The sequence below is a fragment of the Bacteroides luti genome, from assembly GCF_900128905.1.
GTDB lineage: Bacteria > Bacteroidota > Bacteroidia > Bacteroidales > Bacteroidaceae > Bacteroides > Bacteroides luti.
The window spans coordinates 1-57,671 of sequence record NZ_FQTV01000009.1; the positions used below are offsets into that span (position 1 = coordinate 1).

48 protein-coding genes and 2 tRNA genes (1 of these 50 running past the window's edge) are annotated in these 57,671 nt (G+C 37.6%); 24 read left to right on the forward strand and 26 right to left on the reverse strand.

Going from position 1 to position 57,671, the window contains the following annotated elements:
- Positions 1-317: 317 nt before the first annotated feature.
- From BUC21_RS09315 to dnaE, 3 genes are read right to left on the reverse strand one after another with little or no spacing between them, the layout of a single operon-like run.
- Positions 318-653 carry a hypothetical protein gene (locus tag BUC21_RS09315; RefSeq protein ID WP_073401559.1) on the reverse strand — a complete coding sequence of 112 codons (336 nt, stop codon included), beginning with the start codon at positions 651-653 and terminating at the stop codon, positions 318-320.
- A gap of 44 nt (positions 654-697) precedes the next feature.
- Positions 698-1,012, reverse strand: coding sequence for a thioredoxin (gene trxA, locus BUC21_RS09320; protein ID WP_073401561.1), 315 nt, complete (start codon positions 1,010-1,012; stop codon positions 698-700).
- Positions 1,013-1,057: 45 nt separating this feature from the next.
- Positions 1,058-4,714: a DNA polymerase III subunit alpha gene (gene dnaE / locus BUC21_RS09325; RefSeq protein ID WP_073401563.1), complete on the reverse strand. Its 3,657-nt coding sequence runs from the start codon at positions 4,712-4,714 to the stop codon at positions 1,058-1,060.
- Between the two features lie 217 nt (positions 4,715-4,931).
- Here dnaE and BUC21_RS09330 point away from each other — a divergent pair, with 217 nt between their 5' ends.
- Genes BUC21_RS09330 through BUC21_RS09340 form a run of 3 tightly spaced genes read left to right on the forward strand, consistent with a single transcriptional unit; the run spans position 4,932 to position 6,667 of the window.
- Positions 4,932-5,618, forward strand: a complete 687-nt coding sequence (locus BUC21_RS09330) for a phosphatidylserine decarboxylase family protein (RefSeq protein ID WP_073401565.1) — start codon at positions 4,932-4,934, stop codon at positions 5,616-5,618.
- A gap of 8 nt (positions 5,619-5,626) precedes the next feature.
- Positions 5,627-6,334 carry a CDP-diacylglycerol--serine O-phosphatidyltransferase gene (gene pssA / locus BUC21_RS09335; RefSeq protein ID WP_073401567.1) on the forward strand — a complete coding sequence of 236 codons (708 nt, stop codon included), beginning with the start codon at positions 5,627-5,629 and terminating at the stop codon, positions 6,332-6,334.
- Between the two features lie 60 nt (positions 6,335-6,394).
- Positions 6,395-6,667 (forward strand): DUF4834 family protein, encoded by a 273-nt coding sequence (locus BUC21_RS09340; RefSeq protein ID WP_073401569.1) that lies wholly within the window; start codon positions 6,395-6,397, stop codon positions 6,665-6,667.
- Between the two features lie 18 nt (positions 6,668-6,685).
- On the opposite strand, the gene BUC21_RS09345 is transcribed toward BUC21_RS09340, so the two are convergent.
- Together BUC21_RS09345 and BUC21_RS09350 are read right to left on the reverse strand one after the other, a co-directional pair.
- The gene (locus BUC21_RS09345; protein ID WP_073401571.1) at positions 6,686-7,120 is read right to left on the reverse strand and encodes a nucleoside deaminase; all 435 of its coding nucleotides are present in this window, start codon (positions 7,118-7,120) and stop codon (positions 6,686-6,688) included.
- A gap of 1 nt (position 7,121) precedes the next feature.
- Positions 7,122-7,355, reverse strand: a complete 234-nt coding sequence (locus BUC21_RS09350; RefSeq protein WP_073401573.1) for a hypothetical protein — start codon at positions 7,353-7,355, stop codon at positions 7,122-7,124.
- Positions 7,356-7,425: 70 nt separating this feature from the next.
- Here BUC21_RS09350 and BUC21_RS09355 point away from each other — a divergent pair, with 70 nt between their 5' ends.
- Genes BUC21_RS09355 through BUC21_RS09365 form a run of 3 tightly spaced genes read left to right on the forward strand, consistent with a single transcriptional unit; the run spans position 7,426 to position 8,921 of the window.
- The gene (locus BUC21_RS09355) at positions 7,426-7,791 is read left to right on the forward strand and encodes a YraN family protein (RefSeq protein WP_073401575.1); all 366 of its coding nucleotides are present in this window, start codon (positions 7,426-7,428) and stop codon (positions 7,789-7,791) included.
- A 35-nt stretch (positions 7,792-7,826) separates the two neighbouring features.
- Positions 7,827-8,183: an MmcQ/YjbR family DNA-binding protein gene (locus tag BUC21_RS09360; RefSeq protein WP_073401577.1), complete on the forward strand. Its 357-nt coding sequence runs from the start codon at positions 7,827-7,829 to the stop codon at positions 8,181-8,183.
- A gap of 3 nt (positions 8,184-8,186) precedes the next feature.
- Positions 8,187-8,921 carry a biotin--[acetyl-CoA-carboxylase] ligase gene (locus tag BUC21_RS09365; RefSeq protein WP_073401579.1) on the forward strand — a complete coding sequence of 245 codons (735 nt, stop codon included), beginning with the start codon at positions 8,187-8,189 and terminating at the stop codon, positions 8,919-8,921.
- Positions 8,922-9,018: 97 nt separating this feature from the next.
- On the opposite strand, the gene BUC21_RS09370 is transcribed toward BUC21_RS09365, so the two are convergent.
- Positions 9,019-9,705, reverse strand: a complete 687-nt coding sequence (locus tag BUC21_RS09370; RefSeq protein WP_073401581.1) for a tetratricopeptide repeat protein — start codon at positions 9,703-9,705, stop codon at positions 9,019-9,021.
- A 107-nt stretch (positions 9,706-9,812) separates the two neighbouring features.
- On the opposite strand from BUC21_RS09370, the gene pyrH reads away from it, so the two are divergent.
- Entirely contained in the window at positions 9,813-10,523 is a 711-nt protein-coding gene (pyrH, locus tag BUC21_RS09375) for a UMP kinase (protein ID WP_073401583.1), read from the forward strand.
- A gap of 229 nt (positions 10,524-10,752) precedes the next feature.
- On the opposite strand, the gene BUC21_RS09380 is transcribed toward pyrH, so the two are convergent.
- Entirely contained in the window at positions 10,753-11,982 is a 1,230-nt protein-coding gene (locus BUC21_RS09380; RefSeq protein WP_073401585.1) for a 3-phosphoshikimate 1-carboxyvinyltransferase, read from the reverse strand.
- A gap of 328 nt (positions 11,983-12,310) precedes the next feature.
- Between BUC21_RS09380 and BUC21_RS09385 the strand changes: the two genes are divergently transcribed.
- The gene (locus BUC21_RS09385) at positions 12,311-12,865 is read left to right on the forward strand and encodes an HD domain-containing protein (protein WP_073401587.1); all 555 of its coding nucleotides are present in this window, start codon (positions 12,311-12,313) and stop codon (positions 12,863-12,865) included.
- Positions 12,866-12,882: 17 nt separating this feature from the next.
- On the opposite strand, the gene BUC21_RS09390 is transcribed toward BUC21_RS09385, so the two are convergent.
- Positions 12,883-14,193 (reverse strand): leucine-rich repeat domain-containing protein, encoded by a 1,311-nt coding sequence (locus tag BUC21_RS09390; protein ID WP_073401589.1) that lies wholly within the window; start codon positions 14,191-14,193, stop codon positions 12,883-12,885.
- A 324-nt stretch (positions 14,194-14,517) separates the two neighbouring features.
- Between BUC21_RS09390 and BUC21_RS09395 the strand changes: the two genes are divergently transcribed.
- Complete coding sequence (locus tag BUC21_RS09395; protein WP_073401591.1) at positions 14,518-15,150, forward strand: M23 family metallopeptidase; 633 nt, start codon at positions 14,518-14,520, stop codon at positions 15,148-15,150.
- Here BUC21_RS09395 and BUC21_RS09400 read toward each other — a convergent pair.
- Positions 15,147-17,669, reverse strand: coding sequence for a M1 family metallopeptidase (locus BUC21_RS09400; protein WP_073401593.1), 2,523 nt, complete (start codon positions 17,667-17,669; stop codon positions 15,147-15,149). The two genes, BUC21_RS09395 and BUC21_RS09400, sit on opposite strands and share 4 nt — an antisense overlap.
- Before the next feature lie 112 nt (positions 17,670-17,781).
- On the opposite strand from BUC21_RS09400, the gene BUC21_RS09405 reads away from it, so the two are divergent.
- Genes BUC21_RS09405 through BUC21_RS09415 form a run of 3 tightly spaced genes read left to right on the forward strand, consistent with a single transcriptional unit; the run spans position 17,782 to position 22,856 of the window.
- On the forward strand, positions 17,782-19,407 hold the full coding sequence (locus BUC21_RS09405) for a DUF6057 family protein (protein WP_083547666.1): 1,626 nt from the start codon (positions 17,782-17,784) through the stop codon (positions 19,405-19,407).
- The gene (locus BUC21_RS09410; RefSeq protein WP_073401595.1) at positions 19,404-20,855 is read left to right on the forward strand and encodes a TolB family protein; all 1,452 of its coding nucleotides are present in this window, start codon (positions 19,404-19,406) and stop codon (positions 20,853-20,855) included. Before BUC21_RS09405 ends, BUC21_RS09410 begins: the two co-directional genes overlap by 4 nt.
- Positions 20,856-20,888: 33 nt before the next feature.
- Positions 20,889-22,856 carry a glycoside hydrolase family 97 protein gene (locus tag BUC21_RS09415; protein ID WP_073401597.1) on the forward strand — a complete coding sequence of 656 codons (1,968 nt, stop codon included), beginning with the start codon at positions 20,889-20,891 and terminating at the stop codon, positions 22,854-22,856.
- Between the two features lie 335 nt (positions 22,857-23,191).
- Here the strand turns inward: BUC21_RS09415 and BUC21_RS09420 are convergent, their stop codons facing one another.
- The 3 genes from BUC21_RS09420 to aroB form a co-directional block, all read right to left on the reverse strand.
- Entirely contained in the window at positions 23,192-24,493 is a 1,302-nt protein-coding gene (locus BUC21_RS09420; RefSeq protein WP_073401599.1) for a cytidylate kinase family protein, read from the reverse strand.
- 132 nt (positions 24,494-24,625) lie between these two features.
- Positions 24,626-24,701: transfer RNA gene (locus BUC21_RS09425), tRNA-Pro, on the reverse strand.
- Between the two features lie 86 nt (positions 24,702-24,787).
- A complete protein-coding gene (aroB, locus tag BUC21_RS09430; RefSeq protein WP_073401601.1) occupies positions 24,788-25,849 on the reverse strand; it encodes a 3-dehydroquinate synthase in 1,062 nt (353 codons plus the stop codon).
- 190 nt (positions 25,850-26,039) lie between these two features.
- Between aroB and BUC21_RS09435 the strand changes: the two genes are divergently transcribed.
- Positions 26,040-28,913 (forward strand): TonB-dependent receptor, encoded by a 2,874-nt coding sequence (locus BUC21_RS09435; RefSeq protein ID WP_073401603.1) that lies wholly within the window; start codon positions 26,040-26,042, stop codon positions 28,911-28,913.
- 84 nt (positions 28,914-28,997) lie between these two features.
- Positions 28,998-30,437 carry a cardiolipin synthase gene (cls, locus tag BUC21_RS09440; protein WP_073401605.1) on the forward strand — a complete coding sequence of 480 codons (1,440 nt, stop codon included), beginning with the start codon at positions 28,998-29,000 and terminating at the stop codon, positions 30,435-30,437.
- Here cls and BUC21_RS09445 read toward each other — a convergent pair.
- Together BUC21_RS09445 and BUC21_RS09450 are read right to left on the reverse strand one after the other, a co-directional pair.
- The gene (locus tag BUC21_RS09445; RefSeq protein WP_073401607.1) at positions 30,421-30,969 is read right to left on the reverse strand and encodes an RsmD family RNA methyltransferase; all 549 of its coding nucleotides are present in this window, start codon (positions 30,967-30,969) and stop codon (positions 30,421-30,423) included. The two genes, cls and BUC21_RS09445, sit on opposite strands and share 17 nt — an antisense overlap.
- Positions 30,957-31,793 (reverse strand): DUF3822 family protein, encoded by an 837-nt coding sequence (locus tag BUC21_RS09450; RefSeq protein WP_073401610.1) that lies wholly within the window; start codon positions 31,791-31,793, stop codon positions 30,957-30,959. Before BUC21_RS09450 ends, BUC21_RS09445 begins: the two co-directional genes overlap by 13 nt.
- A gap of 91 nt (positions 31,794-31,884) precedes the next feature.
- Between BUC21_RS09450 and BUC21_RS09455 the strand changes: the two genes are divergently transcribed.
- From BUC21_RS09455 to BUC21_RS09465, 3 genes are all read left to right on the forward strand, one after another.
- Positions 31,885-33,303 (forward strand): ATP-dependent DNA helicase, encoded by a 1,419-nt coding sequence (locus BUC21_RS09455; RefSeq protein ID WP_073401612.1) that lies wholly within the window; start codon positions 31,885-31,887, stop codon positions 33,301-33,303.
- Positions 33,304-33,796: 493 nt separating this feature from the next.
- On the forward strand, positions 33,797-34,303 hold the full coding sequence (locus BUC21_RS09460) for an RNA polymerase sigma factor (RefSeq protein ID WP_073401614.1): 507 nt from the start codon (positions 33,797-33,799) through the stop codon (positions 34,301-34,303).
- A 5-nt stretch (positions 34,304-34,308) separates the two neighbouring features.
- The gene (locus BUC21_RS09465; protein ID WP_073401616.1) at positions 34,309-34,902 is read left to right on the forward strand and encodes a hypothetical protein; all 594 of its coding nucleotides are present in this window, start codon (positions 34,309-34,311) and stop codon (positions 34,900-34,902) included.
- Between the two features lie 89 nt (positions 34,903-34,991).
- Here the strand turns inward: BUC21_RS09465 and alaS are convergent, their stop codons facing one another.
- A complete protein-coding gene (alaS, locus tag BUC21_RS09470) occupies positions 34,992-37,610 on the reverse strand; it encodes an alanine--tRNA ligase (RefSeq protein ID WP_073401618.1) in 2,619 nt (872 codons plus the stop codon).
- 276 nt (positions 37,611-37,886) lie between these two features.
- On the opposite strand from alaS, the gene BUC21_RS09475 reads away from it, so the two are divergent.
- Positions 37,887-38,231 (forward strand): MerR family transcriptional regulator, encoded by a 345-nt coding sequence (locus tag BUC21_RS09475; RefSeq protein ID WP_073401620.1) that lies wholly within the window; start codon positions 37,887-37,889, stop codon positions 38,229-38,231.
- 44 nt (positions 38,232-38,275) lie between these two features.
- On the opposite strand, the gene BUC21_RS09480 is transcribed toward BUC21_RS09475, so the two are convergent.
- The 5 genes from BUC21_RS09480 to BUC21_RS09500 form a co-directional block, all read right to left on the reverse strand.
- On the reverse strand, positions 38,276-40,519 hold the full coding sequence (locus BUC21_RS09480; protein ID WP_073401622.1) for a RelA/SpoT family protein: 2,244 nt from the start codon (positions 40,517-40,519) through the stop codon (positions 38,276-38,278).
- Positions 40,520-40,605: 86 nt separating this feature from the next.
- Positions 40,606-41,901 (reverse strand): lytic transglycosylase domain-containing protein, encoded by a 1,296-nt coding sequence (locus tag BUC21_RS09485; protein ID WP_073401624.1) that lies wholly within the window; start codon positions 41,899-41,901, stop codon positions 40,606-40,608.
- A 9-nt stretch (positions 41,902-41,910) separates the two neighbouring features.
- Positions 41,911-42,693 carry a DUF5683 domain-containing protein gene (locus tag BUC21_RS09490; RefSeq protein WP_073401789.1) on the reverse strand — a complete coding sequence of 261 codons (783 nt, stop codon included), beginning with the start codon at positions 42,691-42,693 and terminating at the stop codon, positions 41,911-41,913.
- 4 nt (positions 42,694-42,697) lie between these two features.
- A complete protein-coding gene (locus BUC21_RS09495; protein WP_073401626.1) occupies positions 42,698-43,591 on the reverse strand; it encodes a ParB/RepB/Spo0J family partition protein in 894 nt (297 codons plus the stop codon).
- 8 nt (positions 43,592-43,599) lie between these two features.
- Positions 43,600-44,367 (reverse strand): ParA family protein, encoded by a 768-nt coding sequence (locus BUC21_RS09500; protein WP_073401628.1) that lies wholly within the window; start codon positions 44,365-44,367, stop codon positions 43,600-43,602.
- A 463-nt stretch (positions 44,368-44,830) separates the two neighbouring features.
- Between BUC21_RS09500 and surE the strand changes: the two genes are divergently transcribed.
- The 3 genes from surE to BUC21_RS09515 all read left to right on the forward strand — a co-directional run bounded on the left by surE (position 44,831) and on the right by BUC21_RS09515 (position 47,609).
- A complete protein-coding gene (gene surE / locus BUC21_RS09505) occupies positions 44,831-45,598 on the forward strand; it encodes a 5'/3'-nucleotidase SurE (RefSeq protein ID WP_073401630.1) in 768 nt (255 codons plus the stop codon).
- A gap of 9 nt (positions 45,599-45,607) precedes the next feature.
- The gene (gene lpxB / locus BUC21_RS09510; protein ID WP_073401632.1) at positions 45,608-46,747 is read left to right on the forward strand and encodes a lipid-A-disaccharide synthase; all 1,140 of its coding nucleotides are present in this window, start codon (positions 45,608-45,610) and stop codon (positions 46,745-46,747) included.
- 124 nt (positions 46,748-46,871) lie between these two features.
- A complete protein-coding gene (locus tag BUC21_RS09515; protein WP_073401634.1) occupies positions 46,872-47,609 on the forward strand; it encodes a NigD1/NigD2 family lipoprotein in 738 nt (245 codons plus the stop codon).
- A gap of 92 nt (positions 47,610-47,701) precedes the next feature.
- On the opposite strand, the gene BUC21_RS09520 is transcribed toward BUC21_RS09515, so the two are convergent.
- Genes BUC21_RS09520 through rsfS form a run of 3 tightly spaced genes read right to left on the reverse strand, consistent with a single transcriptional unit; the run spans position 47,702 to position 50,965 of the window.
- Positions 47,702-48,538 (reverse strand): phosphatidate cytidylyltransferase, encoded by an 837-nt coding sequence (locus tag BUC21_RS09520; protein WP_073401791.1) that lies wholly within the window; start codon positions 48,536-48,538, stop codon positions 47,702-47,704.
- A gap of 10 nt (positions 48,539-48,548) precedes the next feature.
- Positions 48,549-50,594, reverse strand: coding sequence for an ATP-dependent zinc metalloprotease FtsH (gene ftsH, locus BUC21_RS09525; protein WP_073401635.1), 2,046 nt, complete (start codon positions 50,592-50,594; stop codon positions 48,549-48,551).
- Positions 50,595-50,605: 11 nt separating this feature from the next.
- A complete protein-coding gene (gene rsfS, locus BUC21_RS09530; protein ID WP_073401636.1) occupies positions 50,606-50,965 on the reverse strand; it encodes a ribosome silencing factor in 360 nt (119 codons plus the stop codon).
- A 242-nt stretch (positions 50,966-51,207) separates the two neighbouring features.
- Here rsfS and BUC21_RS09535 point away from each other — a divergent pair.
- A tRNA-Gln gene (locus BUC21_RS09535) sits at positions 51,208-51,278 on the forward strand.
- A gap of 732 nt (positions 51,279-52,010) precedes the next feature.
- On the opposite strand, the gene BUC21_RS09540 is transcribed toward BUC21_RS09535, so the two are convergent.
- The 3 genes from BUC21_RS09540 to rsmA all read right to left on the reverse strand — a co-directional run bounded on the left by BUC21_RS09540 (position 52,011) and on the right by rsmA (position 56,176).
- A complete protein-coding gene (locus tag BUC21_RS09540) occupies positions 52,011-53,864 on the reverse strand; it encodes a DUF349 domain-containing protein (protein WP_073401637.1) in 1,854 nt (617 codons plus the stop codon).
- Between the two features lie 140 nt (positions 53,865-54,004).
- On the reverse strand, positions 54,005-55,345 hold the full coding sequence (gene mgtE / locus BUC21_RS09545) for a magnesium transporter (protein WP_073401638.1): 1,341 nt from the start codon (positions 55,343-55,345) through the stop codon (positions 54,005-54,007).
- A 24-nt stretch (positions 55,346-55,369) separates the two neighbouring features.
- Positions 55,370-56,176 carry a 16S rRNA (adenine(1518)-N(6)/adenine(1519)-N(6))-dimethyltransferase RsmA gene (gene rsmA / locus BUC21_RS09550; RefSeq protein WP_073401639.1) on the reverse strand — a complete coding sequence of 269 codons (807 nt, stop codon included), beginning with the start codon at positions 56,174-56,176 and terminating at the stop codon, positions 55,370-55,372.
- A gap of 98 nt (positions 56,177-56,274) precedes the next feature.
- Here rsmA and BUC21_RS09555 point away from each other — a divergent pair, with 98 nt between their 5' ends.
- Positions 56,275-57,270 (forward strand): lysylphosphatidylglycerol synthase transmembrane domain-containing protein, encoded by a 996-nt coding sequence (locus tag BUC21_RS09555; RefSeq protein WP_073401793.1) that lies wholly within the window; start codon positions 56,275-56,277, stop codon positions 57,268-57,270.
- A 6-nt stretch (positions 57,271-57,276) separates the two neighbouring features.
- A protein-coding gene (locus BUC21_RS09560) for an aminoacyl-histidine dipeptidase (protein WP_073401640.1) crosses the window boundary here: on the forward strand, positions 57,277-57,671 show its 5' end (the start). Its footprint extends 1,066 nt past the window's final position; only the first 395 of its 1,461 coding nucleotides appear in the window; its start codon is at positions 57,277-57,279; its stop codon lies off the right edge, out of view.

A 57,671-nucleotide genomic window follows, 5' to 3' on the forward strand; every position in this document is an offset into this window, starting at 1 on the left:
AGCCGGTCACGAGGGGCCTACCCTCATCTTGTACATAGTTGCAAATATTGCTTGCCAGCAATATTTTTCACGGCACACACCCTCACTCCCTCACTCTTTTTTGTAATATACTGAATATGAAATGACTAATGGGTGATGGTAGCTTTTTTGTCCATCACTTTACCCTCACAAAAAGGGTCATCCCTCACCTTTTCGAGCATAATTTGCTCATTTCGGATGTGTGCGTATGCGTAATATAGGCTTAAGTATCCTAAAAACAAAAAGAGAGCCTAGGCAATAGTCTGCCAAGGATCTCTTCTATATCTAATTAAGTGAGGTTAATCAACCTGACCTAATGAATTCCCATATTCCATTTCTCCTTGAACAACAAAGAGAATATCTTCGGGATTAAAGTCTCCCATACCATCTTTTTTTGCCTCTTTTACAATGTATTCCACGATTTCGTCCTGATCGATATTTACATATCCATCAGCATCCGGTTGTGCATCCAAACATCCGCTTGTAGAATAGTAATCCACCATTACGTCGAGGAAATAATAGAGCTCATCGTCAGTAAACTTGTCTTTCAAGTCTTGTGGCAAAAAGTTCTTAATGAATTCAACGGTCTTTTCGTCGTCTTCATCTTCCAATAAGAAATCATCTTCTAAGCCCATAATCTAAATTTGTTTTGAGAGTCTTTATAAAATTTATTATTGAATTACAGTAAAGAATCAATCTTTGCCTGGAAAACAGATTTTGCAGCTGCTCCAACTTGTTTATCAACAACTTCGCCATTCTTAATAAACAATACAGTAGGAACATTACGGATTCCGAATTTTGATACTAGATCGTCATTCTCTTCAATGTCACATTTTCCAATAGTTACTTTTCCTTCGTATTCTGCAGCTAATTCTTCGATTGCAGGTCCTATTTGTTTGCAAGGTCCGCACCAAGTTGCCCAGAAATCTACTACTAAAGGTTTTTCGCTTTGAAGTAATTCTTCAAAATTATTGTCTGTTATTGCTAATGCCATAATATTATCCTTTTTTTATTAAACGTATATGATGCAAATATAATATTAATTAATATGATATTCAAGTTCGGGATGTTCATTTATATAGTTGACGATTTTTTTTCCAACTGATAATTTAGTGGAACGAGCCATAAATTCAACCGAATAATTTGATTCATCATCAAAGATTTTAAAGAAAAGCTCTGTCTTTCCCGGACTTTCATTGCTTAAAATAGAGAGTTCTGTCACAACCTGCTGATCTAAAGCTTTCAATGGGATAAAGATAGTCATCTTTTCTATTAATGTTTCCTTCACATCGGGAAGCAGTTCCATAGATGTTATTTTAATATCCAGCTCGTCCGGTTTCCATTGACGTGGCTGACAACGGCCTTTGATATATAAGAACATTCCCACAGAAAGAAAGTTCCGCCATTCAATATAGTCGTTACCGAAGAAAGGCAGCTCATTGGAGCCGGAGAAATCTTCAATTTTGACTATAGCATAAGGCTTTCCGGTTTTTCCCATACCTTCGCGAACGTTTGTTACTATTCCTCCAAAGGTGAGCTCCTTGTTGGCAAGGGATGCTCTGTCTGAGAAATCGACCATTTTTGTATTACATACATCCTTTAAAATAATAGAATACTCATCAAGAGGATGAGCTGAAAGGTAGATACCAACCAATTCTTTTTCTTTATTAAGACGTTCAAGGTCGCTCCATCTTTCTGCCGGCAATATTTCGGGCGTTGCAATATCGATAACATTATCTCCACCGAAAAGAGAGTTCGCAGCTTGTTCTCTGTCCAGCTGATACTTGTTACCGTAACGTACCAGTGTTTCAAGGAACGTTTCTCCTTTTGTATTTGCAGCAAAGAATTGTTCTCTTTTTAATTCAGGAAAATTATCGAAACCACCGGCAAGAGCTATGTTTTCAAGGTTCTTCTTGTTGCATGCAGTTAAGTTTACCCGCTGAACAAAATCGAAAATTCCGGCAAACGGACCATTTTTCTCTCGTTCTTGAATAATTGCTTCCACCGCACTTTCTCCAACACCCTTGATAGCTCCCAATCCAAAGCGGATGTTTCCTTCTTTATTTACTGTAAATCTCAAGTGGCTTTCATTTACATCGGGACCGAGGACCTGCATTCCCATGGCTTTACACTCATCCATCAGTTTAGTGATTTCCGTGATGTTTGAAATGTTACGGCTCATTACGCCGGCCATATATTCTGATGGATAATTAGCTTTGAGGTATGCAGTCTGGTATGCTACCCACGAATAACAGGTTGCATGAGATTTATTGAACGCATACGAAGCAAACTTTTCCCAGTCCGCCCAGATCTTTTCCAGAACCTTTGGGTCGTGTCCGTTTTTCTGTCCGCCTTCCAGAAAGAGTGGTTTCAGGTGATCAAGCTTATCTTTCAGCTTTTTACCCATCGCTTTACGCAATGTGTCCGACTCACCACGAGTGAAGTTGGCAAGAAGTCTGGAAAGAAGCATCACCTGTTCCTGATATACCGTAATACCATACGTATCTTTAAGATACTTTTCCATGATAGGTATATCGTATATAATCGGTTCACGACCATGTTTACGGTCGATGAACTGAGGAATATAGTCCATTGGCCCCGGACGGTAAAGGGCATTCATCGCGATAAGGTCCTCAAAAGTACTAGGCTGAAGCTCTTTCAGGTATTTCTGCATACCAGGAGATTCAAACTGGAACGTTCCGATTGTCTTTCCTTCACTATATAATTTGTAAGTAGCCTCGTCTTCTGTAGAAATCGTATCAATGTCCAGTTCTATACCGCGGTGCAAACGAATATTAAGTACCGCTTCCTTGATGATTGAAAGAGTTTTCAATCCCAGGAAGTCCATCTTAATAAGTCCGGTATCCTCAATTACTGAACCTTCATATTGAGTAACCAACATTTTTTCGCCGGTTTCTTTATCATCGGCGGTACTAACCGGTACCCAGTCGGTAATATCGTCACGGCAAATAATGGTACCACAGGCATGAACACCCGTATTACGCACATTACCTTCTAGCATTTGTGCGTATTTCATGGTATCTCTTACCAAAGGATCGAAAGAGTTGCAAGCCTCCTGTAACTCTGGGATTGCAGCAATACAGTTCTTTAAATTTATCTTCGGCGATTTTCCGTTTACTTCAGGCAAGCGGTCAGGAATTAACTTGGTTAGTCTGTCCGATTCAGACAAAGGCAATTTCTGTACACGCGCCACATCCTTTATGGCCAGCTTGGTAGCCATTGTACCGTAAGTAATAATGTGGGCTACTTTCTCGTAGCCATATTTATCAGTAACCCAACGAAGTACCTCACCACGGCCGTCATCATCAAAGTCGATATCAATATCAGGAAGTGAGATACGGTCGGGATTCAGGAAACGTTCGAACAGCAAGTCGTACTTGATAGGGTCTAACTGAGTAATTCCCAAACAGTATGCAACAGCCGAGCCCGCTGCCGAACCACGTCCTGGTCCAACAGATACACCCATGCCTCTTGCAGCAGCGATGAAATCCTGTACAATAAGGAAGTATCCCGGGAATCCCATGTGCTTAATTGTAGCCAACTCAAAATCCACACGTTCCTTTTGTTCCTCATTCATTTCTCCCCAACGCTTCTTTGCCCCCTCGTAAGTGAGGTATTTAAGATAATCGTCGTCGTTATCAAATCCTGCAGGTTTTGGGAAGTTAGGAAGAATAGGACCGTGGTCGATAGTGTAGAACTCCACCTGATCGCATATATCCACTGTATTGGAAAGAGCTTCCGGAACATCAGAAAAGATTTCATTCATTTCCTCTTTGGTTTTCATCCATTCCTGCTTGGAATAGAGCATACGGTTAGGATCATCCAGATCTTTACCAGTACTGAGGCAAATCAAACGGTCGTGAGCTTCAGCATTTTCTTCGTCCACAAAGTGTACGTCGTTGGTGCATATCAGCTTAACATTATATTTTTGTGAAAGCTTTATTATTTCAGGATTAACCATTGACTGGAGAGCAAAAGCTTCATGGTTGGCTCTTGCCACAGTAGCTTTATGGCGTTGTAATTCCAGGTAGAAATCATCGCCAAAAAGGTTCTTGTACCAACGGATTGCCTCCTCAGCTTCTTCTATTTGCTGCTTTCTTATTTTCTGAGGAACTTCACCTCCCAAACAAGCAGATGAAACAATAAGTCCTTCGTGATATTTCTCTAATTCAGTTCTGTCAGTACGCGGACGATAATAATAACCATCAGTCCAGGCTTTAGACACCAGCTTTATCAGATTATGATAACCTTTTTCGTTCTTTGCAAGTACAATTAAGTGATAACCACTTTGATCTTGTTTACCATCTTTCTTATCAAGAGAACGCTTTGCCACATACATTTCGCAGCCGATAATCGGTTTAAATAATTTCTTTTTAGCGGCTTCTAATTGTTCTTTGCAATTGTTTATTTCGTTCTCTTTATCTTCGCATGCAAGTTCTCCTGATTCAAGCTGAGAGATTTTCTTTTTCAGATCTTTTATCTCGCCGTTTGCTCCTCCATTCTTCTTCTTTACATAATTGAAGAATTCTTTTACACCGAACATGTTTCCATGATCGGTCAAGGCAATACCTTTCATTCCGTTGTCAATAGCTTTATCAACCAGAGCTTTAACGGAGGCTTGCCCATCGAGGATAGAATATTGTGAGTGAACATGTAAATGAACAAAATCTTGCATATTAACTAAAAATTTAAAAAAATAATTCAAACCATAAATAAAATGGTTTTCAAAGATACTTAGCTTTCGACTTTCAAAAAAGTGAATTCGCTAAAAGTTATCAACATAAATGTTTTTTATAAGAAATGAAGTATTTTTATTCATTTCTATGATAAATTACTTGGTAGCTTATCAAATTAAGATTATTTTTGCGCCATAAATTCATTAAAAAGGACTGATGGGTCGACTTAAAAAATTAAAGAAAATAAGAATTCATAGAGAAGGTACTCATATTTTGGCAATTGGGTTACTTTTTTTTCTTGTTATTAATAGCCTTGTTTATTACTATGTTGATTGTAAATTGCCATTTTATCTGCTAGCAATTGTAAGTATTGCTATATATGGATTGATGGTGAATTTCTTTCGCTGCCCTATCCGTTTATTTGGGGAAGATACAACTAATGTTGTAGTAGCTCCTGCAGACGGAAAGATTGTGGTTGTGGAAGAAGTTGATGAAAATGAGTATTTTCACGACAAGCGCTTAATGATTTCAATCTTTATGAGTGTTGTAAATGTGCATGCCAACTGGTATCCTGTTGACGGAACAGTAAAACACGTAAGCCATCAGGATGGTAAGTTTATGAAGGCATGGTTGCCAAAGGCAAGTACAGATAATGAACGTTCTACTGTTATTATAGAAACTCCTGAAGGTGTTGAGGTATTGGTAAGACAAATTGCCGGTGCTATGGCAAGACGCATTGTGACTTATGCTGAGGCTGGCGAAGAATGTTATATTGATGAACATATGGGATTTATTAAATTTGGTTCCCGTGTTGATGTTTATCTTCCTCTTGGCACAGAAGTACTTGTTAAGATGGGACAATTGACTGTAGGTAACCAGACTATATTAGCAAAACTGAAATAATTATTGTAATGGCAAACTCTATAACTCGTCACATTCCTAATTCTGTTACTTGCTTAAATTTGTTTTCAGGCTGTATTGCTGCGGTGATGGCTTTTGAAGCAGAATATGAAATGGCGATGCTTTTTATAGTATTGAGTGCCGTTTTTGATTTCTTTGACGGATTTCTGGCGCGCTCGCTTCATGCATATTCAAAAATTGGTAAAGAATTAGATTCATTGGCCGATGATGTTAGTTTTGGAGTTGCGCCTTCGCTTATCATATTTTCTTTATTTAAAGAAATGCATTATCCTTCCTTTCTGATTTGTCTGGAAGATTACATTCCTTATCTGGCATTTACAATTTCAGTTTTCTCGGCATTAAGATTGGCAAAGTTCAATGTGGATGAGCGACAGACCAGTTCATTTATCGGGCTACCGGTTCCGGCAAATGCTCTTTTCTGGGGATCTTTGGTTGTTGGAGCACACTCTTTCTTAATTTCGGATAGTTTTAATGCTATATACCTCTTTGCTCTTGTGGTTATATTCTCATACCTTTTGGTTTCAGAGATTCCGATGTTTTCTTTAAAGTTCAAGAATCTATCCTGGAAAGATAATAAAGTGAGTTTCATTTTCCTACTGGTTTGCATTCCTCTACTCATCTTTTTAGGTATTGCAGGTTTTGCTGCTGTAATTGTTTGGTATATTCTTCTTTCTGTAATTACAGGAAAGAAGAAATAAACAAAGAGTTTGGCACACTTGTTGTATATCACTCTATATTATAAATAAACTTATTTGCTCATGGGTGCTATATTTAGCTTATTCTTTTTCATTATTATAATCGTTCTGGTTTTTGGTTTGTCAATTATCAGTGGTATTCTTCGTCTTCTTTTCGGATTTGGTCGTAAATCACATACAAGAAGCTATAATTTCGGGGGAGGGGAGCGAACATCAAATACACATAGTGATACATCTTCCGGTGCTGCTTCAGATTCTAAGTCAAAGCATAAAAAGATCTTCGATAAAGATGATGGAGAGTATGTGGAGTTTGAAGAGGTAAAGGAAGATAAGTAAATTCTTAGGGAATAGCTTCTAACGTCTTTTCTGAAAGAAACTCTTCATCAGCGTAGCGCATTCTTCTTTCAAAATTCCTTTTACAACAACAGTTTTGGGATGAAGTGCGTCTGGGGCATACTTCTGATAACCTCTTTTCTCATCCTCTGCACCGAAAACCAGTCTTGCAGTCTGTGCCCATGCAATAGCTCCGGCACACATCACACAAGGCTCTACGGTTACGTAAATAGTGCATTCGTTCAGATACTTTCCTCCAAGCACATTTGCTGCAGCGGTAATGGCTTGCATTTCTGCGTGAGCGGTGACATCGTTTAGCGTTTCGGTAAGATTATGAGCGCGGGCAATAATTCTTTCTTTGCTCACCACAATAGCTCCAACCGGAATCTCTCCTCTGTCGAATGCTTTCTGAGCTTCGACTAAAGCCTGTTTCATAAAATAGGTATCGTCAAGCATATTAACGTCTCATATCGTGTTCGCCGAAGAGAGTAGGGTAATCTTCCTGCATATTTTTATATACAAACTGAAGAACAGTCTCACGCAGCCAACGAGATTTGTTTTCTATCTTATATTTACTAAGATAGCGTTCCACAATCTGCATCTCTTCATCACTTAATGAACAAGTAATGTGCTGCTGACGTTTTGGCAAATTGGCCGCGGTTTTAAATCTTTTTCTGACGTTCGTTCCCATATTATCTGCAAAATTACTTTTACTTCTGTAAATACAAAGAATAAATTCAGTAAATTTGCAAAAACAATCTATGGCAGAGCACAATATTTTAGGAAAAAGCGGAGAAGAGGAAGCTATAAGGTATCTTGTTGCTCATGGTTATGCTATCCGTCACCAAAATTGGAGGCGGGGACATAAGGAGATAGATATTGTGGCAGAGAAGGATAACGAGCTGATTATAGTTGAGGTGAAAACACGGAAAAACAGACTGTTTGCCGAGCCTCAAGATGCCGTTACTCCAATGAAAATAAGACGTACTGTTTCTGCTGCAGATGCTTATCTCAGGTTTTTCCAAGTCGACCTGCCAGTCCGTTTCGATATTATTACGGTTGTTGGAGAAACAGGTTCCTTTACTATTGAACATATAGAGGAAGCTTTTTATCCTCCCGTTTGGTAATAGTAACTTAATGCTTTAATCAAATATATTTTATTATGGATATAGAATCGGCCAGAGAATATTGTTTGCAAAAGAAAGGGGCTACAGAAGATTTTCCTTTTGATGAGGTTAATTTGGTTATTCGGGTAATGAATAAGATGTTTGTTTTGATGGATCTTGAGACCCCCGATAAAATAACAATGAAATGTGATCCGGAATATGCCATTGAACTCAGAGAGAGATATTCGGGTATTGAAGGGGCTTATCACTTTAATAAGAAGTATTGGAATCAGGTAATGTTCGATGGAAGTGTTGATGATTCTTTGATAAAACAACTCATTGATCATTCGTACGAAGAAGTTATAAAGAAATTTACCCGGAAGCTACGTGCCGAGTATGATGCATTGCCTTAAACTATGAAATGTAATATTATCAGGCTAGAGGAGACTCGTTCTACAAACGTCTACCTCCGTGATTTATTTTCCAACCAGACAGTACCCGAGTTTACAACAGTAGTAACCGAATACCAGTCGGCTGGGAGAGGCCAAATGGGGAATTCATGGGAAAGTGAACAGGGTAAGAATCTGCTTTTCTCTGTCTTGCTGCAGCCCGATTTTGTTCAGGCGAGGGAACAGTTCCTTATTTCCCAGATAACCAGTCTTGCGATAAAAGAATCGCTCGACCGTTTTGCTCCCGGATTTAGTATTAAGTGGCCCAACGATATTTACTGGAATAAACAGAAAATCTGTGGAATGCTGATAGAAAACGACATTGCAGGCATGATGCTTTCTCACAGCATTCTTGGAATAGGAATCAATATTAATCAGGAGGTCTTTGTGAGTAATGCACCAAACCCGATATCCCTGAAAACAATCACCGGAGATATTCAGGACAAAGACGAGATTCTGGCCGACATACTTCATCGCCTTTCTGCTTATTACGAATTGCTGCGAAAAGGAGAGGAAGAGAAAATCAGTAGCCTATATTTTAATTCATTATTTCGGAAAGAAGGTTTTTATCGATATGCAGACAAAAATGGCGAATTCTCTGCCAAAATTACACGTATTGCACCCGGAGGAGTTTTGATTCTGAGTACAGTGTCGGGCGAAGAAAGGGCCTATTTATTTAAAGAAGTACGTTTTGTACTATAGTTAATTCTACAGAATACAAAGTATATATTAATAAAGAAATAGCGGTCTGTCCTGATTACTCAAGGCAGACCGCTATTTTTATATTAACAAGCAAAGCTTATTTATTTGATTCCAATTCTACTAAATGAATTTTATCCAGCGTTTTCTTAGCTTCGGAAGAAGGAAACAGACTTATAACCTTTTCCAGGTGAGCTTTGGCTTTCTCATATTCGGTTGTAACCAAACGTGCCAGCTCATTTCTATAATGAGCATACTGCATTCTCGTTGGTGTATTCACCTTCTTAAACTCTTTATCCAGCGTTCGTTTTTCTTTGTCGGCAGTAAAGAAATAGTAGTTTCCTATATAGATATTGGCAGCCAGATTATTATTGTCTAGTGCAAGAATCTTTTCATAAGATTTTAAAGCTTCGTCTTCCTTCCCCAGAACAACTTCCAGTTCGGCGCAAGGAACAAGATACGAAACTTCATTTGGCTTTAGTTGTAACAATTCTTTGTAATAAACATAAGCTTTTTCATAATTACGGGTATGCTTGCAATAAAAACCTAATTGGTAAAGCATTTCAGCACGTGCAGGACAACTAAAAGAGATGCTATCCAGAAAGAATTTTTCTGATTTAAAAAGATCCTTATCAACCGCAATATGAAACAGATTGCTTGCTTCATTCCAATGCTGCTCGGCCAAAGCATGAGATATGTTTGGCATAATCTGCTCTACAGTCTGTGCAGAAAGTGACTTAGAGAACAACAAGAAAAAAGAAATTAGAATAGTAAAGTTTATTCTCATATACGTCTTTTGTTTAGATTCAATACAAAGATATTAATTAATCGATGACAAGTATATTTTAAGTGGAGATTTTTATGTAAGTTTGCCGAAATTAAACATTTAGAAATATGGTTAAATATAAAAGAATTCTTCTGAAGCTAAGTGGAGAAAGCCTGATGGGAGAAAAACAATATGGTATTGATGAAACTCGTTTAGGTGAATATGCCCAGCAAATAAAGGAAATTCACGAGCTTGGCGTACAGATTGGAATTGTTATTGGTGGTGGAAATATCTTCCGTGGACTAACCGGAGCATCCAAAGGTTTCGACCGTGTGAAGGGTGACCAGATGGGTATGCTTGCAACAGTTATTAACAGTCTGGCTTTGAGCTCAGCTCTCGGGTCTGTTGGTGTTAAAAGCAGAGTGCTTACAGCTGTTCGTATGGAGCCAATTGGTGAGTTCTATAATAAATGGAAAGCTATCGAAACACTAGAGGCCGGAGAGGTGGCAATCTTCTCGGCAGGTACAGGAAATCCGTTCTTTACTACAGATACCGGTTCGTCATTGCGCGGAATTGAAATAGAAGCAGATGTAATGCTAAAAGGCACTCGCGTAGATGGTATCTATACAGCCGACCCAGAAAAGGACAAGACTGCAACAAAATTCAAGGAAATTACATACGATGAAATCTATACTCGTGGATTGAAAGTAATGGATCTTACCGCTACAACTATGTGTAAGGAAAACAACTTGCCTATTGTTGTGTTCGATATGGATACAGTTGGCAATTTGAAAAAGGTTATTGAAGGAGAAGATATAGGGACTTTAGTTCATAACTAACCAGAGTTAGAGTAAACTTCCTCGGGAGTTTTTAAAAATAAAGTAAAGGTAATCTTAAAAAGGTGTACGCTAAAAGATATTTAGGTGTACACCTTTTGTTATTTTGGTCTACTGCTTATGCGGAATGTTTCCTTTAGTTTTGCCTTAACTCCGGCCAGCAAATTACTTAATACTGGTTGTGTTTTATTATAGCACCTCTTTTATCCGGAATTAGGAAATAAGAGCTTTGTTAATCTTCCTGTTGAATAGAAAAACCTGCCTTGGTTAAATCTTCCCAGTAATGAGGATAAGATTTTGAAACCACTTGAGGATCACAGATCGTGATGGAAGGAATTCTCAGACAAGCCGGAGCAAAAGCCATTGCCATACGGTGATCTTCGTAAGTCTTTATTGCGGGAGTTTCAGACACAGATTGACGTTCACCATCCCAGTATAATGTAGCTTTTCCGGTTTCCTTAAGCACATATCCCAACTTGCTCAGTTCGGCAATCAATGCAGCTATACGGTCGGTCTCTTTAATCTTCAGGGTATGTAGTCCTGAGAAGCGGAAAGGAATTCCCATTACGGCGCAAGTTACTGCGAATGTCTGTGTAAGATCGGGCTCATTAATAAAGTTATACTCCATTTGTTCGCAGCAAACTCCCGTTTTTCTGAGTAGAGCTCCCTTGGAATTAAAAATAGTTTCAACACCTAATTCAGTGAATAACTCTGCCACCTTACTGTCTCCCTGATAGCTATCCGCAAACAAACCATTCAGCTGAATCTCAGCTTGGGGAGCAAGAGCCGCCATCTGATACCAGTAAGAAGCAGCCGACCAATCAGATTCCACTGTAAATGGTACAGATGTGTAAGGTTTTGGACGCACCTCAATGCAGTTATCATACAACCATTCAGCTTCTGCGCCAAAATCTTTCATTAATTGCAGTGTCAGGTTGATATATGGTTTGGAGATAATATCTCCCGTAAGAGTCATTTTTAGCCCGTTTTTAAGAATAGGGGCAATCATCAGCAGTGCAGATATATACTGTGAACTTACATTTCCTTTAAGAGAGATAGCGCCACCTTCCAGTGGTTTTCCGCTAATGCGCAACGGAGGGAATCCATTGCTTCGTTCGTATTTAATTTCAGCCCCCAGCATTTTTAGTGCGTTGACCAGAATCTCAATGGGACGTTGCTGCATACGCTCGGTTCCCGTAATTACCCTTGTTCCCTCTGTTACCGAAAGAAAAGCAGTGAGAAAGCGCATGGCTGTACCGGCAGCCATAATATCTATTGTTTCATCCTGAGAGGCAAGTGCTTTTACCATTACATTTGTATCATCGCAGTCGGATAGATTTTCCGGTTTATAGGTACCTTTGGCAAGCGCGTTAATAATTAATGCACGGTTACTTATACTTTTTGAAGCCGGCAACTGAATGTCGGTACAAACCTGGGCAGGAGCAGAAACTTGAATTCGCATGGTAAGTCAGTTAAGAGCAATATGCTGGTTAAAAAAATAGTATGATTGATGCTACAAAGATAACGATCTTAATTATAAAAGGCCATTTTTCTATGTCCTAATCTTTAAAAAGAGTGAGGGATGAGCTTAAAAGTGAGGGATAAAGTGAGGGATTGGTGATGGATGATTTTTGTTTTATGCGTTTTAATCGTTTTAATATTAGATGCTTATACTTTTTTGGTGAGGGAGTGATGGTTGAAAATGATTTTTATAATTAAAGCATAACATCTTAATTACCATGAATTAAAATATTATTTTTGCTGCTCTTTAAAAATAGAGCATCAAAGACATGGAACCAAGAGAACTTATAAATTTTATGAGTATTGCAGAGAAGTTGAAATGCAATACGCGCCATTCGTGGACGTCCACCAATCGTCACGAAAGTGTGGCCGAACATAGCTGGAGATTATCATTAATGGCTTACTTTATACAGGATGAATTTCCGGAAGCGGATATCAATAAAGTGATTTTAATGTGTATTTTTCACGATCTTGGTGAAGCCATAACCGGAGATATACCTGCATTCAATAAAACAAAGAAGGATGAAGAGATAGAGGATAAGGAGATTACTCAATTAATAAATACTTTGCCAGAGGGTTATCGGGAAAAGCTATCTCATCTATTCAAGGAAATGAATGAGTTGCAGACTCTTGAAGCTCGTATCTACAAAGCTTTGGATAAAATGGAAACACTGGTTCAGCACAACGAAGCAGATATTTCTACCTGGCTTCCGCTGGAATATAAGTTAAACCTGGAATATGGTGAAGAGGCTGTAAGTTTCTCATCTTACATGAAAGAATTGAGAAACGAAATATGCAATGACTCTTTAAAAAAGATGGAATAGGAAACTGAATAAGTCTCCTATTTTTCGATGATATTAGTAAATTCATTCCATCCGGCTGCATCTTTATAGACTATTGCGGTTCCTTTTGGAATATATAATTTACAGTTCTCTTTATCAATTCCATTGAATGAACCCGAAGCAACCTTTGCTGGCTGTAATGCCTTGCAATGTATTTCTGTTACTCCTGTACAACCAGAGAATGCCTGATAACCAACAGACTCCAGTTCTGCCGGAAGGGTAAGAGAGGTTAAACCAGTGCATCCGTTGAAAGCGTTCTCTCCAATATAAGTTGTTGTATCTGGAATTGATACGGAAGTTAATCCGGAACAACCAAAAAATGCGTTTTCGCGTATCGTAGTTACGCTCTTGGGAATAATGATTGAGGTTAATCCGGCACAATCATTGAATGAATTCTCGCTAATGGTAGTCATCTTGCTTGGCAAAACAATAGCAGCCAGCCCCTTACAACCCAAGAATGCTGCTTCGCCAATAAAAGTTACACTATCAGATATTGTAAGATCAGTAATACCCGAGCAGTCAAAGAAAGCCCAGTCACCGATGGAAGTCACACTATCTGGAATAACCACAGATTTCAATCCCGAACAATTTCTGAAAGCGTTCTCGCCAATTGAAATTACACTATTGGGGATTGTAATAGTGGATAACTTCTCACAATCTCTGAAAACCTGATCGCCTATAGAAGTTAAACTTCCGGAAATTATGACAGAAGCTAATTCTTTGCAATCCTTAAAAGCTTCATTGCCGATAGAAGTAACACTGTTTGGAATAATAAGGTCCGTTAATCCTATACAACCCTGGAATGAATCTTCGCCGATGGCGGTTACTTTATCACCCAAACTTAATGAAGTTATTCCTTCGCAACCGGAAAATGCATAATTACCAATGGCGCCGCTGGGAATTTCTACTGAAGTCAACCCGTTACACCCTTCAAAAGCATAAACTCCAATGTTTAAAATACTATCAGGAATAGTAACAGAAGTAAGTTCTATACAACCCGAAAAAGCTCTTTTCCCAATAACGGTAGCCGTATTAGGAAGTGTTATAGAAGTGATTATCTCCATTCCGGCAAACATATACTCCGGAATTTCATTGTTTCGGGTAGTAATATACTCCTGATCATCATTATAAAAGCTTCCTCCTTCTACAATGTTCACGTCTGCAAGATTAAGTACAGATAAGTTGGCTATGCTACGAATCGTGGCAATATCATCCGCATTTATTTCTCCCGTAAGAGTTAAAAGCGTATTGATATTTATCTCGGTTTCGAGCTGAGTACTTAAATTGCCTGCTGTTACATTTGTTTTCATGATGAACTGATTAATTGATATCCTTTCCTATTCACATAGTAAACAAAGAAGATTAATAATGGTTGTTATTACCTATCACCTTTGCTTTTATGCAAACTTACTAAATTATTCCTTTTTAAAAAAGATGGAATTTGTTTTTTATCGGTAAAGCCGCCTCGGAAGCCTTAAATATTGATGAATTCTGGTTAATAAGATATTTATTTTGGAAAAATGAAAGCCGGAACTTGTAAAACTCCTCTTTTTTTGTTTTATTTGTTTTTTAACAAAATAATCGGAATCGCAGAATCTGATTTTAACTTGCTAACCAAGAACTAATATATAAACATGACATCACTCTTAAAATCTATTGCATTCTTATTTTCTATAACTTGCTCGCTAAACATGGTGGCTGGGGAACCCGTCAAAGGTTTTACGGATATGGAAGTCAATCATGTGAGAGTGAAGACCCCGGATGTCTTTGCCGGAAATAATAGCATAACGCTTCATCTGGAAGATTTGCAGAAAGAGGAGTATTGTTTTCCTTTGCCCGGCGGAAAGGTTATATCTGCCTATGGTACTCGTGGCGGTCACTCAGGCACTGATATAAAGACATGTGCCAATGACACAATTCGTTGCACGTTCGACGGTATAGTACGAATGGCAAAAAGATATGGCGGATATGGCAATGTTATTGTTGTTCGCCATAAAAACGGACTGGAAAGTCTTTACAGCCACAATTCAAAGAACTTTGTAAAATCGGGCGATGAAGTGAAAGCCGGACAGGCAATTGCTTTAACCGGACGCACCGGGAGTGCAACCACAGAACATTTACATTTTGAATTTCGTATAAATGGCTGTCATTTCAATCCCAGTATCATTTTCGATATGAACAATCATACCCTGAAAAAGGCACCTCTGGTTTGTTCTCACAAGGGTAATGGCATTTCTGTAAAACCGATTAAGGAAAACGAGTCTTAATCATTATTCCCCGAATTAAATAATACGAAAGCTGCCTGAAGTATTTTATTTTTCAGGAATAAGGGATAATCAGGATGATTAGTAAAGAATGCATTTACCTGATTACGTGCATCCCTGCTTCTATGACCGGATAACAAAGCTACAGCCCAGTTTTTAGGGAAGAAAATATCACCGGTCCGTTGAATTTCCTGAAGAACCTCTAGTCCCGGAGTTATATATGCGTTGGAGAAAGGTTCCCGCATGGGATGGTTCAGCAAAGCCAATAACTTGAGAGCCCATGGTTCAACTCTCCGGTTCTCTTTCTGAAGAAGTGACCGGAAAAGGTTTTCTTGCTCTTCTTTGTCGGGGATGCAACCGCGACTTATATAGTCGAACTCACGCAGACGATCCGGATCGGTTATACGACTACGCTGCAAGGCAAGTATCTCTTTGTATTGCTGTGGCCTGTTAATAGCCAGTTGATAAGCAAACGTCATATAATCGTTTTCATTGAGCAGTTTATTACTCTTCTCATTCCAAAGGTTGTAAAGAGCCTCAACTACTGTAGAATCTGTTGCCAGATTAATAACTGAGCGGAGTAACTGTTGGCGACAAGAAGTTATTGCATGATTCTGTCCAATCTCCAGCATTTGTTTCTCTGCCAAAGAACGAGATTCACCTTTCATCTCCATACAAACAGAAGAAAGATAACCGCAAATGCTGGAAGCAATCAGGGCATTCTTTTCCTTTTTGAGTCCCTGCAACAATGAAGAACAGCAAGAATCTGCAGAAACACGGTGGCTAAGGAAATTCTCGTAGACATTCATTAAAACGGCTTGGCGGGTAACGTCATCTGTCATGTTCATCCAGTTTTGTAACTGATAAGATGTACTTGCAGAATCAACCACAAATTTACCATATCCCATGCCGTCATAATTTGGAATAATATAATCAGGAAGAGTCTTTAGCGGTATACTAACCGAATGGCTTTGCAAATTTACTTCAACTGTCTTTATAGAATTTCCATATACCAGTCCCATTGAAAACTGTTGTTTCCAATACAAATTTCTCTTAAACGGATCATACTGGGTGATGATTAATGTGTTGTTGCTGACTGTTGCCGAAATTTCAGGAAGCCCTTTCTGCTTAACCCACACTTCACTGAATTGTTTTAAGTTGGCTTGCGGACTTTCTCTATCAAGAATATCTATTAAGTCGTCCCAGGTAGGATTATCAAAAGCATACTTTTTAAGGTATTTCTGTATTCCTCTTTGGAAAGTTTCGGCTCCCATTTGTTGTTCCATTTTGCGCATCATTACCGGAGCCTTGTCGTAAATGATGTTGCCGTACATAAGACCCGCATTCTGAAGGTTATCCAATTGTTGCTGAATTGCATGAGTACCATCAGTGCGATCTTCGGCAAGCGCATAGATCTGGTACGATTTCAGGAAATTCAGTTTATGGTTAACGTCGGGGAATTGTTGCTCCACTATTTTTGCAGCCAGATAATTGGCAAATACCTCTTTTGTCCACACATCGTTGAACCATTTCATTGTAACCAGGTCACCAAACCACATATGAGCAGTTTCGTGTGCAATAAGTTCCGTGCGGCCCAATTCCTCGTCGGGAGTAGGATGCTCACTTAAAAACATTCTTTTATCATTGTACAAAGTAGCCCCTGCGTGCTCCATTCCTCCATATTGGAATCCCGGCAAAATAATGATATCATATTTAGAGAAAGGGTAGGGTACTCCGGTATATTTTTCCATCCAGCGGATCGATGAAAAAACTTGGGATAGAATTGTATCCAGTTGTGCTATCTTTTTGGGATCAGTCTCTCTGTAAAAAGCATTAATACTACGTCCATCACGCGTGCAACTATGTTTCTTGAACTTGCCGGCAACGAATGAAAACAGATAGGTGGGAAGTAATTCTGTTTCATTATATAAAATAGTCTTTCGTTCCTTTATTGTTTTTTCATTAACAGCATAAGTATTGGAAACAGCACTCCACAAAGCCGGGACTTCTAGCTTTAACGTAAATCGGGCTTTTAAATCAGGTTGATCAAAACAAGGAAAAGCTGTTCTAGCGCGTTCGGGAACCAGTAAGGTATATAAATAATCATCACTGCGATTTAGTGACTGATTGCCTGCTATGAATGAAATCTGAATCTGATTCTTACCTTTTTTTAGATTGGAAGATAAGATAATAATATGCTCTTTCTCAAATTTGTAAGCTACCTTTTTACCATTTGCCAATACATTTTTTATTTGTGAAGATTCGGCTTTGAAATCAATCAATAAATCAGATATCCCCTGACGATTGAATGATATAACTTCTTTGCCGGTAACATTCTCTTTTTTATTTGAAGGTATATTGAATTCAAGCGAATAATGTATCTCCTTTAGTTCTGCTTTCCTCTGCAAGGCAAGCTCAACCGATATTCCGGTTTCTACTTTTACTGGTCGACTGCCAGCATAAAGAATCGAAGAACCGAAAGCTGAAAGAAGTAATGACAGATATAATTTGAAAGATGACATGGTTGTAATGATTTAGAGTGTAAAGTTAGATAATAAAAATGAAACCAATATATCCTTTTTTTCATATATTTGCCTCTCATTTGTTAGCAGCTATAGAAAAACAGAATTGATAATGTTGAAATGTAAATTAGGAAAGGCTATTACTTGGCTTTTAGGTTTGTTGGTATTGCTTGGGAGTTTTGTTTTCTTCCAGTGTTTCTATCCTTATCATTTATATTATCGGGAACAGACGCAATTATTTCTTTATACTTCGGAATATCTTTCTACTTATTTTCAGCATCCGGCCTGGCTTGCTTGTATAACAGGTGATTTTCTTACTCAGTTTTTCTATTATATTGGTGGTGGTGTAGCTATTCTTTCCCTCTTACTGACTCTTGTTTACTTGTTATCCTGGAAAGCTTTACGAATTTATTTACCTAATTGGTTATCTCTTATACTGGGAATTGGAGTTGCATTTTGGGAATTGCTACGAAACTGTGAACAAAACTATCTTACCTCTTCAACGGTAGCACTGATAGGTGGAATAGGAATGTTTTTATTATATGCATTGGCTGCCAAAAGCATTTTAAAGAACCGCTGGCTGAACTTGCTGATTGTTATTGTTTGGCTGTTTGTCGGCTATTGGCTGTTTGGTTATGGTGCATGGATTGAAGGGTTGTTGATGTTGATTTGGGCTTTGAAACAGAAAAACTGGGTGCCCGCTGTTGTTATACTTGTTGAGGTTGCTGTTATTCCTCTTATATTACGCCCCGCTTATTTGTTAACCAAAGAACAGGCATATACTTATCCTTCAAGAAGTATGCTGGCTTATCCTCGAATGGATATAGAAAAACTGCTGGCATTGGATTGTGAGTTTTACTTCGGGCATTATGATAAGGTTGTACAAATGGCACAGAAAAGTGGAATGAAGAACGAAGCTGTTTCTTATTTTTACAATATGGCAAACTGTATGCTGGGACAAATGCCCGATAAACTAATGAGTTTCTACCAGCCGGTTAGTCATGGTTTGATTTTTAATTTAGGTCCGGATACGCCTTTTCTCTATATATTCTTCAGTAACGAGGTGTGGTATCAGGTGGGCGAAATGACTATGGCAGAACACTCTGCAATATTAGGAGAAATATTCTCTCCCAATCATCGTAGCTCCCGGATGTTGCGCCGGTTGGCTGAAATAAATTTGATAACAGGTGATAGTGAAGCTGCCAAGAAATACTTACGTATATTGAGTAAAACTCAATGCTATAGTAAATGGGCGGCAGATCGTTGGCCGGATAATCAATCAAAAGAAGTAGCTGCGGTGTATGATTACAAAAAGAAATATGCTATAACAGCCGATTCTTTGCATGGCAGTGAGAATGCACGAACAGCTTTGCGCAGTTTACTTGTTTCCCATCCGGATAATACAAAGGCACAAGATTATCTTTTCTGCTTTGATTTATTACAGAAAGATGTAAAGGGGTTTATGGAGGATTATACAGCGTTTAAATTACCTACTATGTCTGGAGCTGAGATCCCAAATTCTTTATATCAGCAGGCGTTACTTGTCTATCTGGCTAATAGCAAACAAACGGATGCCGAAACGTTGAAACATTATCGAATCTCCCCTAAAATATGGGATGATTTTATTGATTATACAAAGAAATACGAACAGGGACAGGGCGATGGCACATTGCTGCAAAGTTCTTATGGGCAATCGTACTGGTTTTATTATCATTTCGCTGAACTTGTGAGAAAATGAAAAATATATTCTATATCATAATCTTTTGTTGTAGTCTGCTGACTGCATGCTCACCGAAGCCAAGTAATGTAAGGAGTGTTGCACATGCAGCACCGATATATCCTGATTATGCGGATGTGGCAATTCCATACAATATTGCCCCTCTTAACTTTTTGCTAAGAGATGGAGCAGAGGCTGTAGAAGTTAAAATTACCGGAAAGAAACAGACTCTTACTGTGTATGGAGATTACAAAGTTAGCTTTTCGATGGATGATTGGAAAGAACTTCTGGATGCAGAAAAAGGAAACACATTGACTGTGCAGGTAACCTCTCGTGTAAATGGAGAGTGGTTGGCTTACAAACCATTTACTTGGTATGTGGCTCCCGATCCTGTAGATGGATATCTGACTTATCGGTTGATAGAACCTGGTTATGAAGTATGGAATTCTATTCAGTTATGTGAACGTAATGTGCAGACATTTGATGAAAGAGTACTTATTGATAATAACACAGTGGATAAATCGTGTATGAATTGCCATACGCATAGTAGCCAGAGAGGAGATCTCTCGTTTTTCCATTTACGTGGCAAAAAGGGTGGTACTATTCTTAATCGCGATGGAAAGTTGCGCAAATTATCTCTAAAGGTGGATGGAATGATATCCGGATGCGTTTATGGTGAAATTCATCCCGGCGGACGTTATGGAGTATTCTCTACCAATATTATAATTCCATCATTTCATACGCAAGAAAGCAAACGTCTTGAAGTGTATGATACAGCTTCGGATGTAGTACTGGCTGATTTTGATCAGGACCGTATGATTGTTTCGCCTCTCTTGAATGATTCAACAGTCTTTGAGACTTTTCCGGTTTTTAGTGCTGATGGTAAATACATTTATTATTGCTCGGCTCCACGTGTTAAGTTGCCGAATGATATTAAAAATATGAAGTATAGCATCTGCAGAATTCCTTTTGATGCGAAGAAAGGAGAGTTGGGTAATAGTGTAGATACGTTGTGGAATGCTCGTTTAACAGGCAAATCTGCCTGTCACCTTAAAGCCTCACCCGACGGAAAATATCTTCTTTATACAGTTGCTGATTATGGTACTTTCCCTATCTGGCATCGTGAGGCGGATTTGCAGTTAATGGATTTACGAACAGGAAAAGTTGATAACCTGAAAATAGTAAATTCCAATCGCTCGGATACATACCATTCATGGTCATCCAATAGTCGCTGGTTTGTTTTTGCCAGTAAGCGTGGCGATGGTCAGTATGGCAAACCTTATTTCTGCTACATAGATAGAACGGGGAAGACATACAAACCTTTCGTGTTACCTCAGAAAGATCCTGCTCATTACGATTTAACGTTGAAATCTTATAATATACCGGATTTATCTAAGAGTCCGGTGTCATTCGGACCGAAGGATATAGAAAATGTCTATGAAAATCAGAATGCTGAAAAGTTTCATTAGACGAAGCTGATAATATGTGTAAATAGTCTTTTTATGAGAAAAAAATTATTGATTTTGTCTTTGCTGGCAATTGGGATATTAAATGTTCAGGCAAAGGATGTGAAAGTTAGTGGACCTGATGGAAAGCTTCAGGTTACAATTTCCGATCAGGATGGTAAACCAGCCTATTCGGTTAGTTATAATCAGAAAAAGTTCATTGAATTATCACCTCTTGGCATGAAAACCAATGTGGGCGACTTTAGTCAGGAAATGGTAATGAAGGAGAATACCACCTCTTCTATTGATGAAAATTATGAATTGAAGACCACTAAAAAGAGTAAGATTCACTATGTGGCTAATGAATTAACTTGTTCATTTGTTAATAAAGATAAGCATAAGATAGATGTAATCTTTCGTGTTAGCAATAATGATGTGGCTTTTAAATATAAACTTTATCCTTGTGGGGAGAATTTATGCTGTGTTATTAATGAGGAAGCTACTGGTTTTAATATTCCGGAGAAGGCAACAAGCTTTCTTTGTCCGCAGGTTCTGCCGATGGGTGGTTTTGCACGAACATATCCTAGTTATGAAACCGATTACGAAGCAGATGCATCTTTGTCAAGCAAGAGTAAAAACGGTCAGGGGTATACCTTCCCTTGTCTTTTCCGTATAGGTGAAGATGGTTGGGCTTTACTTTCAGAAACAGGTGTTACCAGTGCTTATTGCGGAAGCCATTTGAAAGATCATAAAGATGGATCTACGACTTATACTATTGCTTTCCCTCATGCAGGAGAATGTAATGGAAACGGCACTTCGGCTCCGGCTATTTCTATGCCTGGAGAAACTCCCTGGAGAACTATCACTGTAGGTGAAACTCTGGCTCCGATTGCGGAAACAACTGTTTCTTTAGATGTAGTGAAGCCACTTTATGAAGCGACTAAAAAATATGAATATGGTCGCGGCACCTGGAGTTGGATTATGTGGATGGATAGAAGTATGAATTATGACGACCAGAAACAGTATATTGATTTTGCTTCTACCTTGGGATATGAGTTTATTCTGATAGATGCATTGTGGGACAAGAATATTGGTTATGAAAAGATGGAAGAACTTGTGAAATATGCTGCTTCCAAGGGGGTAGGAGTCTTTCTTTGGTACAACTCTAATGGATATTGGAATGATGCTCCACAAGGACCTCGTGGAATTATGGGCAATACCATTGCCCGCAAGAAAGAAATGAAATGGTTGCAGAAAATAGGTATCAAGGGACTAAAGATTGATTTCTTTGGAGGTGATAAACAAATGATGATGCAACTTTATGAAGATATCCTGTCAGACGCTAATGACTATGGACTGGGTATTGTTTTTCATGGTTGTACCTTGCCTAGAGGATGGGAACGCATGTATCCGAACTTTATATCCAGCGAAGCTGTGTTAGCTAGTGAGAATCTTAACTTTTCTCAGGAACGTAATGATAAAGAGGCATTCAGCGCATGCCTTCATCCTTTTATCCGAAATGCCGTGGCATCAATGGAATTTGGTGGATCTACGCTGAACCGCTACTATAATAGAGAGAATAGCAAGGATAAGCGAGGTAATACCAGACGTACTTCTGATGTTTTTGAATTGGCAACAGCTGTACTTTTCCAAAGTTCAGTGCAGAACTTTGCTTTGGCTCCTAATAATCTGATTGATGCACCAGCCTGGGCGATCGAGTTCATGAAAAAAGTTCCTACTACATGGGATGAAACAAAGTTTATTGATGGTTATCCCGGAAAATATGTTGTATTGGCTCGTCGTCATGCTAATAAATGGTACGTTGCTGCAATTAATGCTGAAAAGAAAACTAAGGTTGTTAATATCAGCTTAGCAGGACTAAATGTTGGCACTAAAGCCATATTGTATAATGATAATGCCAAGTTAGAAGGTAATTGCAGTGAACTTAATATTGATCCGAAGAAACCTTTGAAGCTCACTATTCCAACAAATGGAGGAGCATTGATTGAATTAGATTCACTTTAAAGTACATTCCTTGGATCATCATTACGCCCTGTTAGGTGTCTTGATTGAACTGGGTTCTATTTAATGAATTTAGTAAGGTGAATTCGTTAATACTTATAGGATATAAATAACCGTAGCTCTGCAATTTTCTACCTGAATATTGTAGAGCTACGGTTTTGCTTATGAAATAATACTATATTGATTTCTGTATTATTGTACAAAAGAAGTTTTTGTTTTGTATAAGAATACGGAATGCTATTACTGATAAATGGAAAATGAATCTTAGTGTAAATAAGATCATTATCATATCTCTGTCTCGTCTTGATTATTATCTTTAAAGCACTATTAACAAAGTCTTATTCATTATAAACCTTGAGACATTTATTTAAAGCATCAATAATCAACGCTGCAGATTTTTCCGGACCAAAAATAGAACTATCAATCGTTAAGTTGTAATTGCTTGCCATTCCCCAGATTCGGTGGGTGTAGTGTTTGCAGTAGTTCGTTCTGTCCCGGTCTTTTCTTTCCAGTTCTTTTTCTGCCATATCGGCAGCAATACCGTATTCTTTGATGATGCGCTCAATTCTGAATTTCTTATCAGCGTGAATAAAGATATTGAAGCAGTTTGGATTATTCTTTAAAACGTAATCGGCACAACGACCAACAATAACACACGATTCTTTTTCGCAGATATCTCTGATAACTTTGCTCTGAACCATAAATAGGGTATCGAGTGGCGGCATCTCTTCATTTACGTATGCGTAGTTCTGTTCATAAAGATCGAATAATAAATTGTTGGCTAACTTCTGTTCGTGCTCTTTTACATACTCTGGCGTTAACCCGCTTTCTGCCGCAGACAAATCAATTAGTTTTGTATCGTAGAAAGAGATGCCCAACTCTTTAGCAATGATCTCTCCAATTTCATGACCGCCACTACCAAACTCACGGGCAATGGTAATAACAATCTTCTTTTCCTGGCTAACCGTGCTGACTTGTTCGCTGACTTCTTTTTTATCAATACAAACTAGCGAATCAATAAATTTAAAATTCTTATTATAGAATCGTGCAATGGTACCTACCAGTAGAGCTGCAGCGATGGTTCCTTCGCGTATACCTTCCAATCTGTGAAGCAGAATAAAAGAACTAGCTACCCCGATGATAACTAACGAAGCATCAACACCTACCTTAGCTTTACCAAATTCTTTGTTGAAAGCTTTGGATATAGCAATTGATAATCCTTCTCCGGCAAGATATGTAACGTTGGCTTTTACTTCAAGAAATACACCAAATGCAATGATTACACAACTTAAAAGGCAAAGTGTCCATTGGTAGATATAATTTGATGTTTGAAGACCTGATAACAGGAACATGGCGAAGTCGATAAAGAACCCGAAGATCAGAGCTACCGGTAGTTGGACAAGTTGTATGAGTTGATACTCTTTTCTTAGTAATACAATTTGCAGAAGGATCATTAATACATTGACTATGATTGATAATAGTCCTACTGTCATTGGAAAAGCTAAACTATAAACGTACGGTACGCAAGATACCGGCGATGTTCCCAGATTGGCTTTTATGGATAAAGCTACCCCGATAGCCATAATAAATAACCCTATTACTAAAACGATACACCTTTTCAGTAGTTTGTCTTTTTTCATTCAAATTCCTCCTAATTTACAGAATTTTTCAGGTTTAAATTAACGATGTTAATCAGGGCATAATAAGGTTACTCAGGAATTGCTCAAATAAAAAAGGCTTATAATCGTTAAGATTATTAGCCTTTTTATCAGTCGGGGTGAGAAGATTCGAACTTCCGACCACACGCCCCCCAGACGCGTACTCTAAACCGGGCTGAGCTACACCCCGAAATCGGCTGCGAATTTACAAATACTTTTAAATCTCCCCAAATAATTAAAGGTTTTTTTATCAAAGAACCTCTTCTTATCTTAATTTTAAAGTCCCATACACTCGCGGTAAAAATCGAACATTTCGAATATTTCGTCTTTATCTGCAGATTGATTGATGCATATTTCTCCTACATCTTTTAGTAGAGTGAAATTGATAATACCTGCTGTATTCTTCTTATCGTGAAGCATGTATGCATATAATTTGTCGTATATCTTGCAGTCAATGCTGAAACAGCCATAATTCTCTTTGATAAACTGAACGGTTTGCCTTAATTTATCTGTTGGGAAGCCTGTCTTTACTGATGAAAGGTAAAGTTCGCAAACAATTCCCCATGCTACAGCGTAACCATGCAGAACAGGACGATCTTCTTCAAACGAAAGACTTTCGAAAGCATGGCCAACTGTGTGTCCCAAATTAAGTGCTTTACGGATGCCTTGTTCGTATGGATCTTGCTCTACAATATCTTCTTTTATTTGCACAGATTTACCCACCAGCTCTTTCAACCTGGTATAATCAAGGTTGTCAGTTGGAAAGTTGAGTAGCTCCGCCCAATGTTCAGTATTACTTATAAGCCCGTGTTTCAGCATTTCGGCATAACCCGAAAAGAAATTCTCTTTATCAAGAGTCTTTAAGAACTCTGTTTCAATCAACACACTACTTGCCGGAGCAAATGCGCCGATTTCGTTCTTTAATCCATTGAAATTAATCCCGGTTTTTCCTCCAACGGAAGCATCGACCATTGATAAAAGAGTAGTAGGAATATTGATATATCTGATACCTCTTTTAAAGGTTGCAGCAGCGAAACCACCAAGGTCGGTAGTCATTCCCCCACCTAAATTAATAAGTAATGAGTGACGGGTTGCACCTTTTTGGCTCAGTTGTGTCCATACATGAGACAATGTTTCGATATTTTTATTCAAATCTCCTGCAGGTATCGTTACAGAGATTGCATTATTGTTATTCAATAGTTTATTGATAGCCGGCAGGCAGTGAAGTTCTGTGTTTTCGTCTGTCAGAATAAAAAGCTTATCATATGACTTGCTATTCATTGCACCAAGCAGATCTTTTTCTAATTCATCGCAAAGAATTACCTCTTGTTTGTTCATATCCCTGGGAGTTAAATTGATTGAACTTTTATGTTTTCGGTTGCAAACTTACGCTAAAAAGGTCGAAAAGCAAAACAATTTAGTTATTTAAGCAAATTCTATAATTCCAGTGATTAAACCTTTCTTGGTTTTCAATGTCATAAGAATACAAACATTCTTTTATATTGTATATATAATGATAGAATTATTCATGAAACACAAATTGACATTATTGATTTTGTGCTTATTCAGCACTCTTTCCTTAGAGGCACAGACCGACCGTGCTTTGATTTCGGGAAAGCTTCTCGACAACACGACAAAAACGCCGGTTGAGCAAGCAGCTATTCGTGTGCTTTCTTTGCCAGACAGCACTTTTGTAACCGGAGTCTCAAGTAAAAAAGACGGCTCTTTTTCCATTTCAAGTCTTAAAAAAGGACGCTATGTAATAAAGGTGTCATTTATAGGTTATGCTACCGTTGCAAAGCCATTTCAAATTACGTCTACAAAAGCTTCTGCTAATTTAGGTGAGATTTTGCTGAAACCTGATGCTGTTATGCTGAAAGGTACAGTTGTAACTGCTGAGGCTCCACCGGTAACAGTTGTTGAAGATACAATGGTTTATAATGCGTCTGCTTACCGTACTCAGGAAGGTGCAATGCTTGAAGAGTTAGTCAAGAAACTTCCGGGAGCAGAGGTAAGTTCCGAAGGAAAAGTAACTATTAACGGTAAGGAAGTAAAGAAGATAATGGTGGATGGAAAAGAATTCTTTAGTGATGACCCTAAAGTTGCAATGAAGAATCTGCCTGTTAATATGGTTGAGAATGTTAAAGCGTACGATAAGAAGTCTGACTTAGCCCGAATAACAGGAATTGATGATGGAGATGAAGAAACTGTTCTTGACCTGACTGTAAAGAAAGGAATGAAGAAAGGATGGATTGGAAATGTTATAACTGGTACGGGAAGTCAAAATAGATATGAAGCTGGATTAATGGCTAGCCAGTTTAAAGATAATTCCCAAGTTACAGTTATTGGATCTGCTAACAATACCAATAATCAGGGATTCTCTGAATTTGGAGATGCCGGACAAGGCATGAGCGGAAATGCCGGATCGGGTATTAATGCAACAAAGTCAATAGGTTTAAACTTTGCTAAAGAAAATGATAAAATAGAACTTGGTGGTAATGTAAAGTATGGTAGATCGGATGCTGATGCTAAAATGAAAAGTACTTCAGAAACATTTCTGGGAAATAGTTCTTCATTTGGAACCAATAACAATTCATCAAGACGTTTTAGAGATGATGTAAATGGAAACTTCCGTTTGGAATGGAAACCAGATACTCTTACTAATATTATATTCCGCCCAAATGTGTCTTATTCAAAAACGAATAGTATAAGCGGTGGTAATTCTACTACATCTAATAATAGTCATCAGTTGGTTAACACTAGGGTCTCTACTTCAAATAACCTTTCCGATTATGTTTCTATGAGTGGAAACTTACAGATAAACAGAAAACTTAATAATAAAGGTAGAAGTGTTACTTTTCGAGCTGAGTACGGATATAATAATAATGCTTCTGATAAGTACTCATATGCCAATACTTATTTTAACCTTCTTGACAAAACTGATCTTAAAGATCAATACATTGATAATACAGGTAAAGGATTTAACTATCGCTTACAGGCAATCTATATTGAACCAATATTCGATAAACGTTTTCTTCAGTTTAGATATAGTTATCAGAATAAATATTCTGCTTCGGATAAGTACTCTTATGCTGCTTCGGAAAATTATGGACCCACAATCGGTTACCAAGATAAGATTTATAACAGCGATTATGTAGACTCATTAAGTAACTGTTTGAGTAACCGTTATGCTACAAATCAGTTTGAACTTTCTATGAGAACAATCCGCACTAAATATATGTATAATATTGGTATTAGTCTGGAACCTCAATCTTCAAAAAGTAAAACCACTGTTGGACCAAATAAGGGAAAAGACCTTTCTCAGAGCGTGCTAAACTTTTCACCAACATTTGATATGCATTATCGCTTCTCAAAGCAAAAACAATTACGATTTATGTATAGAGGAAGCAGTAGTGCTCCAGATATAAATAATCTGCAAGCAGTTATTGACAAGACAGATACGTTGAATATCAAGTATGGTAATCCAAATCTAAAGCCTTCTTACAGCAACCGTTTAATGTTGTTCTTTAATAACTACATGAAGGAAAGCCAAAGCAGTGTTATGGCTCATTTAAACTTTAGTAATACATTAAACAGTGTTGCTAGTAAAATGAGATATAATCAGAATACAGGTGGTAAAATTACCGATTTGGTTAATGTAAATGGTAACTGGAGCGCTAATGGATTCTTAAACTACAATACTCCTCTAAAAAATAAGAAATTTACGATCAGTACTTTTTCCAATGCTTCTTTCAGTGATGCTGTAAGTTATACCAGTATTTCTGCAAACTCTGCTGCTGAAGCGCAAAAGAGTACAACACATAATATGAATCTTTCACAGCGTTTGAGTGGAAACTTTAGATGTGATCTTTTAGATTTCACTTTAAATGGATCAATCCGATACTCTTTAGCTAAAAATAGTTTGCAGGTAAATAGTAATCGTGAAACATTTGATTACACAGTAGGTAGTAGCACAAATATAAACCTTCCATGGAGTATTTATCTTTCATCTGATGTGAATTACAATATCAAGAATGGATATAGTGGTAGCTATAAGAAGAACCAAGTGATGTGGAATGCTCAGTTATCAAAGACTTTCTTGAGAGGTAATAATGCTACTCTTCGTTTTAAGATATATGATATTCTTCATCAGCAAAGTAATTTGAGCCGTACTATTACGGAAACAATGATGCAGGACACAGAATATAATACATTGGGTAGTTACTTCATGGTTCATTTTGTTTATCGCTTTAACACGTTAGGCAAGAATGCACCTTCCAGACGAGGTTTTGACAGACATGGTCCGTATGATGGACCTCGTGATAGACCTCGGGGTGGTGACAGACCTCCAATGGGTGGCGGTGGCTTCGGCGGTCCTGGCGGTGGCCCTGGTATGATGTAGTTATTTAATTCTTTTAACTAGATATGCCGTTCTTTATCCATTTTTATGTATATTTGCTTATTGTTGAATAATAAGTGATTAGTTATAATGGATTGGAGCGGCATATTTAATGAAATATTCTCAGTAATCTATAATATACTTTACTTTGGTGTAATTATAGGGATGATTATAATTGTCATCCTCGATAATCGTAACCCTGTAAAGACTATGGCATGGATACTTGTCCTTTCTTTCCTTCCATTAGTTGGCTTAGTCTTTTACTTTTTCTTTGGAAGAAGTACTCGCCGCGAAAGAATTATCAGTAAAAAAAGTTATAACCGTTTGATGAAAAAGCCGATGGCTGAGTTCGTTGCCCAGGAATCTTATGAATTACCGGCCGATCAGTATCAGGTTGCTCAGCTTTTTCGTAATACCAATCAGGCTCTTCCTTTTGAAGGTAATGAGGTTGATATATACACAGATGGGTATACTAAACTTCACGCTCTGATAAGAGAGATGATGCGTGCCAAACATCATATTCATTTAGAATACTATATTTTTGAAAACGACCCGGTAGGTCGTCTTGTTCGTGATGTCTTGATAGAAAAAGCTCGGCAGGGTGTTGAGGTTCGTTTAATATATGACGATGTGGGCTGCTGGCATGTTCCTAACCGTTTCTTTGAAGAAATGGTTGAGGCCGGAATAAATGCAAGAGCTTTTCTAAAAGTACGGTTTCCTCTTTTTACAAGCAAAGTAAACTATCGTAATCACCGGAAGATTGTTGTTATAGACGGTCGCGTGGGATTCGTGGGAGGAATGAATATTGCCCTGAGATATATGCGCGGTTTCGACTGGGGAATATGGAGAGATACGCATGTAATGATTAAAGGGAAGGCTGTACATGGACTTCAGACATCATTCTTACTCGACTGGTTCTTTGTAGACCAGACATTATTGACTTCATCAAAGTTTTTTCCGGCTTTAGACTCTAAAGGAGATTCTCTTGCACAGATTGTTACAAGCGAACCAACTGCAGAGTGGAAAGAAATAATGCAGGGGTTATGCCTGGCGATTTGTAGTGCTAAGGAGTATTTTTATATTCAAACGCCCTATTTCTTGCCTACTGAACCTATTCTTGCGGCATTACAAACAGCTGCATTGGCAGGAGTAGACGTTCGCTTAATGCTTCCTGAGCATGCGGATTCTACAATTACCCATCTGGCTTCCCGATCATATCTGAAAGATGTGCTTAAAGCCGGCGTAAAGGTGTTCTTTTATCAGAAAGGTTTCCTTCACTCTAAGCTAATGGTTTCGGATGATGCACTTTCTACTGTTGGTTCTACCAACATGGATTTCCGGAGCTTTGAGCACAATTTCGAAGTGAATGCTTTTATGTACGACGAACCTACTGCGCTCCGTATGAAAGAAATATTCCTTCAAGATCAGCGCGACAGCATTCCTGTTTATCTTAAGAACTGGGAGAAACGACCAACTGGTCAGAAAGTAAAAGAATCCGTAGTCAGAGTACTTAGTCCTTTGCTTTAGAAAAAATAGAGAAGTTTACGCTTCCGTATACTCTTCTTTCTATAAAGTGAGGATTATCTTCAAAGTTATTCTCTTTCCCGTGTTCCAATATAAATATACCATCTTCTTTAAGCAGATCTTTCTCGAAAATAATCCGTGGAATATCCGCAAGGTTGGGTAGGGCATAGGGAGGATCGGCAAAGATAAAGTCGAACTTCTCGCGAGTAGAATCAAGGAATTTGAATACATCGCCGCGAATAGGAAAACACTTGTCGGTCTTTAGCATTTCCATTACTTTGCAGATGAAAGAGTAATGCGCCGGATCTTTTTCTACAGAGATAACTTTATCGCATCCGCGCGAAACCAGCTCAACACTAATGCTACCAGTTCCTGCAAACAAGTCGAGAGCGGTAACGCCATCGTCAAGATCTAAATAATTATTGCAGATAACATTGAAAATGTTCTCCTTTGCAAAATCTGTAGTAGGACGTGCTTTAAATGTTTTTGGCACATCAAATCTTCTTCTCTTATATATTCCGCCTATAACTCGCATAATGATAAAATTTGTAGATCGAAGGGAATGTCTTCAACCTTCGACAGTTCGTTTAATGAAAACTCTTTCTCGGGACTTATTACGAATAATTGCCTTACAAATTGCTTTAACCCGTTGGCTACTGATTCCTTGTTTGGAGAATTACCCATCAGATGAAGCTCGTCTCTTTCCTGATTAAAATCGAGTTGTTTCCACACATAAAGCAGGTAGTAAATAATGTCTGCAGTTTCGCTGCATTTGAAATTATTAATCAATAGCACCTTTCCACGATCATAGCACATTACATCTACCGAACTCTTCCTAAGATAAGCAAACATCTTCAGGTTATTACCCTGCTTACTGCGTCCCGAAAGATATTCTGTAAGAGGGCTGGCCTGGCAATAGAAATGTGCATCCGGAAATTGGTCCAGAATCTGCCAATGGGCGCTTTTATCTACCGCAAATGCAACCACAACGTTGGCTTTTTTCAAAATGTTATAAAGAACAATCTCGTTCTCGTTACGAGTGTGACTATGATAAAGTATTGTTTCAACCTGTTCGTCCTCGAAAAGTTCAAAAGGAATCAGGGTGAACTTCTTTGTAACCACCATGACATTGACTTTCCTGTAAGCTTGCTTCAGGAAATCGTTCTCTTTAATCGCCTCTTTTACGTTGGCAGCCATCGATAAATTTTCATGGGTATCCTTCTTAAAGAATCGGTAAGCCTTTTCTTGAGCAGGATTGTAGATGGAATAAGAGAACTCTTCCGCGCTCAGGCGAACGGACAAGGTACATTGTTCTGTATTGGATAAATCAATTGGCGATATGCTCAACTTCTCAGTCATGTTATGGCATTTGAAAAAAAGAATAATGGCGCGTTGCGCAGTAAATCTCTTTTTTGTTTTTATATTCGTAGCACAAATATAAAAACAAAAAATGATTAATAGCTATTTGATTGGGCAAATAAAGGAAAATTTCCCTTACGAGCTCACTTCTCAACAGTCTCAGGCAGTGGATGCTTTGGCCGATTTTCTGCTCTCTCCGGTAAACGATTCTCTGTTCATTCTGCGTGGTTATGCCGGAACAGGTAAGACTTCTCTTGTAGCAGCGGTGGTAAAGACTATGATGAAACTACAACAAAAAGCTATTCTTCTTGCACCTACCGGACGGGCAGCCAAGGTGTTATCTGTTTATTCCGGTCATCCGGCTTTTACGATTCATAAAAAAATATATCGTCAACAGTCATTCAGCAACGAACTCTCTAATTTCTCTATAAACGATAACCTTCATCAGCACACTCTTTTCATTGTTGATGAGGCTTCCATGATTTCTAACGACGGACTTTCAAGCTCATCTTTCGGAACGGGACGCCTGCTCGACGATTTGGTTCAGTATGTTTACTCCGGGCAAGGCTGCCGATTACTATTGATGGGCGATACAGCACAGCTTCCTCCGGTTGGAGAGGAGGAGAGTCCGGCACTCACAGCCGAAGTTCTTCAGGGATACGGATTGGCTGTGCGGGAGATGGACTTAACTCAGGTGGTGCGCCAGTTGGGCGATTCGGGTATTTTGTGGAATGCCACGGCGTTGCGCCAGCTTATTGCGGATGGAGATGCTTTTGCATTGCCAAAAATTAAGGTTACAGGCTTTCCGGATATTCGGGTGTTGCCGGGCGACGAGCTGATTGAAGAGATTAGCAGTTGTTATGATAAGGTGGGAATGGACGAAACAATCGTTGTGTGCCGATCTAATAAACGGGCAAATATCTATAATAAAGGAATACGTAACTCGATTCTTTATCGCGAAGAGGAGCTTAGCGGGGGAGATTTACTGATGGTGGCAAAGAATAACTATTTCTGGACGGAGAAGTGTGCAGAGATCGACTTTATTGCCAATGGCGATATGGCTGTGGTTCGCCGTGTAAGACGAACACGCGAACTGTATGGCTTTCGTTTTGCCGATGTGCAGCTTACTTTTCCCGATTATCAGGACTTTGAGCTGGAAGCAACCGTGCTTCTCGATACGCTTCATACCGATGCTCCAGCACTCCCAAAGGCTGATAATGACCGGTTATTCTATACCATTCTGGAAGATTATGCCGATATCTCTACCAAGCGTGAGCGGATGAAAAAGATGAAAGCCGATCCGCATTACAACGCCTTGCAGGTGAAATACGGATATGCCGTAACTTGTCACAAAGCTCAAGGCGGACAGTGGAAAAAGGTATTTCTTGATCAGGGATATATTTCGCCGGAAATGCTGACTCCCGACTATATTCGCTGGCTTTATACAGCCTTTACCCGTGCAACTGAGACGTTATATCTGGTCAATTATCCCAAGGATCAGGTGGAATAAAAGGGTAGATTGTATGGCTTTCTGTTTCTATTAATGGATCGTTCGAATAAGTTAAGGCAATCTTACTTGTTTCTTAATGCATTCTTTCTCCAATAGTTTTATAAATATAGTAGAGATAAAAGTAAAAAGGTGTAGACCTTTATATTTTTAGCTCTAGATATTATTTTGTTAACCCCTAGACTAAATTTAAAAACCTTCAAAACGTTTTAGCTAATACTTCACGAATAGTTAGCTTAATCACCTTGATAAGCCGACTAATAATTTTAGTGGAATCTATAATGATATAGGTGGAGAAACTAATAATATTGTTGGGTTAGCAACCAATAGCTGAGGAATAATTTGTTTACTTTTAAACGATCTTAATCAAGCTTATTCGTAAGCATTGAGCAATAATAATTGATAAATTGCTGTGATATTTTGGCGTGCCGTGTTACTAATCAATTAAATGTGCACATAACCCGTTTTAAAATAATTAAAAGTAATATTATGATAAATGACTAAAGATAAACTAAGTGAGCAATTTCTTGGTGTCCTCGAAGAAAATACTGGAATAATAATTAAGGTTTCGAGAGCATATACAAATACTTCTCAAGATAGAGAAGATTTGATAAACGATATAGTTCTTGAGCTTTGGAAATCATTTGATAAATTTAAAGGTGATTCTAAAATTTCCACCTGGATATATAGAGTAGCTTTAAATACCTCGATGAATTACAAGCGGAAAAGGAAAAATGATTCTTTATTTATTTTCTTGAACGATTTTAAAAAAGAAGAGATATTACCTTGGCTTGTAGAACCCGAAAGTTCATCAGAATCTGAAGTTTTATACGATTGTATTGATGAACTGAATGAGATTAATAAAGCCATTATACTGCTCTATCTTGACGGCAATTCACATGATGAGATATCTACAATTATGGGTATTTCGAAAACAAATGTAGGCACGCGAATTAGTCGTATTAAAGAACAAATAAAGCAATTAGCTATTACTAAAATTTAAGAAGTATGGAACTTAGTGAACTACAAAGTTTATGGATTGAAAACGATAAAAAAATATCAGATAGTATTCGTTTGAATAAAGAGATACTAAGAAGAATGTTGATGTCAAAACCTGAAAAGCGATTTAACTGGATTAAAATTAAGGCTGAAATCAGTCTATTTTCCCCGATAATTCTTTTTTTGGTTTTATTAGTTACGGACATTCAATTTCGTTTAACCGCTAATTTTTATATTGGCCTTGGTTTGTTTGCAATGATATATGTAACTAATTATGTTTGGGGTATAAGATATTTCTTATTGATTCGTAAAATTGATTTTTCCGGAGCCATCTTATCTCTAAAAAAAGAGATTGCAGAACTGGAAAAATACAAGATTAAAATAACGCGAATAAGTTACATGCTTATGCCTTTTGCAATATTGGGGATCTTTCTTATGCTTATTCAGAAGCCAATATATACTGCAGAATCAATTGTGATGCTGGCATTGATTGTGCTTGTTTATATTTCATCGATTTATTATACTTTCAAATACTCAATTTACGAGCGGTTTAGAAAGCTTAATAAAGAAATAGCTGAGATCGAAGAATTAGAAAAAGAATAAAAAGAATATAGAAAAGAAAGAGCCTTTGCAAACTAAATGTTTGCAAAGGCTCTAGGGTATAATTTTAATGATAAACGAAAATCAGTTATTTACAAACCGGCAAGTTCCACGATCTTATCAACAGCTGCGTTAAGACCATCTTTGTTCTTACCACCGGCAGTTGCAAAGTGTGCCTGGCCACCGCCGCCACCTTGAATTAATTTGGCAGCTTCTTTAACCAGTTTGCCTGCGTTTAATCCGCCATTAACCAGGTTGTCAGAAATCATCACGGTAAGCATTGGTTTATCTTCATCTTCAGTTCCGGCTACAAAAAGCAAGTTTTCAGTAATCTCACCACGTAATTGGAAAGCAATATTCTTAGCAGCTTCAGCTGGTAGCGGAGTAACAAATCTGATTAACTTCACTCCGTTGATTTCTTGTACGTTTTGGAGCAATCTTTCTTTGATGCTAGCTTGTCTTTCTTTCATGAAATCGTCCACTTGCTTCTTTAATCCAGAATTTTCTTCAATGAATTTGCGGATTGCTACACCTAAATCAGGAACATTATTGAATAAAGCTCTCATATCATTCAGTGTATCTTGTACATTATCCATCAACTCTTCTACCTTGGCACCTGTATAAGCTTCAATTCTTCTAACTCCGGCAGCAACCGAACTTTCAGAAATGATTTTTACCATACCAATGTTTCCGGTAGCAGCCACGTGTGTACCACCACAGAACTCAACAGATGAGCCAAAGGCAATAACACGAACTTCATCGCCGTACTTTTCACCGAACAATGCAATTGCACCTAGTTCTTTTGCATCGGCAATAGGAATATTTCTATATTCTTTCAAAGGAATATTCTGGCGGATTCTTGCATTTACCAGGTGTTCTACCTGACGAATTTCTTCGTCGGTTACTTTCTGGAAGTGAGAGAAGTCGAAACGTAAAGAGTCTGGTGAAACCAAAGAACCCTTTTGCTCAACATGTTCTCCAAGAACCTCGCGCAAAGCCTGGTCGATAAGGTGAGTAGCAGAGTGGTTTGCTGCACAGGCAGCTCTCTTATCTGTATCAACACAAGCCATCATAGGAGCTTCCATATTCTTTGGAAGTTGTTTGGTAATATGAACGGCCAGATTGTTTTCTTTTTTAGTTGCAATAACTTCAATAGTTTCGAACTCACTAACGATAACACCTGTATCGCCCACTTGGCCACCGCTTTCTGCGTAGAAAGGAGTGTGATCAAGAACAAGCTGATAAAGAGTCTGGTTCTTTTGTTTAATCTGGCGGTAACGAAGAATTTCTACTTCGTATTCAGTATAATCGTAACCTACGAAATCAGAAGAACCTTCTTTCAGAGTAATCCAGTCGCCTGTTTCAATAGCAGCAGCGTTACGTGCACGCTCTTTTTGTTTCTGCATTTCAGCGTTGAATCCTTCAAGATCAACAGTCAATCCGTTTTCTCTCAGAATAAGTTCGGTAAGGTCTAATGGGAAACCGAAAGTGTCATATAGAGTAAATGCATCTTTACCTTCAATGCTGTTCTTTCCTGCAGCTTTAACATCGGCAATTGCCTTGTCGAGCATGCGGATACCGGTTTCAAGTGTGCGAAGGAATGATTCTTCTTCTTCCTTGATAACTTTTCCTATCAGCTCTTTCTGAGCAATCAATTCAGAATAAGCGTCACCCATATTGTCGATAAGCACAGGAAGTAACTTATACATGAAGGCTGATTTCTGACATAAGAAAGTATATCCGTAACGAACGGCGCGGCGCAGAATTCTTCTGATTACGTATCCGGCTTTTGCGTTCGATGGCAATTGTCCGTCGGTAATAGAGAAAGCAATAGTACGGATATGGTCGGCAATAACACGCATTGCAATATCGTTTTGTGCATCGGCACCATATTCAGTTCCCGCCATTTTAGCAATTTCCTTCAAGATAGGTTGGAATACATCAGTATCGTAATTTGATGTTTTTCCCTGAAGAGCCATACAAAGACGCTCAAAGCCCATACCTGTATCGATAACTTTTGCTGGAAGTCCTTCCAGACTGCCGTCAGCCTTGCGGTTGAACTGCATAAACACAAGGTTCCATATTTCGATAACCTGTGGGTGAGACTGATTTACCAGTGAAAGACCACTAACGGCTTTCCGTTCTTCTTCAGAACGTAAGTCAATGTGGATTTCGGAACAAGGACCGCAAGGACCTGTATCGCCCATTTCCCAGAAGTTATCGTGACGGTTTCCGTTTATAATACGATCTTCTGGTAAGAATTGTCCCCAGATAGCAGCTGCTTCGTTGTCGCGTTCCAATCCTTCGGCAGGATTTCCTTCAAAGACTGTGGCATACAAACGGTTTGGATCGAGTTTTAAAACTGTTACCAGGTATTCCCATGCCCATTCAATAGCTTCTTTCTTAAAGTAATCGCCAAAAGACCAGTTACCCAACATCTCAAACATGGTGTGGTGATATGTATCGTGACCAACTTCTTCAAGGTCATTGTGCTTACCACTCACGCGTAAACATTTTTGTGAGTCGGCTACACGGTGATACTTAGCTGGGTGGTTACCCAAAATAATGTCTTTAAACTGATTCATCCCGGCATTGGTAAACATCAATGTAGGGTCATCTTTAATTACCATTGGGGCTGAAGGTACAATCTGGTGCCCTTTGGATTCGAAAAAAGTTTTAAATGATTCTCTGATTTCTTTTGCTGTCAACATAAGCAATTATATAGTTATCAAGTTAATATTCCGAAAAATGATTTGCAAAGATAGCTCGTTTTATTATTTTTGTACCTATTATTGCGCAAAAATATTGATGGCTGGTCCATTAAAAACTTATAAAAGATGGAAAGATGTGCACAACTTAAAGCATTATGGCCCTACAATTGTTGCCTGAATAAAGAATCTCTTCCATACTTTTGCTGGCTTTTAGCTATTTCTATTAGATGTGATCTCGGGTTTGTTTTTAATAAATAATGGATAAAATTAGATATTATGGCTTATAATCCTAATAAAGATTTGAAATTGTATTACTCCATTGGTGAGGTTGCGGAGATGTTTAACGTAAACGAATCTTTGTTGCGTTTTTGGGAAAAGGAGTTCCCGGTTATTAAACCAAAAAAGAACGCTAAAGGTACCCGACAATACAGAAAAGAAGATCTGGAAAATATTAGGTTGATCTATCATTTGGTTAAAGAAAAAGGAATGACTCTTCCCGGGGCCCGGCAGAAACTAAAAGATAATAAAGAGCAGACTATTAAAACGTTTGAAGTAGTTACCCGTTTAAATCAGATTAAAGAAGAACTACTAAATATTAAAAAGGAGTTGGATGAGTCTTAATGACTCTTCAACTCCTTTTTAATTCTAATACTATAAATGGGTATTTATTCTTCTATACGCTTAACCTCTTTTACATCCTTAATCTTACGTAGATTATCGCAGATAGTTTTCACGTCGTCAACGTCATGTACGAACAATTTTATTCTTCCTTCAAAGATTCCATCATTAGCTTCTATATTAACTCTTTGAATATTTACATTTAGCTGTCGTGAAATAACTTCAGTTACCTGATTAAGCAGGCCAACAGAATCGAAGCCTTTTACATAAAGGAATATTGGGAAGTATAGAGTTTTGTGAGTGTCCCAGTTTGCAGCAATTATACGATTGCCAAAACTGCTTTTAAGTTTATTGGCTATAGGGCATTGACGCTTATGAATAATGATATCGTTATTTTCGTCCATATATCCAAGTACGTCATCTCCCGGAATAGGTTTACAGCATCCAGCTATTTTATAGCTTTTTTGTATAGTATCCTCTGTAAGCGTTAAGATTTTCTTTTTGTCTATCGCCTCAATAGGCTGTTTTTCTTCCGGTTTCTCTTTCTGATCTTTGCTTGTTCCGAAAGAGAATTTTAAGTATTTCTTCCAGTTTGTACTTTGTTTTTCATTCAGAACATTCTTGTCTGCTTCACCTAAAACAAAAACATTATTTCCAAGATTGGCCAGAAATTCTTCTTTGTTGGCAGAGTTGTGCAGTTTACACAGTTTATCAATATTTGCTGATTCAGGACGAATCTCTTCATTCTTGAAGAACTCTAGCATTATAGCTTCGCCATCTTTCTGAGCATTCCTCTGCTCTTTCTTAAGAATCGCCGATATTTTAGCTTTTGCCTTGGCTGTTGTTACAAAAGTCTCCCATTCAGGTTTAACCTTCTGCGAACGCGATGTGAGGATTTCTACCTGGTCTCCGCTTTCCAGCTTATGGCTCAGTGGAACTAGCTTATGATTTACTTTTGCTCCGATACAGTGACTACCAAGATAGGTATGTATTGAAAAGGCAAAATCAAGCGCTGTGGAGTTTTGAGGCATTGTTTTAATTTCTCCTTTAGGAGTGAACACGAATATCTCAGAAGCAAATAGATTCAGCTTAATAGTATCAAGAAAATCAATGGCATCAGGTTGTGGATCGTCAAGAATCTCTTTGATTGTTCCGAGCCATTTTTCCAATTCGCCTTCATCTTCACTTCCGCCTCCTTCTTTGTATTTCCAGTGAGCTGCGAACCCTTGTTCGGCAACTTCATTCATCCGGTCGCTTCGAATTTGTACTTCAATCCACTGCCCGTTGCTTCCCATGAGGGTAACGTGAAGTGCCTGATAGCCATTAGCTTTAGGATGGCTTACCCAATCTCTTAGTCGGTCGGGGTGAGGTCTGTATATTTTGGAGATAGAGACATAAATATTAAAGCATTCATTAAGCTCTTCCTCTTCATTCTTCGGAGTGAAAATAATGCGGACAGCAAGCAAATCATAGATTTCTTCAAAAGGGAGATGCTTGGTTTGCATTTTATTCCAGATGGAATAAATAGATTTAACTCTCGCAATAATCTCATATTTCAGTCCCATTTTGTCCAATTGAGCACGGATGGGAGCTGTGAAATTCTTGAAAACTTCGTCACGATGAGCTTCTGTAGCCTTAAGTTTTCCTTGTATTTCGTTATAAATTTCCGGATGTTCGTACTTAAAACTGAGGTTCTCCAGTTCAGTCTTTATTTTATTTAGCCCCAATCGGTTTGCCAGTGGAGCATAAATATATAACGTTTCTCCGGTAATTTTATATTGCTTGTTGGGAGGCTGAGATCCCAATGTTCGCATGTTATGAAGACGGTCTGCAATTTTTATAAGAATAACACGGATATCGTCAGACATAGTCAGCAACAATTTCTTGAAGTTTTCTGCCTGAGCGGAAGCATGCTCGCCAAATATACCACCAGATATCTTAGTTAATCCGCTTACAATCTGAGCAATCTTTGGTCCAAAAATGTTTTCTATATCTTCAACCGTGTAATCTGTATCTTCTACAACGTCATGAAGTAAAGCCGAACAAATGGATGTTGAGCCTAATCCTATTTCGTTGCAAACAATTCTTGCCACTTCAATAGGGTGCATTATATATGGCTCACCAGATAAACGCTTGATTCCCTTGTGAGCCTGATTAGCAAAATTAAAGGCTTTCGTGATGATTTCAACACGTTTGCGATGTCTGGTAGCTAGATAATCATTCAAAAGTTCCTGGAACCCTTGTTCAATCATCTCCTCATCAGTTAAATGCTCGTTTTTATCTATATCCATTGTTTATTCTTCTCTTTTGTGGGTCTTGCAAAAATAAACAAAATTCCCTAGCTAACAAGCAATTTAACTAATGAACTATATGTTTTTTATTTACGGATTTTCAGTTTCTTTCCAGCTCTGATATTAGTGCCTTTCAATCCATTCCATTTTTTAAGTTGTTTTACTGTTACGCCATATTTATCTGCTATATCAGAAAGAGTTTGTCCGCTTTTCACTTTATGAGAAGTGATTCTTGCTTTCTTACTATGACGACTGTGCTTTTGAACAACCGGTTTTTCTTCTGCAACTTCTTCTGTAGGAGAAACTGTTGGTCTGTTGCTAAACAATTCTTCAGCGCGATATGCGTAAATAGTATCTTGTCTGTCAATAAATGTATTGATATAGTTTCTGGGAAGACGAAGTGTACATGCTTCTGCATTTCCAGGAATAACATCTATTTTATATTGTGGATTAAGACTTCTTATCTGATCAATGTTCACACCACAAATATCTGCAATTTGCTCGAAGTGAAGTTGTTTACTAACTACTACAGTGTCTGTGTTCTGATCAATATCAGCTTCCATTGGACAAATGTTATGATCACAATAATATGTCATAACATAATTTGCTGCAATAAAAGCAGGAACATATCCTCTGGTTTCTTGTGGTAGGTAATTGTAAATAGCCCAGTAATCTCTTGCTCCGTTTGCACGTCTGATTGCTTTGTTTATATTTCCGGCTCCACAATTGTAAGCAGCAATAACAAGATTCCAGTCTTTGTATATTGTATATAAGTCTTTCAGATATCGTGCTGCTGCCCAGCTAGCTTTGATTGGGTCTCTACGCTCGTCAATAATACTATTGGTCTCTAATCCATATAGCTTTCCTGTTCCAATCATAAATTGCCAAAGTCCGGCTGCACCAACAGGTGAAACAGCCTTAGGATTAAGAGCCGATTCAATGATAGGAAGGTATTTCAATTCCTGAGGAATATTATATGCGTCGAGCGCTTCTTCAAAAATTGGCATATAAAAGTTTGATGCTCCAAGCATATAAGAAACCTGCTTACGAAGTTTACCGGAGTACATTTCAATGAATTTCCGTACAACATCGTTATAAGTTAATTCCATAACAGCAGGAATGCGAGATAATCTGTCTATATATACAGAGTCCGGGAATGTAGGATTCTCATCCTTTGTCAGGCAGTCATTGCTCAATGATAGAGAGTTCTTTGAATGCCATTCATTAAGTAAACTATCTACATCGTATGTCATGCTTTGAGGTAAACCTATTGTCTCTTCGCGAGTAGTTCCGTTTTGGTGGACTGTCACGTTGATACTTTGAGCATTTACCGATGTATAACTTACAAATAGGATAGAAAGGATTAGGAAAAATTTCTTCATGTCTTTTTTTTAGAATTTAATACTGCATTGCACACCGAGAGTGTTTTTTGCTGAGTGATTATTGTTTATCACTGTCGGGTTGATTTGTAAACCGATGTCAGGTGTTATATCAAAGTTAGATAACTCTGCATCCACATAAGCATCTATAATAGAAACTAAATACACTCCGATAAAGGCAAATATACTTAAGTCTCGGTATCTTCTATAGGAATCTTTTTTATTCTTAAAGACTGTTTTAAGCCAATCCTTTTTTGCTTCAACATCATAGCCTGGAGAAAGAAAATTCAGATAACTGGTTGTCTTGTCATCATTGTCCATTATGTCTTGATAGGCTTGTGAATAATCTTTATAGTATTTATTATTCCAGCTTAAAGCATATGTACAAGCAACAAATCCTCCATAGATAATGGGCAGCTTCCAGTATTTACGGTTATATATTTGTCCTCCGCCGGGAAATACAGCCGCTAACCAGGTTGCTTTTGTTGAATTAGGTATAAATAATGGCTTTTTTAGAACTGACATGGAATCAGTTGACATCTGAGATTGATCTAACTTTAAAGGAGAATTAATATCAGATATGTTCTTTTTGTTTATCAGTTCAAGGCTGTCAGCAGTTGAAATATCTTTTTTAGGAGAACTAACATCTTGCCGATGTTTTCTGGCCTGAGGAATATTTATGGTGCTGTCTGCCTTAGTAATAGTCTGTTGTGCATACAGATCAATCCCTGTTACCTGAATTGCACAGAGTAACAGGGTTATAAGTATACGGTATGTCAATTTATTAACTGTCAATTGTTTATTTATTCTTAATGCTATCGAAGATTTCCATGATTCTTTCAAGGTCTTCTTCATTACTAAATGGAATGCTAATCTTGCCTTTACCTTTGGCTGTACAAGATAGTTGTACTTTTGCGTTGAAGAATCCTGATAGATGTTTTTTCAGGATATTATACTCTTCAGGCAATTTATTACCTTTAGTTGCTAAGGTTTTCTTTCCGCTTTTTATCGTTTCTCCTTGATTAAGTGCCTTTACAATTTCTTCAACTTTACGAACTGAATAAGAATGCTGAAGAATTTCTTCATAAACTTTAACTTGAAGTTTTGGATCATTAAGGGTAATCAAAGCCCTTGCATGTCCCATATCAATAGTCTTGTTTTGTAAAGCCACCTGTATTTGAGCAGGAAGTTTTAATAGACGAAGATAGTTGGCTATAGTAGTTCTCTTTTTACCAACACGCTCACTGAGTCTTTCCTGAGTCAAATTGTATTGTTCAATTAAGTGCTGATAAGCAAGTGCTATCTCAAGAGAATTCAAGTCTTCTCTTTGAATATTCTCAATCAGAGCCATTTCCATTACATTCTCATCATCCGCTGTACGGATGTATGCTGTGATTGTTTGAAGTCCGGCTAACTGAGAAGCTCTGTATCGACGCTCACCAGCAATAATCTGATAAGAATCATCTGATATTTTTCTCAGTGTTATTGGTTGAATAATACCAATTTCTTTAATAGAGTCTGCCAGCTCTTCAAGAGCTGTCTGGTCAAATTCGCGACGTGGTTGAGATGGATTGACCGATATTTTGGATAATTCTATTTCATTAATGGAAGATGAGCCTTCAGTCTTTACTTCATCCATTGAAATCAAGGCATCTAATCCTCTTCCTAAAGCAAATTTTTTGTGTACTGCCATGTCTTATCTTACTTACTATTTCGTTTAATAATTTCCTGTGCCAATGCCAGGTGATTCTTTGAACCAGTAGAATCAGCATCGTAAAGGATGACTGGGAGCCCATGACTTGGAGCTTCACTTAGTTTTACATTACGCTGCACCACCGTTTTAAATACCAATTCCTGAAAATGTCTTTTCACTTCATCATAGATTTGGTTCGCAAGTCTCAGGCGAGAGTCAAACATGGTGAGCAAGAATCCTTCTATTTCCAGTTCCGGATTTAGTTTGGATTTTATAATTTTAATGGTATTCAGCAGTTTACTGATTCCTTCCAATGCAAAATATTCGCATTGCACAGGGATGATAACCGAATCAGCAGCAGTGAGAGCATTTACAGTTATCAGTCCTAGAGAAGGAGAGCAGTCTATAAGTATATAGTCATATTCTGCTTTCATTGGGGTTAATATCTTTTTCAGTACTCTCTCTCGATCGGGGAGATTAAGCATTTCAATTTCCGCACCAACTAAATCAATATGTGACGGAATAATATCGAGTCCGTCGATATCTGTCGTGTATATTGCTTCCTTCGTTTCTTCGTTGTTTATTATGCATTCGTAAATACTGCATTCAACTTCTTTAAGATCTACTCCTAAGCCGGAGGAAGCATTAGCTTGAGGGTCGGCATCAACAACAAGAACCTTTTTCTCCAACGTTGCAAGAGACGCTGCAAGATTGATGGTTGTCGTTGTTTTTCCGACGCCACCTTTTTGATTGGCTAAAGCGATAATTTTTCCCATACTACTTTTAATTTGTTGAGGCGAAATAAGTAATAAAAACTTAGAGCACCTACTAAAAAAGGAAAACATTGCAAAATCTGTTGATAAGTTACCTCTTTTGTTAATAACTATCAGACAGTGAGCATACAGATACTAAAAAAGATATTTGTCTTTATCCTGCAAATATATACATTTCCATTTAATAAACTTTCATTTTTTAAACCGGCTTGCATAACATTAAGATTTGTAAACTACTGAGGGTATGATAAGAGAAGATTATTTAACTCGATTTATGTTTTTAATCTTCTGTACAAAATCTTGCTTAATGTTATCCAGGAATATTAGCTCTTTTGTACAATATGATTTGATAATGTCCTTAAAAATGAGACTATTTCTCTCTAATGCTTTTATGCCCTTTCTTTTGTTTATCATTGTTTTTTCTCTACTTTTGTGCTAAATAATTTAATAAAAGAACATTTTACGGATGGAAAACGAGAGACCGCTAATACTCATCTCTAACGACGATGGGTTTATGGCAAAAGGAATCAACGAATTAGTTAAGTATGTTCGTCCTTTAGGGGACATTGTTGTAATGGCTCCGGATTCACCACGCTCTGGAATGGCTTGTGCCATTACAGCTGATCGTCCTGTGAAATATACATTAATGAAAAAGGAGCCAGGACTTGCAGTTTATAAATGTTCTGGTACTCCGGCCGATTGCATAAAATTGGCTAAATATGCAGTTTTAGATAGACAACCCGATTTGGTAATAGGTGGTATTAATCACGGAGATAATGCTGCAGTGAATGTTCACTATTCCGGAACAATGGGAGTAGTAATAGAAGGTTGTCTTAGTGGAGTTCCTTCGATAGGTTTCTCTATCTGCGATCATAACCATGATGCTGATTTTGAACCAACAGCTGATATTATTCGAAGTATAACTCAGAAAGTGATAGATAATGGTTTGCCAAAAGGAATTTGTCTGAATGTGAATTTTCCGTTATGTCCTGAAATTAAAGGAGTGAAAATATGCCGTCAAACAGTAGGACAATGGACACACGAATGGGCGCGTAGAAGCCATCCTAATGGAAGTGAATATTTCTGGTTGACTGGCGATTTTGAAAATCATGAGCCGGATGAGGAAGATACAGATAATTGGGCGCTAAATCACGATTATGCAGCAATTACTCCTACAAAAGTTGATGTGACAGCTTATGAGGTTATGGATCAGCTGAAGGCCTGGAACTTATAAAAGATAAGAATGAAATATTATTTAATTGTAGGTGAGGCTTCTGGAGATTTACATGCTTCTAATTTGATGCGTGAATTAAAACAAGAAGATACGAATGCTGAGTTTCGTTTCTTTGGCGGGGATTTAATGTCTGCTCAGGGAGGAACACGTGTGAAGCATTATAAAGATTTGGCATACATGGGTTTTATTCCTGTACTTCTGCATTTGCGCACTATTTTTGCCAATATGAAATTGTGCAAGGAAGATATTATTTCTTATGCACCAGATGTGGTAATATTGGTTGATTATCCCGGATTTAATCTGTCTATTGCAAAGTTTGTGAAAACACAGACAAGAATTCCGGTTTACTATTACATTTCTCCCAAAATATGGGCATGGAAAGAATATCGCATAAAAGATATAAAGAAGTATGTTGATGAACTGTTTTCAATTCTTCCTTTTGAAGTTGATTTCTTCCATGGACACCAATATCCCATACATTATGTAGGTAATCCAACTGTTGATGCGGTTGAGACTTTTCGTGCAAATCATCCGGAGGATTTTACTTCTTTTACTGCTGAAAATGAACTGGCCGAAAAACCAATTATTGCATTGCTGGCAGGTAGCAGAAAGCAGGAAATAAAAGATAATTTGCCTGATATGTTGAAAGCTGCTTCTAAGTTTTCAGGTTATCAGTTAGTATTGGCAGGTGCTCCGGGCATTTCTTCAGATTATTACCAGAAATATATTCAGGGAGTAAAGGTGAAAATTGTTTTTGATCAGACATATCGTTTGCTTCAACATTCATCTGCAGCTTTAGTAACCTCGGGAACTGCGACCCTTGAGACTGCTTTGTTTCGTGTACCTCAGGTCGTTTGTTATCATACGCCACTAGGCAAAGTTATTTCTTTCCTTAAAAAGAAAATTTTGAAGGTTAAGTTTATTTCATTAGTTAATCTTGTTGCCGGGAAAGAGATTGTTCGCGAACTTGTAGCAGATACAATGACTGTTGATAATATGCAGTCGGAATTAAAAGCTGTATTACTTGATAATGTAAAGCGTCAGCAAATGCTTGATGAATATGACCGGATGATTAAAATTCTTGGTCCTTCTGGTGCCTCAAAGAAAACCGCTACTAAGATGGTTGAATTACTGAAAAGCCGTAAGTAAACTGTAAGTCTGATAGATAATTACCAGAATATTAAAAAACTTTTTTAAGCATAATTTAATTAGCCGCAATGCAGTAAAATGATTGCGGCTTTGTTTATTCTATGTAGTAAACAAATTTAGAGTTATGAAAAAATTAAGTTATTATCTACTGTTATTAGTGTTGGTTTTAGTTCCAACCCTTCAATCTTGCGATCTTGATGATGATGATGGTTATTCATTAGGTAATTACACTATCGCTTTGGGTACAGTAAAAGTTGATGCTGGTAATGTTTCCTTCGTTTTGGATAATGGAGAAAAGTTATGGCCGGCAGCCACTCTTGTTCCATATAAGAATCTTGAAAATGGAACAAGAATAATTGGAAACTTTACACTGTTAAGTGATGCCCAGAATGGTTTCGATCATTATGTTCGTCTGAATGATTATTCTGTAATATTAACTAAGAATATAATTAATCTTACAGAAGAAAATAAAGATAGCATAGGAGACGATCCTGTAAGAATTACAGATATGTGGGTAGGTGGTGATTATCTAAATGTAGAGTTTGACATGAATATTCCCGGTGCATTAAAGCATCGCGTTAACCTCGTAAAGAATACCACGTTACAATATCCTGATGATGGATATATTCATCTTGAATATCGCTATAATGATATGAATGATGTTACAGACTATGTAGCACATAGTATTGTTTCATTTAGCCTTGGAGATATGGGCGTTGGCCATACAGACAAGAAAGGATTGAAAATCAGGATTAATTCGGCTGTGAATGGTGAAAAGGTCATTACTATTGACTATAAAGACCTTCAGACTAATAAGTCAATAGCTGCTTTACCTGGTAAAATGAAAGAAAGGATCAACTAAGAATTGCTTGTGGAAAGCAAATATGGATGTTTAAATTAAAAAAGGAAGTCGCTGTTGACTTCCTTTTTTTAATATATGATTGTTTATTGTAATTAAAACAATGTGATAACATAAAGATATATAACAGCTGCAGGAACTGCAATTAATAAACTGTCAAACCGATCCAGTATTCCGCCATGTCCTGGGAAAAAAGTTCCGGAATCTTTTATACCCATATGTCTTTTTATCATTGACTCTGCTAAGTCTCCCCAGGTTCCGAATACAGAAACTACAAGACCTAATCCGGCCCATTCAATAGAAGATAAGAATGGAAAGAATCTTCCTAAAACAAAACCAGTTATCAATGTGATAACAGCTCCGCCAATAAAACCTTCCCATGATTTCTTTGGAGAGATTCGTTCGAATAATCTGTGCTTGCCGAATAAAGTTCCAAAACAGTATGCACCAGTGTCATTTAGCCATATAAAGATGAATATGGATAATGGAAGAGCATAGTTGTAACTTATGGTTCCAGTATTATCTACCTGAAAAGCAAGAACATTTAGTAAAGCAAATGGCAATCCAATATAAAGCTGAGTCAGCGTTGAGTATGCCATGTTATTTACAGGATTTGACTTCTGGAGATAAAGTTCACTGATAATAAGGTATATTATCAGAAAAAGATAAGGAATAAAAATCTGAGAACCGGAGAGATTCATACAGAACCCCAGAAAAGCAAAAAAGAGGTATACACCTCCTAATATATTAATAACTACGTTTGTGCTTACATTCTCATTGTTATTAACCAGATTGCTGAATTCGTGTACAGCAAGTGCTGATATAATAGCAAATAGTATTGCAAAAGATATAGGGCTAATAACGATACAGCACACGAGCACTGCAACTATCAATGCTCCTGTAACTGTACGTTGGATAAAGTTATTTTTTATCATTCTTCTATTAATTCATTGTATTATCTTCTCCGTCTGATTGCCCGGGAAGGTTTGCTTCTGTTTTAGAAGGATTTAGATTTGTTTCAGGTTCTTTCTCTAAAGAAGAATCCTTTTTCGCTATCTCAGCTTGTTCTTCTGCTGATTTCTCTGTTGCCATGATTTCGGCAGAGCGAGAAGTCCATGGACGCTTTCCGAAAATGCGCTCTACGTCTTCAGCAAAAATAACTTCTTTTTCTATCAATAAATTAGCCAAAGCATTGTGTTGCTCTTTATGTTCTGAAAGAATCCTTTTTGCTCTGTCATACTGACCATTGATTAAAAGCTTAGCTTCTTCATCAATCATTTCGGCTGTTTTATCGCTATATGGCTTGTTGAAAGAATATTCTTCGTTATTATAGTAGCAAAGGTTAGGGAGTTTATCACTCATACCCAGATAAGCAATCATTCCATACGCCTGCTTGGTTACACGTTCCAAATCGTTCATTGCTCCTGTAGAAATATGACCTACGAATAATTCTTCGGCTGCGCGTCCTCCAAGGGTTGCACACATCTCATCCTGCATTTGTTCTTTGGTAGTAATCTGTCTTTCTTCAGGCAAATACCACGCAGCACCCAATGCTCGTCCGCGAGGAACGATAGTAACCTTAATCAATGGATTTGCATGTTCAAGCAACCATGAAAGACTTGCGTGTCCGGCTTCGTGGAGTGCGATTGTTTTTCGTTCCTCCACAGTCATAATCTTGCTTTTCTTTTCCAAACCACCGATAATTCTGTCAACAGCATCCAGAAAATCTTGTTTTCCTACAAATGTTTTTCCATGACGGGCAGCTATCAATGCAGCTTCGTTGCAGACATTTGCAATATCGGCACCTGAGAAACCAGGTGTTTGACGAGCCAAAAGATCAACATCTACTGTTTCATCTATTTTAATTGGACGTAAATGAACTCCGAATACTTCTTTTCTTTCATTCAAGTCGGGCAAATCTACATGTATCTGACGGTCAAAACGTCCTGCACGAAGTAGAGCCTTGTCAAGTATGTCCGCACGGTTGGTAGCAGCCAGAATAATAATACCGCTGTTTGTTCCAAAACCATCCATTTCGGTGAGTAACTGGTTCAATGTGTTTTCGCGTTCGTCGTTACCACCCATGCTTGGGTTCTTTCCACGTGCTCGTCCTACTGCATCAATTTCATCGATGAAAATAATACAAGGAGATTTTTCTTTAGCTTGTTTAAACAAGTCTCTTACACGTGAAGCACCAACACCTACGAACATTTCTACGAAGTCGGAACCCGAAAGAGAGAAGAATGGTACATCAGCCTCGCCGGCTACAGCCTTGGCAAGTAATGTTTTACCTGTTCCCGGAGGGCCTACAAGTAATGCTCCTTTAGGAATTTTTCCTCCTAATTCAGTATATTTTTGTGGGTTTCTAAGGAATTCTACAATTTCTTCAACTTCCTGTTTTGCTTCAGCCAATCCGGCCACATCCTTAAAGGTGACTTTAACCGATCCTCCTTTTTCAAAAAGTTGTGCTTTTGATTTTCCAACGCTGAAGACGTTAGAACCAGAACCACCTCCGCTACCCATTTTGCGCATAAAGAAAAGCCACACTCCGATGAGCAGAACAAAAGGTAATATGTTTAATAAAAAAGCACTTATATAGTCTTTTTTCTCAGCATATTCTTCTTTTCCCTGGAAACGAGCTTCGTCTTTTTCCTTTTCCAGGAATCTGCTTACAGACTCGTTGGATGGAACTCTTGATGTAACCACAGGAGACGTGCCAACTTTTGAGGCATCCTGTTTGAATACGTCTTTTATACGCTCCGGTTTGATATAAAGTTCAACAGTATTATCATTGTAAGTCACAACTTTAGAAGCATATCCATTGCGGACATACTGTTGAAACTCACTATAACTGATTGGCTTTGTCATCGAACCTCCCTCACTCGAGAGATATAGCCCGATTAGCATCATGGCTATAATTGCATACATCCAGTTAAGGCTGAACTTCGGCATGTTCATTTTGTTATTTTGTTTTTTGTTGTTACTCATCTGTTCTAAAATTAGTCAAGATCTGGTATAGCTTTTAATTTAGCATCGGCCCAAAGATGTTCAAGGTTATAATATTCTCGTATTTCTGGTAAGAATATGTGAACCATTACGTCCGAGTAGTCCATTGCAACCCACTCGCAATTATTCAATCCATCGGTACCTATTGGCTTTATGTCTGTATTCTTTCTTACGAATTCTCTGACTTCGTCTGTGATTGCGCTAACATGACTAGGTGAATTACCTTGGCATATAACGAAATATTTGCATATCGTATCGCCGATCTTCGTCAGATCTGCTACTACTATTTTATATCCTTTTTTCTCCTGAATTCCTTCTACTATTTTCTGTACTAATACTTCTGTTTCGCTCATTTATTTTCTATGAAAGATTAATAATAATCTGATTTTAGTTTATCTGTAAAACAATAATTTACAAATATACGCCGTTTTATTGTATCGGCGAAAGTAAAAGTGAAAATCTCTCTTGTTTTTGTATTTTTTTAGATAAAAACCTTCCAGATTTTTATTTCTCTCTGAAATTTTAAACAAAAAAAGTGGCTAAAGTGTTTCATATTTCTCAAAGAATTCCTATCTTTGCATCGCAATTGAGAAATTGGGCTATGGTGTAATGGTAACACTTCAGTTTCTGGATCTGACTTTTAAGGTTCGAATCCTTATAGCCCAACAAAAATGGAGATGCGGTAATAATCAACGGATTATTACCGCATTTTTCTTATTAGCCTGCCGTGCGTAATTGAAACTTAAGTGTGTTGTACACAGAACTCCGGTTTAGCATTTAGAATACTATTCGGTTCATTTTTGAACTCTTGTACAAAAGATATCTTTCTTCTGTACAAAAGAATTAATTGTTCTGTACAGAAGAATGCATTCTTTTGTACAAGAATTTAAAAACATTATTCCTGAAAAAATAGAAATGTTGTGGGAGGTAAAATGAAGTCTCGTTATACTTTATAATAACTTGAGCTGCAAATTAAAAATGTATTGGGACTATATAATTTGTTTCATATCGAGAATTTTAGCTCAATTAGCAAGTTTAAATTTTGATTATGAGTATGGTACAATAATATGTTTATTCAAAAATAAGAAAGCTTAAGCTTGAGACAAAGTGCTAGATTGCTAGATCACTGCTAGATCAAATTTGGTTGATCTAGCACTTCTATTTTTCTTATTTACAACGCATTAAATGTCAACTGCTAGATTGCTAGATCAATTTTGCAAATAATAAATTTCCGAGAGTAATGTGTTTTAGATATAAACAATGCTGATAGGTCTGTTTATGTCTGGGAAATAAATGTTTAGCATCTTTCTTTCTAAAAAAGCAATAGAGTGAAATTTTAAGCAAAAAAAAGAGCCTTCGTTAAAAGGCTCTTTCGGTATTTATTGTAAGATTATTAATCTATTTAGTAGACTGATCAATAACTTTGATTTTTTCTAATGTAAGTTCAAGATCGGACTTTAATTTCTCAACTTTTCTATTCAATTCTGTAACCAGACTATTACCTTTCTTTGAAGAAGAAGTCAGGAATCCAAGATTGTTTTCGTAAGTCTTTATTTCGTTCTTCATTGATTCGTAAGCACGAACCAGTTTTTCGCGTTCACGATAAAGAGTTTGAGCACCGCCCTTTTCACCTTGTCCCGCTACGTTACTGATATTTGTTTTAAAATTATTCAGCTTTCTGTTTGTAGCACTTACATTTAAACGATCGAATTGTTTATCAACTAAATCATGGAACTGCTTATAAAGCTTATCCTTTTCTTTAAAAGGAACATGACCAATTGCATTCCATTCCTTAATAGTTTCACGAACAAGATTACTTGCTTCGCTAGCTTCCAGGCTTTCGTCGATTGTTGTCAATTTCTCAATAAGTGCTTTCTTCTTTTGCAAGTTTTCAACCTCAATAGAATGTAGAGAAGATGTTGCCTTATTTTTCTGTTCAAAGAAATAATCGCAAGCTTCAATAAAACGTTTCCAGATTGGATCTGAATATTTTTTAGATACAGGACCAATAGTTTTCCATTCTTTCTGAAGTTTAGTGAGAATATCTGAAGTTTCTTTCCAGTCAGTACTATCTTTAAGAGCTTCAACTTTTTCACATAGCGCTTTCTTCTTTTCCAGATTTTCGTTCATTTCTTCTTTAATCTTCTTGAAGAATTCACCTTTCTTTTTAAAGAAGTCGTCGCAAGCTGCACGGAATCTTTCGAAGATCTTAACGTTCATTTTCTGTGGAGCAAAACCGATAGTTTTCCATTTGTTTTGCAGCGCAATGATTTCCTGAGTCTTCTTTTCCCAGGCATTGAAAGAGTTTAATTCATTATATTCTGTGGCTTCAACGATTTCGCAAATAACAGTTTTTTCATCCAGGTTTCGTTGTTCTACTTCCTTTAATGCTTCAAAATGTTGTTGGTGGCGACGATTTACTTCAGTAGAAGCATTTTTGAATCGTGCCCATATTTCGTCGCGAAGTTCCTTAGCAACAGGACCTGTATCGCGAAATTCCTGATGTAGCTTTTGTAATTGGTGAAATGCAGAAACAACATCCGCTTCATTAGCTAATCTTTCTGCAGCTTCACAAAGTTTTGTTTTAATTTCAAGATTCTTTTTGAAGTCGTAATCTCTGAATTCATTATTAATCTTAATTATATCGTAGAATTTCTCAACGTATACCTGATAATTTTTCCAAAGTTCGTTAACTTTAGCTTGAGGTACTAATTTAATTTCGTTCCACTCTTGCTGAAGTTTCTTGAAATCATTGTATGCTTTGTTTACATCTTCAGGATAATTGACTAGCTCTTTAAGCTTCTCAATAATACCTAATTTAGTCTGTAGGTTTTCTTCTTTTTGTTTTTCCAGTTCAGCGTTAAATGTGCTTCTCTTTTCTTTGATAGCGGTCATTATAGATTTAAATTCAGCTTCGTCGTTGTCTGCTGCAGGAACAAATGATTCTTCTGTGCCGCCTTCTTCTATAAATTTCTTTTTTGCTGATTCTTGTTCAATCTTGTGGAGTTTGTAGAAAGTCTGTTTAAGGGAGTCTAACTCTTGCTTGTGAGTGCTTTCAGCATTTGCAGAAAGTTCCTTTAGTCTTTCAATTACTTCCAGTTTTGACTGCAAGTTAGCAGCCGCCGACATGTTTACTTCTGTAGTTTCCTCTGGAGTTTCTTCGGTAACAACCTCAGAAACCTCGGGAACATTCTTTTCTTCTTCTAATTTTCCTTCTTCTAAAGGTAGATTAGTGTCCTGAGTGTCCATCATTTGTTCAATCGTTTTTAGGTATAGGATTTAGTCCCTTTATTACATTAATTCACAAATTAATAAAATAATTTCTTCATTTTCTAATGTTTGGGCATATTTTTTATTCTAAAATCTTACATTCGTAGAATATCAGATCAATTTTATGATAATAGAACGGTTATGCTCATATAAAGTAACATACCGATAATATCATTTGTGATAGATATAAAAGGACCGGTTGCAATAGCCGGATCTATCTTTAATTTCTCTAGTGTCATTGGGACTAGTGTGCCAAAAATAGATGCAAACATTACAACTGCAAATAAGCTGATCGATACTGAATAAGTAACTGTTGCAGCTCCGCCGAAACGAATAAAATTATAGATATACACTAACAGTGAAATGATTGTGGCGTTGATTAATGCCACAACAGATTCTTTCGCGACTTGTTTGAAGGTCTTTTCAACATCCAATGAATTATTTGCAATACCTTGTACAACGATAGCAGATGACTGCGTTCCTACATTTCCACCTGTTCCACCAATTAATGGAATATAAAGTGCCATTTCGGGATGTGCAGCAAAAGTTTCTCCAAAATTTCCTAATATCATTGAATTTCCAATACCACCTATCATGCCGATAAGTAGCCAGGGAAGTCGGGCAGTAGTTTGCCGTGCAACATTATCATCTGTTTCAACATCCTGAGAAAGACCGGATGCTAATTGATAGTCTCTTTCGGCTTGTTCACGTACTTCGTCCATTACGTCATCAACCGTGATTCGCCCAACTAAACGTCCGATGCTATCAACCACAGGAACAGCTACGAGGTCATATTTTTCAATGGTTTGAACAACCTCTTCAATAGATGTATTCACATGAACAGAAATAGGATCTTTCTTCATCACGTGCTTAACCTTTGAAACAGATGGACTGGTTATCATCTTCTTAAGAGGGAATACTCCGCGCAGTCGTTCATCGTCGTCTACTACATATACGTAGTATATCTCATCCATTTCTTCTGCTTGCTGACGCATCTCTTTCAAACATTCGGGCATACTCCAGTTTTCGTTTACGATAACCATTTCTGTACCCATTAGCCCACCGGCTGTATCTTCATCATATTTTAGCAGATCAACAATATCACCGGCTTGCTCAATATCTTCTATATGAGAGATGATTTCTTCCTGTTTTTCCTCATCCATTTCACGAATCAAGTCTACCGCATCATCGGTATCCATGTAGTCAACGAAACGTTTGGCAATAGTTTCGGATGGAAGTATTTCCAGAAAGTCTTTCCGCACATCTTCGTCCATTTCAACAAGGACATCAGCGGCGGTTTCATTATCTAGTAAAAGATAGACAAAGCGTGCATCTTCAGGACTAAGTTCATTGCATAGTTCTGCTATATCGGCTGGGTGGAGATCGGATAGAAGCTCCTTAACCTTATCCGAGTCTTTCAGCTCTATGAGTTCCTTTACATTTTCGATATATTTTTCATCCATGACTAGAACTAGTAAAAATGTGTTTTATTCACTAACTCTACTTTTTTGTTCAGCCAATGCTTTTTCAACATTGTTTGTTAAACTGATAAATTCGGCTACAGAAAGTTGTTCGGGACGCTTATTAAATAGAACATCTTCGCAAAGCGGACAATCTTTTCCTAATATTGGTTTTATTGAGTTTCTTAAAGTTTTTCTGCGCTGATTAAATGTTGTTTTCACTACCAGCTTAAACAGTTTCTCATCACAACCAAGTTCCTGAGCCTCATTACGAGTCATCCGGATTACTGCACTTTTTACTTTGGGAGGAGGGTTGAACACTTTTTCGCTAACAGTAAATAAGTATTCTACATTATACCATGCTTGTATAAGCACACTTAGAATACCATAAGTTTTACTACCTGGGCCTGCAGCAATTCTTTCGGCAACCTCTTTTTGAATCATTCCCGTACAACAAGGAATAAGGTTCTTGTTATCAAGCATTTTAAAGAATATCTGACTTGATATGTTATATGGATAGTTACCAGTCAACACAAATGGTTTTCCCTCAAATACTCTTTCAAGATTCATCTTCAGAAAATCATCTTCAATAATATGATCTTCCAGAGAAGGAAATTCTTCACGAAGGTATGCTACAGATTCGAAGTCAACTTCTACAACTTTAACAAGTCGTTGCTTATTAACTAAAAACTGAGTGAGAACTCCCATACCCGGTCCCACTTCTAATACCGGAAGTTCAGGTACGGCATCTACCGTATCTGCAATATCTTGAGCTATCTTTAAATCTTTCAGGAAATGTTGCCCGAGGAATTTCTTTGGTTTTACTGCTCTCATTCTGTTAATTTTATTGTTTATTCGTTCGCTCTTTTAGATATAACCTATTATCTTTGCAGCTTGCAAAGGTATTAATAATAATCCATTTATTTATAATTTTGGGAACACCTGCGTTTAAAAATATAGTAAAAAAGACAATTCAAATCGCTTTACCTATAGTCTTAGGCGGTTTTATCTTAGTCTGGGTCTATCGGGATTTTGATTTCTCGAAAGTTGGCCATGTTCTTTTGCATGAGATGAATTATTGGTGGATGTTAGTTTCACTGGTCTTTGGTATCTTAAGCCATGTTTTTCGTGGTTGGAGATGGAAACAAACATTGGAGCCGCTCGAAGCATATCCAAAATCGAGTAACTGTGTAAATGCAATTTTTATATCGTATGCTGCCAATTTGGTTTTGCCACGTGTAGGAGAAGTATCCAGATGTACTATTCTTACCAAGTATGATGGTATATCTTTTTCTAAATCTTTGGGCACGGTTGTTACAGAACGATTAATAGACACAATAATGGTTGTGGCTATAACAGGAATGACTTTAGTCTTTCAACTTGGTATCTTTAAAAGCTTCTTTGCTCAAACAGGAACAAATTTAGATTCAATAGAGCTTTTGTTTACTACACCTAAATTTTATATTATACTGCTCTGTGTTATTGGTGTTATCGTCTTGCTTTATCATTTAATGAAGCTACTCTCATTTTTTGAGAAAGTGAAAGGTATAGCATTGAATGTGTGGGAAGGAATTTTAACCTTGAAGCATGTAAAGAATATGCCTCTTTTTATTCTATATACTTTCCTTATCTGGTTTAGCTATTTTATGGAATTCTATCTAACATTCTACTGCTTCGACTTTTCTTCGAACTTAGGTGTAATGGCTGGATTGGTGTTATTTGCTGCTGGAAGTGTAGCAGTAGTTGTTCCTACTCCTAATGGTGCAGGTCCGTGGCACTTTGCAATAATTTCAATGATGGTTCTTTATGGAGTTGATCCTACAAATGCAGGAATATTTGCTTTAATTAAGCATGGAATACAAACTTTATTATTAGTTTTGTTAGGAATATATGGATTAGCGGCTTTGCCGTTCACAAATAAAAAATAAAATTATATGAAAACAATTCAATCATTGGCTCCCGAAGCAGTATGGAAGAATTTCTACTCATTAACAAGAGTGCCTCGTCCTTCTGGATTTATGAAGCCTATTACAGAATTTTTATTAAACTTCGGAAAGAGTTTAAATCTGGAATCGTTTACCGATGAGGTTGGAAATGTCATTATAAGAAAGCCGGCTACCCCGGGTATGGAAAATCGCAAAGGTGTTATTCTTCAAGCGCACATGGATATGGTTCCTCAGAAGAATAACGATACAGTACACGATTTTGAGAAAGATCCTATTGAAACTTATATAGATGGAGATTGGGTAAAAGCAAAAGGAACTACACTAGGTGCGGACAATGGAATGGGCGTTGCTGCAATCATGGCTGTACTGGAGGATAATACATT

Coding starts and splice junctions, on each gene's coding strand:
- BUC21_RS09315 (WP_073401559.1), bottom strand. CDS start 653: ATGGGCTTAGAAGATGATTTCTTATTGGAAGATGAAGACGACGAAAAG.
- trxA (WP_073401561.1), bottom strand. CDS start 1,012: ATGGCATTAGCAATAACAGACAATAATTTTGAAGAATTACTTCAAAGC.
- dnaE (WP_073401563.1), bottom strand. CDS start 4,714: ATGCAAGATTTTGTTCATTTACATGTTCACTCACAATATTCTATCCTC.
- BUC21_RS09330 (WP_073401565.1), top strand. CDS start 4,932: ATGGGTCGACTTAAAAAATTAAAGAAAATAAGAATTCATAGAGAAGGT.
- pssA (WP_073401567.1), top strand. CDS start 5,627: ATGGCAAACTCTATAACTCGTCACATTCCTAATTCTGTTACTTGCTTA.
- BUC21_RS09340 (WP_073401569.1), top strand. CDS start 6,395: ATGGGTGCTATATTTAGCTTATTCTTTTTCATTATTATAATCGTTCTG.
- BUC21_RS09345 (WP_073401571.1), bottom strand. CDS start 7,120: ATGCTTGACGATACCTATTTTATGAAACAGGCTTTAGTCGAAGCTCAG.
- BUC21_RS09350 (WP_073401573.1), bottom strand. CDS start 7,355: ATGGGAACGAACGTCAGAAAAAGATTTAAAACCGCGGCCAATTTGCCA.
- BUC21_RS09355 (WP_073401575.1), top strand. CDS start 7,426: ATGGCAGAGCACAATATTTTAGGAAAAAGCGGAGAAGAGGAAGCTATA.
- BUC21_RS09360 (WP_073401577.1), top strand. CDS start 7,827: ATGGATATAGAATCGGCCAGAGAATATTGTTTGCAAAAGAAAGGGGCT.
- BUC21_RS09365 (WP_073401579.1), top strand. CDS start 8,187: ATGAAATGTAATATTATCAGGCTAGAGGAGACTCGTTCTACAAACGTC.
- BUC21_RS09370 (WP_073401581.1), bottom strand. CDS start 9,705: ATGAGAATAAACTTTACTATTCTAATTTCTTTTTTCTTGTTGTTCTCT.
- pyrH (WP_073401583.1), top strand. CDS start 9,813: ATGGTTAAATATAAAAGAATTCTTCTGAAGCTAAGTGGAGAAAGCCTG.
- BUC21_RS09380 (WP_073401585.1), bottom strand. CDS start 11,982: ATGCGAATTCAAGTTTCTGCTCCTGCCCAGGTTTGTACCGACATTCAG.
- BUC21_RS09385 (WP_073401587.1), top strand. CDS start 12,311: ATGGAACCAAGAGAACTTATAAATTTTATGAGTATTGCAGAGAAGTTG.
- BUC21_RS09390 (WP_073401589.1), bottom strand. CDS start 14,193: ATGAAAACAAATGTAACAGCAGGCAATTTAAGTACTCAGCTCGAAACC.
- BUC21_RS09395 (WP_073401591.1), top strand. CDS start 14,518: ATGACATCACTCTTAAAATCTATTGCATTCTTATTTTCTATAACTTGC.
- BUC21_RS09400 (WP_073401593.1), bottom strand. CDS start 17,669: ATGTCATCTTTCAAATTATATCTGTCATTACTTCTTTCAGCTTTCGGT.
- BUC21_RS09405 (WP_083547666.1), top strand. CDS start 17,782: ATGTTGAAATGTAAATTAGGAAAGGCTATTACTTGGCTTTTAGGTTTG.
- BUC21_RS09410 (WP_073401595.1), top strand. CDS start 19,404: ATGAAAAATATATTCTATATCATAATCTTTTGTTGTAGTCTGCTGACT.
- BUC21_RS09415 (WP_073401597.1), top strand. CDS start 20,889: ATGAGAAAAAAATTATTGATTTTGTCTTTGCTGGCAATTGGGATATTA.
- BUC21_RS09420 (WP_073401599.1), bottom strand. CDS start 24,493: ATGAAAAAAGACAAACTACTGAAAAGGTGTATCGTTTTAGTAATAGGG.
- aroB (WP_073401601.1), bottom strand. CDS start 25,849: ATGAACAAACAAGAGGTAATTCTTTGCGATGAATTAGAAAAAGATCTG.
- BUC21_RS09435 (WP_073401603.1), top strand. CDS start 26,040: ATGAAACACAAATTGACATTATTGATTTTGTGCTTATTCAGCACTCTT.
- BUC21_RS09445 (WP_073401607.1), bottom strand. CDS start 30,969: ATGCGAGTTATAGGCGGAATATATAAGAGAAGAAGATTTGATGTGCCA.
- BUC21_RS09450 (WP_073401610.1), bottom strand. CDS start 31,793: ATGACTGAGAAGTTGAGCATATCGCCAATTGATTTATCCAATACAGAA.
- BUC21_RS09455 (WP_073401612.1), top strand. CDS start 31,885: ATGATTAATAGCTATTTGATTGGGCAAATAAAGGAAAATTTCCCTTAC.
- BUC21_RS09460 (WP_073401614.1), top strand. CDS start 33,797: ATGACTAAAGATAAACTAAGTGAGCAATTTCTTGGTGTCCTCGAAGAA.
- BUC21_RS09465 (WP_073401616.1), top strand. CDS start 34,309: ATGGAACTTAGTGAACTACAAAGTTTATGGATTGAAAACGATAAAAAA.
- alaS (WP_073401618.1), bottom strand. CDS start 37,610: ATGTTGACAGCAAAAGAAATCAGAGAATCATTTAAAACTTTTTTCGAA.
- BUC21_RS09475 (WP_073401620.1), top strand. CDS start 37,887: ATGGCTTATAATCCTAATAAAGATTTGAAATTGTATTACTCCATTGGT.
- BUC21_RS09480 (WP_073401622.1), bottom strand. CDS start 40,519: ATGGATATAGATAAAAACGAGCATTTAACTGATGAGGAGATGATTGAA.
- BUC21_RS09485 (WP_073401624.1), bottom strand. CDS start 41,901: ATGAAGAAATTTTTCCTAATCCTTTCTATCCTATTTGTAAGTTATACA.
- BUC21_RS09495 (WP_073401626.1), bottom strand. CDS start 43,591: ATGGCAGTACACAAAAAATTTGCTTTAGGAAGAGGATTAGATGCCTTG.
- BUC21_RS09500 (WP_073401628.1), bottom strand. CDS start 44,367: ATGGGAAAAATTATCGCTTTAGCCAATCAAAAAGGTGGCGTCGGAAAA.
- surE (WP_073401630.1), top strand. CDS start 44,831: ATGGAAAACGAGAGACCGCTAATACTCATCTCTAACGACGATGGGTTT.
- lpxB (WP_073401632.1), top strand. CDS start 45,608: ATGAAATATTATTTAATTGTAGGTGAGGCTTCTGGAGATTTACATGCT.
- BUC21_RS09515 (WP_073401634.1), top strand. CDS start 46,872: ATGAAAAAATTAAGTTATTATCTACTGTTATTAGTGTTGGTTTTAGTT.
- ftsH (WP_073401635.1), bottom strand. CDS start 50,594: ATGAGTAACAACAAAAAACAAAATAACAAAATGAACATGCCGAAGTTC.
- rsfS (WP_073401636.1), bottom strand. CDS start 50,965: ATGAGCGAAACAGAAGTATTAGTACAGAAAATAGTAGAAGGAATTCAG.
- BUC21_RS09540 (WP_073401637.1), bottom strand. CDS start 53,864: ATGATGGACACTCAGGACACTAATCTACCTTTAGAAGAAGGAAAATTA.
- mgtE (WP_073401638.1), bottom strand. CDS start 55,345: ATGGATGAAAAATATATCGAAAATGTAAAGGAACTCATAGAGCTGAAA.
- rsmA (WP_073401639.1), bottom strand. CDS start 56,176: ATGAGAGCAGTAAAACCAAAGAAATTCCTCGGGCAACATTTCCTGAAA.